Genomic DNA, 57,671 nt, shown 5'->3' on the forward strand with positions numbered 1-57,671 from the left:
GACACCAATTCTTTTATGTAAGATACGATTTCTTTTTCTTCGATCACGCTCATGCATATCTCTCCTTTCCTCTTTGTTCATTATATCTTTTCATGGCAACTTTTAACATATTAAAAGACCGCCAAAAGGCGGCCCTTTAATAGATTTAACTCATAAAAGCCATTACAGGCAAGATGGCCATAGCTAATGTTGCAATTCCATATAACGCTAAATTCTCCATATTCACTCTTCTTTTCCACTTATCGCGCCATACCTTGTATCTGTCCATATCTTCGTTTCTCATAAAAAAACCTCCTTCATGATGAAAGTTCAACTTACTTCAATTGTCTTTGTTTGTTGGACATTTCCTTCATATATTCCAAGAAGGCAATTCTCTTTTCTTCTGGATAGGCTACAATGTCTGCAATGATTTCCTCTTCGAGAGGTTTCAGTAAACGACCAACCGATTCAGTAAACAATATTTCTAACTCTCTCTTTGTTTCATTAGGATTTCTCACTTCCATCAATATCACCCTTCCAATTACTTACTATTATCTATATAACCTTTATCCACTCCATTGAAACGCAAAAAAAATCGACCGCCATAAAGGCAGCCGATAGTCTTCTTAAATTATTTCGTTACCCCGACATTATGCCATTGATATTGACGGCCTGCGAGATAATCGTAACCTGTAACGCGTTCATTCACTCCAGCCAATTGATAACGGAATAATGTCGGAATGACCGGAACCTCTTCATGAATCAATTCTTGCCACTCATTATACGTATCGATTCGATATTGATCATCGAAGGCTTCCTCTGAAATCCCTTTAGCAAGAAGCTCATCATTTTTTTCACTCACCCAGCGGGTATAGTTAAATTCTGCAGACCTGGACCAAATGCCTGATGGATCCGGATCGGAAGCGACACCCCATGCAGCTTGATAAATATCAACTTTATCATTATCCTTTTTCAGCAGGTCGTAGAAAGAATTGAACTCATGCAGCCTTCCATCCTGCAATTCGACGTCCAACCCTACTTGTTCCCATTGCTGGATATAATATCTTGCCAGTGGCTCAGAAACATCGGAACCGCTCATGGAAGCAAAGTTGATTTTGAACTCTTTTCCATCAGCATCCTCACGAATGCCATCGTTATTCGTATCTACAAATCCTGCTTCATCCAAAAGTTCCTTAGCTTTTTCAGGATTATATTCATATGCTTTTAAATCTTTATTGTTATATTTAAAGTTCGGGGTAATGACAGAGTTGGCAGGGAAGCGAAGGCCCTTGAACATCTTTTCGCCAACTTCTTCATTATTGATGGCATATGCCATCGCCTGACGAAGGCGTTTGTCACCGAATTTAGGATTTTCATCCATAACATTTTCTTCTTTTTCCTTATCATAATGACCGAAGTTGAAACCAATATAGGTATAAGCCAATTCAACTTTCCCCAATAATTCGACATTATCCAATTCCTTGGCTTGCTCATATTGCTCCGCCAGGACCTCCGCTACATCGAGGTCACCATTTTCAAGTGACTTGACGACAACAGACGGATTCACGACTTTTAATGTGACACTGTCCAATTTTGGTTCACCGCGGTAATAATCTTTATTCGCTTCGAATTCGACCGCTTCCCCTTGAACGATTTTCTTCACTTTGAATGGTCCAAAACCAATCGGATTTTTACGGATTTTATCAGAAGATTCCAAATCCGCAATCGGAACATCTTTTAAGTATTCTTTATGAAGCGGGTATGTCCATAATCCGGTCGTGACGGACGGGTTCGCTTTTTTGAAAGTGAAAGTGATTTTCTTGTCATCGACTTTAATGCCTGAAATCTTATCCGCTTTCCCTTCATGATACTCTTCCATACCCTCGATTAAAGCCATTTGCTCATCATAGCGGACACCTTTGTAATCTTTGCTTCCCATGACAAGATATGCATATTCCAAATCGGCGCCTGTCACAGGCTTTCCATCATGCCAATTTACATTATCCTTAATCGTCAGCGTGACCGTTTTATGATCGTCTGAAATCTCATAGGAAGCGGCACCTTCATTCGTATATACATAGTTTTCGTCTGTATCCAATAAATCTTCATCAAAGAATGTGATAACTTGGTTATCGGGTTCGCCTTGATAAAAAACTTTGTTTAATATCCCTTCAAACGGGGTATCTGATACCAAACCATATGTCAAATGGCCGCCTTCAATCGGCTCTCCTTGATTCGTCGTCTTTGTCGGGAATTTAGAGGTATCGACCTGTTCTACATCTTTCCCTTTTTTCTCTTTCGTTGACGATTTCTCCGTATCATTCGAACATGCAGCAAGCAGTAGAGACGAAATGGCCAATGCACTTAATACCTTACTGTAGCTTTTGATTTTCATATCATACACTCCCCTTTTTTTATCCTCTTCTTTGTCTTGCATCGGCTGCGCGTTTTAACGCTTGACCAACGAAATTTATACTCAGCATCAACACTAAAATCATGAGTGATGCGGGTACCCATATCCACCACTTGTTTTCCAGAACATCTGGATTTCGAGCATAACTGATGAGCGTCCCTAAACTCGGGGTGCTCTCCGGAAGGCCGAACCCTAAGAAAGTCAAACTGGATTCTAAGCCAATATTGCCAGCAAGGTTCAAAATGAAGTTAACGATGATCAATGAACTGACATTGGGCAGAAGCTGAAACAGGATGATTTTCCAATGTGGCGTCCCGAGAGTCTGTGAGGCATGAATATAATCCAGCTCTCGCTCAGACAAAGCCTTTGAACGAATCAGCCGTGCCTTTCCTGTCCATAAAAACATCGTCATGATTAAAATGAAAACATATACATTGAAGATCGGTACAATCGTGACCACAACGATGATGAACATCAATTGCGGCAGGGCAATCACGAAATCGATAACACGCATGATCACATTATCGGTTGCCCCGCCAAAGTAACCGGCAAGAAGTCCTAAAGATAAACCGATGATGGCCGTGAATAATGTAATGAATAAACTGATCGTGAATGAATTTCTGGTACCTATTATCAGTTGTCCGAATACATCCCGGCCGCCATAATCGGTTCCAAGCCAATAGTCTGAAGATGGTTCCATATAAATGGAGAGAAAATCGACTTTGGCTATTTCCTTGGCGTCCATGAAGAACGACGCACCGTAAACAAAAAGCAATATGGCTGCTAATATAATCAATGAGCCCATGGCAAGTTTATCTTTTTTGATTTCCTGCCAGATGATTTTCATTCCTGAAGGGCTCACATCGTTAACTTGTATGTTCTTTCCGGTTTCCACTTTCATTTCCATACGACTCACCCCGCTCCTATTCTATCCGTATACGCGGATCGACCGCACTAAGTATGATGTCCGAAAGAAGAGTGCCAAGCAGAGTGGCAAATCCCGTCATCATGACGATGGCCGTGACAACACTGAAATCCCGCAGACTTACTGAACTAAGGAAAAGCTGCCCCAGTCCCGGATAACTGAAAATGGTCTCGATTATGACCGCGCCGCCGATCAATCCAGTAATTTCATAACCTAAGAATGCTGCTATCGGTAAAAAGGAATTTCTCAGGATATGCCGTGAATACACTTTTGATTCAGGCACACCCTTCGAACGCGCTGTCCTTACAAAATCCTTGATTTTATTATCGATGATTTCATTTCGCAAATATTGGATCGTACTTGTTGTTGCAATTAAAGCTGTACTTAAAGCTGGTAAAATCAAATGATTGATCTTGCTTACAACATAGGCGAAAGTTCCTTCGTCCACCTTTGAATCGACACTGCCGCCAGACGGGAACCAATCCAGGGCAAATCCGAAAACGAATAACATGATTAAAGCAAAAATGAAAATCGGGGTGCCGAACCCTACATAGCTATAACCCGTAACGGTTTTATCCACCCAGGTATCGTTATACCTTCCGCTAAGTATGCCTAATGGTATCGCAAGCATATATGTAAAGATCAGCGTGACCAACGCCAGGAACACCGTGTTCCAAAGCCTGTCTTCGATTACATCCATAACGGGCGTCTTATGTGTATAGGAAACACCGAAATCACCCTGTACTGCATTGGATGCCCACCTTATATATTGTTGGTACCAAGGGTCATTCAAACCAAGTTCTTCCCTGATCCTATCAAGCTCTGCCGGATTGGCCCTAGGGTTTATTTCCTGGCCGGACAGGGCATCCCCTGGCATTGCCTTTGCCATCATGAAAACGATGATGCTCAATAAAAAGAGCTGCGGGATCATAACTAATAATCGTCTTAGGATAAATTTCCACATATTCCTTCCACCTCCTTATTGTAATGCGACTCTATGTGTCGATGAGATCGGCTTCAAATCGTAAGCACGTCCATTCTCATCGAAATATTTTGAGTAGGTAGACTCATATTCCGAGGTGAGTTTTTTTCTAAGCTGCACTTTATCTTCACGAACTTCCGGCTCTAAATCAGGAATGGCGGCAATCAGGCGCTTCGTGTATATATGTTGGGGATTTTCATAGATTTCCTCGCTTTTTCCTTCCTCTACCAATCTACCGCGATACATAACACCCATCCGGTCACACATATGCCGGATTACACCTAAATCATGCCCGACAAATAAATAAGTCAAATTGAACTCCTGTTGGAGATCCTGAAGAAAATTCAACACTTGTGCCTGAACGGAAACATCCAGTGCTGACACCGGTTCATCCGCAATGATCAGTTTAGGCTTCAATGTCAATGATCGGGCAATCCCGATTCGCTGGCGCTGCCCCCCAGAAAATTCATGAGGATACTTGTGGATCGATTCCGGACTCAGTCCGACTTTGTCCAAGAAGTCCTGTACGATTTTCTTTTCCTCTGAAGGGGATAACCGTTCAAAGTTCCTCAGCGGTTCGGCAATTATGTCAAGTACCCTCTTCTTGGGATTCAATGATGAATACGGGTCTTGGAAAATCATTTGGATATCTTTTCTGAACGGTTTAATTTCTCTTCTACTTAAAGATGCCAAATCCCTGCCTTCAAACAGGATTTGTCCGGATGTCACCTCATTCAGTTTGACCACTGCCTTGCCTGTCGTGGACTTGCCGCTTCCGGATTCTCCGACCAAACCATATGTTTCCCCTTGCTGCAACTCAAAGGAAACACCGTCCACGGCCTTTACGTGATCGACCACCCTTCGAAAAAAACCGCCCCTTATTGGAAAATGCACTTTTAAATTATCTAATTTTAGTAATGTCATGAGCCGATGCATCTCCTTCTACTTGAAAATAGAATGCTTTATAGCAGGTACAGCGGACAAAATGACCGTTGCCCACTTCGTGAAGCCGGGGTGTCTCTTCATGCGCATGTTTTGGTATCCAAGGAATCCTATCTTGGAAGCGGCATCCGATCCGATCCATTTTGGCTATCGATGGAACGATTCCCTCGATGACATGCAAACGGTTTTTCTCGTTTGCGGCCGAAGGAATCGAATTCAATAACGACCTTGTATATGGATGCAGCGGATTGTTGAATATCTCTTTAACACTTCCCGTTTCCACTACCTGACCTGCATACATGACAACGATCCTGTCAGCGACCTCTGCTACTACGCTCAGATCATGAGTAATTAATATGATCCCCATTTTTGTCCTGCTTTGGATATCCTTCAGCAGATCAAGTATTTGCGCTTGGATCGTAACATCCAATGCCGTCGTGGGTTCATCGGCGATGACCAGTGCAGGGTTGCAAGCAATGGCAATCGAGATCATTGCCCTTTGCCGCATTCCGCCCGAGAGCTCATGCGGATATTGCTTGTACGTCCGTTCAGGGTATGGAATTCCCACTTGTGTCAAAAGTTCGATCGTCCTGTTCTTTTTTTCAGCACTGGAGAGTTCAGTATGGTAATCAAGATTCTCCTCGATCTGTTTTCCAATGGTCATGAGCGGGTTCAAAGCTGTTAAAGGTTCCTGGAATATCATACCCAATTCCTTACCACGGACTTTATTCATTTGCACATCATTCAACTTTAGGAGATTTTGGCCTTTATAATTGATGTTTCCTTCGGATTTCGTTCTCTGCTTATTATGTAATTGCATGATGGATAAGGCCAATGCACTCTTTCCACATCCTGATTCTCCAACAACTGCTACAATTTCATTTTCATTCACTGTAAACGAAACATCATCAACCGCTGCATGATATTTGTTACCGATTCGAAATGAGGTAGTTAGGTTTTCTATTTGCAAAATAGCTTTCTTCATCCTTGCTCCCCCTAAACTATTTTATCGGGAAAATAATTAATCTTCTGATAATTATTTAAAATTTTAATCATTTTTTTACAATTATACAATAGTTTTTATAGAAAATAATCACATTTTTTTCATATTTTATAACTTTAGGAATAATTTTCTGCAACATAAAAACGTTTCCTTTATAACTGTTATACAGTAAAGTTTTGAAGTCCTATTAAATATATAGATTCAATAATTTCAAATTTATTATTTCGAGATAGCTTTTTTTGAAGTTTATGCCTATTTATTGAGCTTATCGTTTTACTTACCGCGGAATGGTTCCGTTTAAAGTATTTTAATATTTCAGAAAAATTAGTATATTTGTAAGAATATCATAGAAAAGGTAATTACTTCATATATATTTCAATACTTTTAAAAAAACACTAAATTTTCATTGTATGCAATGAAACCTTTTTAAAACAGATTCGTAGAAAACGGTAGAAAATAAATGATGGGGTGATTGAATGTATTCACAAACTGTACAAACATATATGCCGTCCGTCATGCGGACGTTCGCTTTATCTCTTGCCGTTTCCGTTTTAGGTATGGCTCTCGGCACTCTTGTTCCGCCATCCTTGTTTCTTCCCTTGGCGATACTTGAGATCTCCATGTTGATTGGAGCATTCATATTGCGAAGGAAAAAAGCCATCGGTTACACATTTTTGTATATTTTCACGTTGATTTCTGGAATTACGACCTATCCGATCATTGCCCACTACCTAGCCGCTGCAGGGGCAAATGTGGTGATCCTGGCAGGTGTTACGACAACAGTCGTATTTGGAGGACTGGCGGTTTATGCCACAACCACCAAAAGGGACCTTTCATTCTTGAGGGGAATGTTATTTGCGGCCTTGCTAGCTTTAGTCGTCATTAGCATTTTCAACATTTTCTTTCCATTAAGCTCTACAGCCATGCTGGTCTTTTCATTTATAGGGATTTTAGTTTTCAGCGGTTATATTTTATATGATTTCAATCGAATGAAGCATTACGGGGTAACAGCCGAAGAAGTACCGCTCATGGCTTTGAATCTATATCTTGATTTCATTAACCTATTCATTAACATCTTGCGCTTCTTTGGTATTTTAGCAAGCGATGACTAAAAGACCTAACAAGGTACCATAAAAAAGACGCTTGGATTTATCCAAGCGTCTTTTCACTTAATGTCTCGATCATCAATAAGAACGGCTGAAGGGATGCCTATCTTATTTATATAATCCTGGATTTGATTGATCGGTCCATGGCAGTTTCACACCGAAAGTACTTGCAATGAACTGTGTATCTTCCCTTCTTTTTTTCCTTATTTGGGCCCGTTGTTTTGCTGATTCATTTAAATTCATTTCCATCTCCGTTTCCGGAACCAAACGCGGAACAGGAATTGGTTTACCTTCTTCATTAATGGCAACAAATGTCAGGAAGGAAATGACGCATAAATTTCGGGCTCCTGTAACTAAATCCTCTGCAATCACCTTTACGATGATTTCCATTGATGTTCTGCCCGTATAAGTCACGAAGCTTTCAAGGCAAACTGCATTTCCTTCGTGAATAGGGTGCAGGAAATCTACGGAATCAGTTGATGCCGTAACGACGTTGCTTCGCGCATGACGCATGGCTGATATAGCCGCTACATCATCAATGTATGCCATTAATTTGCCTCCGAACATCGTACCAATATTATTTGTATCCGGCGGGAGGACAAGGCTTGTTTTTATGACCAAAGAGTCCCGGCAATTTTTTGTTTCTTCCATGGTGACTGCACTCCTTTATGTCTGATTTCTCACTAGTTCACTTTATCGAATTCTTACCTGTAAAGCAATTCACATGCTTATTTTCCTGCTATTAGTCAAAATTATGCGGCTTATAATGAAGCCAACCACTTTCACTGCCCTTTTGGCTGCTTGCCTTGCTGCAGCTCACGCAGACTTAAGCCAAATGTCATTTGTAAATGCGGATAATCCTTGAACCCTGCCCAATCCCCTCCCCAATCGAAACCTAACCCTTTAGCGATTGTAACGACTTCCATCCAATCCGACTTTCCATTACCGTTACCGTCATAACTCATATCCCAAATGGCCTCGCCTTGTTTGTTAAGGAGGGCAAAATCTATCGCCAAACCGAAATTATGCAGCGACTCGCCACCTCTTGCATTCGTTACGATGTTGCCCGGGTCTGATCGGCCCTTTTCATAGAGTTCATTTTGTTCGGCTAAAGACCGGAATCCGGCCGTAATGATTACCGGGATGCCTTTGTCCTTAGCCAGTTGAATGAGCTCGTCTTTTTTTTCGGCGACAATCGGATTCAGCTCGTCAGTCAGTTCGATTTCGTCTAGATCAGGCGGAAGCATATACTTGAACAAGAGCCACAGCAGCAATCCGAAAAAGCCCAATACCAAATATGTCCTTACCCAAGTGGCTTTCACTTAAAAAATCCTTCCCTTTACGAAAATATCTGTCTAAAATGAAAAACTCAACCAAAGACGGATGAGTTTTTCTTCTATTATAACTTTGCTTTTAATTCTTCAATTTGCAATAAATGCCGTTTTTCATGCAGTCCCACGAACGGAATCCATTGCTTCAGGCTTAAATCTTTGAACAAAGGATGCGGAAAAGACTTTTGTTCGAGATCAATTTCCTTTGCATGGTCAACGACATGTACAAAAGCTTTTCGGGATTCGGACAACTTCTCCTTAACTTCACTCAAAGTTTGGTATGATTCCGACGGAGTGACAAATGGCGGGGCCTCGACCTTCACTTCACGATTTAACGTAAGTTCTATCGGTTTATCCACTGCAGCAATGCTTTCATAGCTCTTCAATTTATCGGAAATGCTCTTTGTTATGGCGCTCTCCATTAAATATAAATGATCCAAAACCTGGATGATGCTTCATCTTCCTGTTTCAGGTTGGGCGTTCAGCTGTTCATCCGATAGTCCGTTGACCGCATTTAAAAGTTCTTCCCTGATTTTTTCATGTTCATTCATTTTAGCACTTCCTCTTATCAGCCTCGCTAATCTCCTTTAATTATTCCATGTCCTATAGGAAAGTGTAAAATAATAATACTTTTTGACAAAACGAACCGATTAAAAGTTGTCTATTTTTCCAAAAGCTCTATGATAGTCATAAAGGCAAAAATCATCTAGGACAGTAAAATAGGAGTGATCGTTATGAGTGGAGGACATATTCCATTCAGCCACAAAGGGCGCAGTGCAATACATGCATTACCCTCAAAAGGAAGCATATGGTTGATGCTTAAACAAATGTTCAATCGGGTCCCATCGAAATGGAAGTTTTGCTCTTTGGTTTTATGTATCATGCTTTTCATTTCATTGCTTGAGTTCTCCATCCCCCAATTGACACAGTTTACGATTGATAAAATCATTCCCGAAAAAAGATATGACTCGTTGATCTGGATTGGTGCAGGAATTCTTTGTGCTGCAATCTTATTGGCTATACTGAACTACTTTAACAGCTATATCGTTTCCAAGGTCGGTCAAAAGGCCATCATGGATATACGTAATAGCATGTATGAACATATTCAAACACTGGATATGAAATTCTTTGATAAAAACCGGACTGGTGACTTAATGTCGCGGTTGACCAATGATGTCAATTTACTGCAGCAGCTTATCTCTTCGAGCATGCTTCAAGTGTTGACTGACACGGTGACCTTCATTGCCGTAGCGTTATATATGCTTTTCATTAACTGGAAGCTTACCATTGTCCTTCTAATTACATTCCCTTTCATGTTCTATATCACAAGGGTATTCGGGAAACGCATCAGGATGTCATTTAGGTCTGTGCAAAGTTCCGCAGGAGATGTCAGCAAGGATTCGATTTCAGGAATGCGGCTCATTCAATCTTTTACAAATGAAGAATTCGAATCAAGACGGTTTGCGGAGCGTAATCAGGAAAATATGACTGCAAACCTTAAGTCCGTTCGGCTGCGTTCCATGTTCGGGCCGATTATTGATTTATTGAACAATATCGGTCTTGTAGCAGTCATTGTGTTCGGTGCTTGGCAAGTGATGGAAGGTGAATTCACAATAGGATTAATCGTGGCCTTTCTAGCATATTTGAGGTTGCTGCAGAGTCCCGTTCGCAATTTTAGCCGGGTAATCAGCATTGTCCAGCAATCAGCCGCCGCCTTTGAGCGGATAACTGAAATATTGGAAACCCAACCTGAAATAAGTGACAAGGGAAATGCCATTGAACTCCCTGCCATAAAAAAGAAAATTGAGTTTAAAAGTGTTGATTTTGCTTATGATGAGACTGTTCCTGTTCTCGGCAATCTAAACCTGACCATGAAAGCTGGTCAAGTAACCGCTTTGGTCGGCTCCTCCGGCGCAGGAAAATCGACCATCACGAGCCTACTGATCCGATTTTATGATCCGCAAAATGGAACGATTAAAATGGATGGACATAATATCAAAGATGTGTCACTGAAATCATTACGGGGACAAATGGGAATTGTTTCTCAGGATATCATTCTATTCAATGGTTCTATCCGTGATAACATCGTATATGGCAAACTTAATGCTACAGATGATGAAATCATCGAATCCGCCAAAGCTGCAAATGCGCATGACTTTATCAGTGCCTTTCCTGATGGTTATGATTCTCAGATCGGGGAGCGCGGAGTCAAGCTTTCAGGCGGACAAAAACAGCGCATTGCCATTGCCAGGGCACTTTTGAAAAATCCGCAAATCATCATTCTCGATGAAGCAACGGCGGCCTTGGATACAGAATCTGAACATTTGATACAGCAAGCCTTGTCACGTTTAATGAAAAAACGGACTTCAATAGTCATTGCACATCGTTTATCGACCATTCATGACGCCGATCAAATCATCGTTCTGGAAAAAGGGCAGGTTCTTGAAAAAGGAACACATGACCAGTTAATGCAAAACAACGGCCGATACAAGCAGCTCCATGACTTACAGTTCCCTCAACTAAGCGATATCAAATACCTAGCAACTTAGCAGGCAAACATGCACAGAAAGCCTTTCTGTGCATGTTTGGTTTCATTTGAAGTCATAACTTTCCAAAACCCGATTCGCAATGAGCTGATACCCTTTTTCATTCGGATGTAACTTATCACTGAAATACTTTGTTTTCTTTTCATCTTCAAAAAGATCATTTGTAGGAATGAATAACATCCGTTCACCTTTATCGGCTAATCCCTTTATTGACTCGTTATAATCGCGAATGTGCTTTTCAAGTTTTTGATTGTCTTTAATTGGGTTATATAGTCCTACTACCAGAATATCCGCTTTATCGTTTGCCTCTATCAGTGTTGATGTAATCTTTTTCAGATGGTTGATATATTCCCGTTTACCCTCATTGATTTTTCGGTCACTTATTTTCTCCAAGTTCCCGCCATTACTATTGATCAAGTCATTCGTTCCAATAAAAACAATGAAAGTATCGGCTTCATCAAGTTTCGTTTTAATGCGGTAATCATCTAGCTGTTTCATCACCCCATCCGTTTCCTGGCCTTTAATACCGTAATTCCAAAAACTCACTTTTTGCTCCGATTGCGGATTATTCAATTCATCCTCAAGGCCTTCTATATATCCTTCCCCGTTCTTATCCCCTTTTCCATAGGTTAATGAATCTCCAAAAGCCATGACCCTTTGCACATCTTCCGACTCCGAGGCCTGAAATTCATATGCAGCAAAACATATAACCAGTACGATAATCAATATACCTGTCAATTTTTTCATTTGGTTCTCCTCTTGTCTTTTTACTAGAAGTATTTAATCTTTTTCATACCCAAAAAATCTGCAGTACTAACATAAAAAAGAATTGTCAGATAAAGAATAAAGAGTGTATGATAATATAAAACTTTCAATGGAAACGGGATTACCCTTCATTCTGGAGATTGAATAAATGATAGTTAGGAGTTTAAATCATGAAAGAACACATAGAGTTTAGAGAGGCAGAACTATCTGATCTACCCAGAATTGTTGAAATATATAATTCGACAATTGCTTCAAGAATGGTCACGGCAGATACGGAACCTGTATCCGTCCAATCGAGGGTTAAATGGTTTGAGGAACATCATTCAGAAAGTAGACCGCTATATATCATTACTATAGAAGGGAAAACCGCTGGATGGATGAGCTTTCAATCCTTTTATGGCCGACCGGCATATAATTCCACTGCCGAAATCAGTATTTACATTGATGATTATTTCCGGGGAAAAGGAATTGGACAAATTTCGATTCGAAAGGCAATTGAATTGAGTCCAAAATTAGGTGTTAAGACTTTATTGGGTTTCATTTTTGCCCATAATACACCAAGCCTTAAGCTTTTTTCCAAATTCGGGTTTGAAGAATGGGCACATTTACCTCAAGTTGCCGAGATGGATGGCATTGAGCGGGATTTGATCATTCTAGGTAAACGTGTCGATATTTAATATATAATTCTTTAGAGCTATTGCCTTGAGCAGTAGCTTTTTCAGATTAATACAGGTCGAATTGCTAATTTAAAAATACCTATATGCTTCTTGAAGGGAAAAATATTCAGAATCTCTTTTACTTGCTAAGGCATTCAATAGCGTATCCAATTCTTGACTGGCTTGTACAGTCAGCAGATTTGTTAAGCCGTATATCGCTCCCAACTTTATCATTTCCTGTCTCTTCTCTTCTACTTTTTCTATAGTTACCTTACGGCAAGGCATCATAGTCACCTCCCATTTATTCAATATTTTTACACTTTCATCATAATGAAACCACTAGTTAAAATCAACTATTTTTCAGAAATTAAATGTGTTATTTTATAGGTAAAATGTGACAAAACACCTATTTTGTTATTTAATTATGTATAATTTGTGTCGTTTTCTAATAAACGCAAAAAAAGCATCCACTAGTGTAGACTGCGAATGCTTACATCATATCCCTTATCCAAAAATCCAAATATTGTATTCCGTTTACTATGTCATCCATTCAGAAGGTGACTCGTTATTAGGTCTATTTATAACAATCTTATATTCATCTTCAAGTACTTTTAATGGGGCATCATAAAGGTGCCTTTCATCAGAGGTTTTGTATACTCCATTGGCCAATAGCTCTTCAATGAGTTTTGCCTTCCTCTGTTCAATCCTCTTAAATAATTCTGCCATGTAAATGGCTCCTTTCCCAGTCGTCCTAGTGCCTGCTTCTAGTTAGCTAAACTTTATCAACTTGTTTGATTTCACCAAATTATATATACCTTTTCTAGTATGTCACTAAACGTTATTTCCCAAAAATAAAAGCCCCTTCTAATTTAAGAAGAGGCTGACAGTGTCCGTACGGCTCTTCTTATCTTCCAAGCATATGCTTGTTGGATTTAGCACAGTTCCCTAAACGGGTCCGCTGCCGAGGTTTCTTAGGGCCAAGTCCCTCCACCTCTCTGGATAAGAATTCGATATATAATGATGTAGAAATGATTCTATCCTAATAATCTTCAAAAGTCAATTACCTGGTTCTCCCTTTTTTCCTGGACATAAAGTGATACCTCTTTCAAATACGGGTTGCATTTTCTTGTCTTTCTGATATGATGTCAGTAATTACATACAATTCACACCACTAGGGGAGTCTTTTTTAAGACTGAGATGGAATTAGTTCCGGACCCTTTGAACCTGAACCGGCTCATACCGGCGGAGGGAAGTGGATGATATCGTCCATTTTACAGACTATATCCATCTACCCCGTTCCGTATTCAGGAACGGGGTTTTTTATTCAACAAAGGGAGCCATTCTATAGGAGGATGAACAATGGAGAATACAAAATTAGAAACATTCAGTGATAGACTGCACGCACGGGCAAAAGAGATTTGGAAAAGGAACCATTCACATCCCTTTGTCCAGGCAATTGGAAACGGTACACTTCCTGAAAAGAAATTTGCCTATTACCTGAAGCAGGACTATGTCTATCTCATGGATTATTCCAAGCTCTTTGCTTTAGGTGTCATCAAAGCCCATAACATCGAAACCATGGCAAAATTTGCGAGCATTTTAAATGAAACCCTTCAAGTGGAAATGGATATTCATCGGCATTATGCTTCCGAATTCGGGATCAGCTCCAAGGAATTGGAAAATACAGAACCTACTCCAACCACTCTAGCCTATACAGGTTACATGCTAAATGCAGCTCAGCATGGGACTTTGGCAGACTTGATCGCCTGTCTCCTGCCCTGCGCTTGGGATTATTATGAAATCGGTTTGCTATTAAAAGAACAAAATGGAGCAGCACTGGAAAACAATCGCTACGCAGATTGGATAAGGTCCTATTCATCTCCTGAATTCGGGGAAGCACACAAGTGGCTGATCACTTTGTTGGAAGAATTGACGGAAGGCATGCCTGAAAAGGAACTTCTTAGATTAGAAAAGCACTTTTTGGTTACTTCCCGATATGAATATTTATTCTGGGACATGGTTCAAAATGAGCAGGATTGGCCTCTGTAGGTGGTTGACATGAGGATGAATCCTATCAAGAAACTGACATTGACTGCCATGATCACGGCTTTAACGACGCTGACCAGTTCATTTATTTTCATCCCTGCAGGATTTGCAAAAATCTTTCCTATTCAACATCTGGCAAATGTCCTGACGGCGGTTCTATTGGGGCCTGCATATGCTGTGACACAAGCTTTTTTAGTTTCCATCATTAGAAACATGTCTGGTACCGGTTCAATTTTCGCCTTTCCCGGCAGCATGATTGGTGCACTTTTGGCCGCCATCCTTTATCGAAAAACACAAAGCTTAAAATTCGCCTGTTTAGGGGAAGTGATCGGGACCGGCATTCTCGGTTCCCTGGCCTGTTATCCGCTTGCAACCCTCCTATTGGGAGAAAAAGCTGCTCTTTTTGGTTTTTTACCGGCTTTTATGTTCAGTTCATTCGCAGGGGCGATTTTAGCTTTCATATTACTTAAAATACTGCTAAAAAATAATTATATGAAGGGGTTTTTTTATGAAAACAGCATTAACGATCGCAGGCTCTGATTCAGGGGGCGGTGCTGGAATACAAGCGGATTTAAAAACATTTTCTGCACATGGTGTATTTGGAATGTCTGCCATCACAGCCGTAACCGCCCAAAACACAATGGAAGTCCGTTCTGTACAGCCCATTGAAACAGCTATCATATCGGATCAAATTGCAGCTATCTTTGAAGATATTCCTGTCGATGCAGTAAAAATAGGCATGCTTGGATCAAAAGAAATCGTGGAAACGGTCGCTGCGTCCCTTAAAACCTTCATGCCTGCCATCGTTATCCTTGACCCTGTCATGGTTTCCAAAAGCGGCCACCATTTGCTCGACGAAAAGGCCGTCTCTGCCTTAAAAATGGAATTGCTTCCGCTTGCAACTCTTGTAACACCCAATGTACCAGAAGCGGAAGTACTTACTGGCTTCCCGATTCGGACGAAACAAGATTTCTACAGGGCATGCATTACGATACAAGAAATGGGTCCCAAAGCCGTTTTACTTAAAGGCGGCCATGCAGCAGGAAATCCAAATGATCTTTTTTATGATGGTACTGACTTCCACTGGATCAAGGGAGAGCGCATTCATACCAAAAACACTCATGGTACGGGCTGCACCCTATCATCCGCCATTACATCTAACCTGGCAAATGGACTGCCATTGCAAGTCTCGATCGAACAAGCCAAGACCTATATTTCCGAAGCGATACGCAATAGCTTTTCAATCGGTAAAGGTCATGGACCTGTCCATCATTTTCATTCATATTCAAAAAAAGAACGGAGTGACTTGTTATGAAGATTTCTTCAGCCGATTTATTTATGAAGGTAAGAGAAAGGAAACCACTCGTTCACCAAATCACCAACTTTGTTACGGTCAATGACTGTGCAAATGCCACCCTTGCCATCGGAGGTTCACCAGTAATGACATCGAGCCCAAGAGAAGTGGCGGATATGGTCAAATTAGCAAATGCATTGGTCCTGAATTTCGGTACGATCGATGATAAAGCCTTGGAAGCAATGGAGATTGCCGGTAAAACGGCAAATGCCCTGGACATCCCGGTGATTTTGGACCCGGTGGGAGTTGGTGCCACCTCCTATCGTACAGAGCAAGTCAAAGAGCTCCTAAGAAAGGTTACTTTCCAAATCATTCGCGGAAATGCGAGTGAAATCCTGTCAATGATGGGTGGGGATACCGTTACACGCGGGGTGGATTCGGGGGAACTTGCGATTAGCAATGCCGAGCTGGCTGCACAAGCGGCAAATGAATTGAATAGCATCATCGTGGTCAGCGGAGCTAAGGATGCGGTCAGCGATGGAAAACATACGTCCATCATCGATAACGGGAACCTCCTTTTAACTAATGTTACAGGTACCGGTTGCATGTCCACTGCTCTTATCGGAACTTTTTCCGGAGTCACCGATGATTTCTATTCTGCCGCAATTGCCGGTATATCAACAATGAGCATATCAGGGGAACTGGCAGCCTCAACCCTTCAAAAGGATGAAGGAACAGGTACTTTCCGTGTGCGATTAATCGATGCCATATCAAGAATGGATAAGGAAATCTGGATGCATGAGGTGAAACTAAGTGAAGAAGTCGCAATTTGATTTAAGCCTGTATTTAGTTACGGAAGAGTCCATAGCAATAGAAGAATTGACCAAAATCATTGCAGAATCGGTTTCAGGAGGAGTCTCGATCGTACAACTTAGAGAGAAAAACAATTCCTCCCTCTCCTTTTATAAAAAAGCATCTGCATTAAAACAGTTATTGAATGAGCTTTCCATTCCCCTTATCATCAATGACCGGGTGGATATAGCACTTGCGGTTGGAGCGCACGGAATTCATATTGGACAAGATGACCTTCCACTGCCTGTCGTCAAAAAAATGGTTCCTGAAGATATGATTGTCGGTGTATCTGTCTCCACTCTTGAAGAAGCTCTCGAAGCCGAACGAAATGGAGCCGATTATATCGGAGTAGGTTCCGTTTTCCCCACCAAGACCAAACAAGATGCAACTCTAATGGCACTTGAGGATCTGGGGGGAATTTGCCGCGGCGTATCCATTCCCGCAGTAGCCATCGGGGGTATCACTGCCGATAACATTTCCGCTCTTTCTGATAGCGGACTATCAGGTACCGCAGTCGTATCGGCCATCATGAATGCAAATAATCCGAAGACTGCATCCGAATCCCTTTTAAAAATAATAAAAGACTTTAAATAACAAAAGGATGGAGACTGCATGCAGTCCCCATCCTTTGTTTATGTCAAAACGGTATTCTTTGTTTCCTTCCCAAAAGCCACGGCAACTGCCCCCACTAAAATAGCAATTGTAAAAATGGTGAAAATCGATGAAATCGGGGTGTCTGCGGCAACTAGATACCCTACAAGCAAAGGTCCCAGAACACCGCCAATTCTCCCGATCCCTGCAGCTAACCCAGCCCCTGTACCGCGAACTGATGTTGGATACTGCTCAGGTGTATACGCATAAAGTGCACCCCATGCCCCTAGGTTGAAGAAAGAGAGGAACATTCCGGAAACTATCAGCAGTGCCAGCCCCTCTGCCGATCCAAAGAAAAAGGCACTGACGGCCGTTCCAATTAAGTATGTGATCAAAACGAATTTACGTCCCATCTTCTCTATCAGCCATGCAGCTGAAAAATAACCCGGAAGCTGTGCAAGCGTCATGATCAAAACATATTCAAAGCTTTGAATCATGCTGAAGCCTTTTAGGACCATCACGCTTGGCAGCCATAAAAACATCCCATAATAGGAAAAGACCACGCAAAACCATAGAATCCACAATACAAGGGTCTGACGGGAGTATTCCTTTTTCCAGACACTTTTCATATTGCTTAATACAGATGGTCTTTGCTTTTTTTCAAGTTCCGTATACTTTGGTGAATCCGGCAGTTTCAAGCGCAGATACAGCGCATATAAAGCTGGAACTGCACTCAATAATAATGCTACCCGCCAACCATAAGCCGGTATGATGAAATAGGATATGAGTGCTGCCAAAATCCAGCCAACCGCCCAAAAGCTTTCAAGAAGGACGACGACCCTTCCCCTTTTACTCGCTTCAACACTTTCAGAGACCAATGTCGAGGCAACCGGGAGTTCTCCCCCAAGTCCCATTCCAATCAAAAAACGCAATATCAAGAACAGGCTGAGTGTACTGACTGCTGCAGACAGGCCACTTGCGATCGAAAACAATAATAATGTAATGATAAAGACATTCTTTCGTCCGACCCTGTCGGCCATCGCACCAAAGAATACGGCGCCAACGGCCATTCCTATGGAGTTTATGCTCCCAATCCAGCCAACTTGCTCACTGGTTAAGTTCCAATCCTGCTTTAATGCAACAATGATGAAAGAAAGCATACCGACATCAAGTGCATCGAACATCCATCCAAGACCCGCAACACCAAGTAACTTACGCTGCGATATCATTTTCGCATTATTTCCCATATATTCCTCCTGAAGAACTTTAGACCTTCTTGTTATTTTATCCTTATTCATTTTAACTATTAACTTTCATTTTTGCTATAGTAATTACACATGTCATGACAAAAAAATACTACATTTTTATAATAGATGAAGAAATCTTGGATATTCTGTCGAATGTTATAGATTGAATATTCCCTTTTTTTCATTTATCATAAAAATTGGCAATCAAAGCGTTAACAATAAGTCATCATGTTTTGCCCAAGATAATCATTTTATTCAGGAGGGTAATTAATGACAAATCTAACGTTAGAAGTAAGTGGAAAGCTGCAAAAATTTTTAACAGGACCAAAAAAGCTCTATATTAATGGTCAGTTTGTAGAAAGTGCTTCAAAAAAAACCTTCTCCACTCCTAATCCTGCTACAGGACAAAAACTTGCCGATGTTTATGAAGCTGATAAAGAAGATATCGACTTAGCCGTCAAAGCTGCACGCAAAGCATTCGATGAAGGTCCTTGGTCAAGAATGAGCGCAGCTGCACGCAGTAGACTGATGTATAAACTAGCCGATTTAATGGAAGAAAATAAAACTGAACTTGCTCAATTGGAAACGTTGGATAATGGGAAACCAATCAGTGAAACTACCAATGCCGACATTCCTTTAGCAATAGAACATATGAGATACTTTGCTGGCTGGTCCACCAAGATTGTTGGACAGACCATCCCGGTAAGCGGAAATTACTTTAACTACACAAAACACGAGGCTGTTGGTGTTGTCGGCCAAATCATCCCATGGAACTTTCCGCTTCTTATGGCGATGTGGAAACTGGGAGCTGCACTTGCTACAGGTTGTACGGTCATATTAAAGCCCGCTGAGCAAACACCGCTTTCAGCACTTTACCTTGCTGAATTATTGGATGAAGCCGGTTTCCCTGATGGGGTCGTCAATATCGTTCCCGGTTTTGGTGAAACCGCTGGACAAGCGCTTGTCGACCATCCGCAAGTAAATAAAATTGCATTTACCGGTTCGACCGAAGTTGGAAAATTGATCATGCGTTCCGCTTCATATTCATTGAAACGGGTCACATTGGAACTTGGAGGGAAATCGCCAAACATCATCCTGCCTGATGCGGATTTCTCAAAAGCCATCCCTGGAGCTTTGAATGGGGTCATGTTTAACCAAGGCCAGGTATGCTGTGCCGGTTCAAGGGTTTATATCCAAAAGAAACATTATGATAATGTTGTTGCCGATATGGCCAGCCATGCAAAAAACATCAAACAAGGGATAGGCCTAGATCCAAGTACACAAATTGGACCGCTTGTTTCCGAGGAGCAGCAAAATCGGGTAATGGGCTATATTGAAAAAGGGAAAAACGAGGGTGCGGAAGTTCTTGTCGGCGGAAATAAACCGGGTGAGCAAGGCTACTTTGTTTCTCCTACTATATTCGCTGGTGTTGAAGAGGATATGACGATTGCTAAAGAAGAGATTTTCGGACCGGTCATAGCGGCAATGCCATTCGAGGATTTAGATGATGTCATTAACCGTGCAAATGCCAGTGAATATGGTTTGGCTGCCGGCTTATGGACAAGCGATATAGCCAATGCCCATTATGTTGCAGGAAAACTCCGTGCCGGTACCGTATGGGTGAACTGTTATAACGCGTTCGACGCAGCTTCTCCGTTCGGCGGCTACAAACAATCTGGAATCGGACGTGAAATGGGATCTTATGCACTGGACAACTATTCTGAAGTGAAAAGCGTCTGGATTAATTTGGGTAAATGATTTACTGACTATTAAGAAAGAGGGTCTCAAAGAGGCCCTCTTTCTTTCAGTCCATTGATTCACTGCACCAAATCATCAAATTATTCAACTATTCAAACCTTTTCAATAGTCTTTCCTTCTTTAGTTTTGGTAAAATGCAAGATAGACAAAATAGCTGCTGGAGCAGCTCCCTGCCGGTTATAATGAACTCCTTCGTATTCGAGTAGTTTTCACAAACGATGTAAAAAGTTTCTTTTTTATATGACAAAAAGTACAATTGAAAATGTAGAAAATGGAAAAGGAGTTTTAAATGATGAGTGATTTTCAAACGAATTTAGAAAAATATGCAGAACTTGCCGTAAAAGTCGGCGTAAACATCCAAAAAGATCAAACCTTGGTCGTAAACACAACATTAGAGGGTGCTGACCTTGTGCGTCTCATTGTAAAAAAGGCATATGAAAACGGTGCGCGCAATGTCATCGTTAATTGGAATGACGATATCGTTTCACGTACCAAATATGAATTGGCTCCGGATGAGGTGTTCCACGAATATCCAAAGTGGCGCGCAGAAGAAACGATTGAACTCGCAGAAAACGGAGCTGCTTATCTATCCGTCATCTCCTCCAGCCCTGACTTATTAAAAGGTGTAAAGCCTGAAAGGATTGCCAACTACCAAAAAGCATCCGGGACAGCACTGAAGAAGTGGCGTCAGTATATGCAATCCGATAAAGTGAGCTGGTCCATAGTTGCCGTCCCTTCAAAGGCTTGGGCTGATAAAGTATTCCCTGAAGAAGCAGAAGGAAAACGTGTTGATCTGCTATGGGAAGCCATTTTCAAAGCAGTTCGTGTTGATGTGAAAGATCCTGTGGAAGCCTGGAAAAAACACGATGATACCCTGCATGAAAAGGTTGATTATTTAAATGATAAGCATTACCAAAAATTGCATTATACGGCTCCCGGAACCAACCTGACAATCGAATTACCCGACAAACATCTTTGGGTAGGGGCAGGAAGCGTTAACGTACAGGGTCATGAATTCATGGCTAATATGCCAACCGAAGAAGTGTTTACAGTTCCATTGAAAACAGGCGTTAACGGTACGGTTTCCAGTACGAAACCACTTAGTTACGGCGGAAACATCATCAATAATTTTTCCGTGACGTTTAAGGAAGGACGGATCATTGAAGTAAAAGCAGAAGAAGGGGAAGAAATCCTAAAGCAATTGGTTGAAACGGATGAAGGTTCACACTACCTTGGTGAAGTCGCGCTTGTTCCATTCAACTCACCGATTTCCCAATCGAATGTTTTATTCTTCAACACATTATTTGATGAAAATGCATCAAACCATCTCGCTATCGGCAGCTCCTATGCTTTCTGTATTGAAGGCGGAAAAAACATGAGTCCAGAAGAACTTGCAGAAAATGGACTGAATGAAAGCCTTACACATGTCGATTTCATGATTGGATCGGAGAAAATGAACATCGACGGCATCAAACAGGACGGCACTTCGGAACCCGTGTTCCGTAATGGGGATTGGGCGTTTTAATTAACCGGCTTTAAGCCCGTCCATCACTTGAAAACCTTCAGCCACGTGATTTCTGCATTACTTGGGAACATGTGGCTGTTTTTTCATGCCCAAAAAAGGAGACAAGCCCGTAGTAATATCGACTCCTTGCTTTCGAGTAAGTTCATTCACTATAACTTGGCCTGCCCCCGCTTAATCCCATATTGTGACATCCACTCCTTGTTCATCCTAAAACATGACCCATTAACTTTCTCTATACAACATTCAATATAATTAGGCTCATTGCCATATGCTTAGTCTGTTTTTTATACGCAATATATCATTGGAATATGTTGAACACATCTTTCATTGCCAAATATGTTATACTATTAGTAAAGAGGGTGGCTAAATTGAAAAGCAATAAGTATAATACTGGTGAAACAGTAACCATTCAGGATACTAATGAATCAGTAACCATTAATAAATGGGCATATGTAAAAAACATGAAGAGATATTCTTATACTGTTAAAGAACATCCGACTACTTTTTTCTTTGAAGAAGAATTAAAAAAAGCTTAATGACAAGTCACTAAAAACCTACTCAGTCAGAGTGGGATTTTTTTTTGCTTTCATTTTATAGCACAATAAAAAACAGACTCCCATCGAGGAAGTCTGTTCATATAGGTTACGATTTAATTTTAAAATTAAGCTTTTTGAACGTTAGCAGCTTGAGCTCCACGTGCACCTTGCTCAACTTCGAAAGTTACTTTTTGACCTTCGTCTAAAGATTTGAAGCCTTCGCTTTGGATAGCTGAGAAATGTACGAATACATCGTCTCCGTTTTCGCGTTCGATAAATCCAAAACCTTTTTCTGCATTAAACCATTTAACTGTACCTTGTTCCATTGTTGTTGCCTCCTAGTGCATAACACACATTGTATTACTATTTTTAATCATTTGGAAAATAACGAGTATCCTCTTCCACAACCAAAAACAATTCTTTATTAGATTAACATGAATTGATGCAGATAGCAAATTTTCCAGTGATAATTTAAAGATGGTCCACATTCTTTTTGCCTTCTTATTTTCTTTATTTATCCAATTTAATGATTCAGATAGTAATTAATGGGTATATCAGAGTAATAAGAAACAGTACGATTTTCACTTAAAGAATTATCAACAAGGAGGTCACTCAATGAAATATTACAAAGTTTCTAATAGCGGTTTTGACAGTAAGGTTATTGTAGCCTATAGCGGGTATGAGGCACTCGGGTATTATTTAATGGAAATTGATGATCAACTTGGTTTTGTTGATGATATAGATGTAGAAGAAGTGGATGCTGATGAACGAGTCGAGATTTCCTATACCGGTTATCCCGTTTATAAGACACTTAAGGAGCTATATCAAGAGAAAGATTTTTGGCAAGTTCCTAATGTTGTCGTGGAAGTCGAATAATGAAAGCCCCCACCTTTTAGGAGAATTCGAAGTTACCTCCCAATCAACCCGGTCAAATAGTATTTGGTAATTGCCAGATATTCACGGGTATATGATTTCAACAGTGACACTTTTGGTGTCTTTGCCGGCAATCCCTTCATATCCAAGCCTTCTTTTTTTGCTATTTCGACTGCCCGGTAGATATGAAAGTCATTGCTAACGATTAACCCTGAAGTTGCTGTATCAGGAATGAGTTCTTTTGAGAAAACAATATTTTCGTGAGTTGTTGTAGATTTGTCTTCCATCATGATGCGTGCTTCTTCAATTCCTTGGGCGATTAGCCCCTGTTGCATTGCTTTTGCTTCCGATATATCTTCACCCGGTCCTTTGCCGCCAGATACAATGACCACTGTATGTTTATTCGCCGATAAATATTCTGCAGCTTTATCAATCCTGTATTGTAAGGATAATGATGGAACCGAACCTTTGACCCTTGCTCCAAGAATCATGAGGTAATCGGCATTCTCCGGAATTTGCTGGCGAATGCTTTCCTGAATTTTCATGTGCAAAATCCAAAATACCCCAGTACCGCAATGACACTTATTACACAAAAAAGTTTCATCGTCCTTTTCAAAATTTTTCGCCGCTTCATATTCTTATCATATATAACTTTCATTTCCACTAACTCCTATATAACTAAGATCGAAGAGCGGGAAATCATGAAAGACTTCCCGCTCTTTTCAATCGGACAGTTTATTCTGCGACCATATCATCATATATCAATTTCCCAATTTTACTGATTACTTGACGGCTTTCTTCCTCTGATTTCATATCTTCAGTAAGAACAGCAGCATAAACTGTTTGTGTTTCTGACCGAATGATTGCACAATCATGGGCAACTCCCCGAATTCCGCCCGTTTTGCTTGCGACCTTGACTCCTCTGCCCATCAGCGATGGAAGTTTATCCCTTAATTGTTGGTTGTCAAATACATGCAATATTTTTTCCCGGCTTTCTTTCGTTAAAAAGTTGCCTGTATGTATGGCTTTTAAGCAGGTAATCGTATCTTCTGCCGATATGGTATTGTCGCGCCCTTCTTTTAATGCCTTAAAATCCTGCATTTTTCGTTCAAGGACAGTATTTTTCAAACCAAGTTCCTTGATGCATTGATTGATTTCTTCAAAGCCCAAGAGGTTCATCATCATATTCGTGGATGTATTGTCGGAAACAGTTATCATCAATGTCAATAAATCCTCTACGGTCAAAAATACCTTATTCGATAAGACATGCAGGACCCCAGATCCCCCAGTCACTTCACTAGAAGGGATGGTCACTGGTTGGTTCAAATAGATTTTCTTTTGTTCACTTTGACGATAACCTTCGATGATCATTGGTATTTTGATCAAACTCGCTGATTGAAAGGATTCATTATCGTGATATCCAATCGTGTCCCCAAGACCATTTTCAATTTTATATGCGATTCTCCCATTAAATGTTTCAACTAATGCCAAGATATCATGTTCTATAGTTTGTAAGGTCATCTATTCCCTGTTCCTCCCTTAGATATCATTTAAACCCCTATAAAAAACTCCCTTATACCCTAACTTATACTACCATGTTAAAAGCAGTACAATCTTATTAGAAATTCCAAATTGAATAAATTTTTGTATGAAAAAAGAGCCTTCATATTTGAAGTCTACAGTTTTTTTGCTTGTACAAATTTGGACGTTGATTTCCACTTCAGGCACTCGCTTTCCGCGGGCGGTCCGGGAGCCTCCTCGGCGCACTTGCGCCTGTGGGGTCTCCCTTGGACTCGCTATTCCCGCAGGAGTCTCGCACACCCGCTCCAATCAACTATGTTAAAAATTCAGATAGAACAATTGATTACTTTAGATCAACTGGTGCCGGCGAACCATTTGGTTCGTAAAATGGAGGCTTCCATTGACTTCACTTTCATTTATGACTTGATGAAAGATATGTATTCAGAGGTAGGACGCCCAAGTATTGATCCAGTTATTTTAGTTAAATGATTCCGAACCCCTTTAGTCTACAAACTGGAGCCTTCATATTGAAGGCTCCCTTAATACCTGTCATTCATCTAGCTTTAACGGCACGGCCCTTCACTAATGGGAATCGTTTCTTCTCCGTGGTATCGACCTGTGTGATTTCACCATCATGTACGGTTATTAAAACCGATCCATATTGCAGATCTTCCAAGCTTGAAATGATATGCCTGATTTTCAATTCTTCTTTCTTTTCCATAATATCTCCCCTTCACTACTGGTAATAAAGCTTCGTTTCATGCCTAATGTTAAAAAGGTTCGCACGACAAGCACATGTGCGCTTCCCACTTTCAATGTTTTCTTGGGAACTTGGTTTACCTATCATATCCTCATCACTTAACTTTCCGTATAAGAATAACCAGTTAATAGGAACTCCATATTCCCTCCCTTCCCTATAAAAAATAAAAGGCACCCGCCATCTAACAGATTAGATGTAAGGGTGCCTTTAGTTGACTAATCGGCAATATTCGGGAATGGCAAATGTTATAGAAAAATACGATTTAATTTGTTAAACCGCATTATTCTTACCAACTAACTTGGTATTACTAATATAATCCAATTTTATCCTTTTGTCAATCCTGTGTTTAAATTTTCTGATTAGTCCGCCTTTTACATTTTACTTATTTACCACTTTACCAAACTAAACTATTTGAGATATACTATTTTAGTATAAGTTGTCGGTATTAACACACACTTTGTATTTAAGAAAGGTTCGATATAAATGGTAAATAAAAAATGGGGTTTATTGATTTTGACCACTTTCGTAATTGGAAATATGGTCGGCGGCGGAATTTTCATGCTCCCTGCTCAATTAGCACAGGTATCCAGTCCGTTAGGGTCCACATTGGCATGGATCGTTACTGGACTTGGAGTTTTTCTAATAGCTTTGGTGTTTGGTAACCTGGCAGTCCGGAAACCTGATTTGAAGGCTGGACCGCAAAGTTATGCTCAATCATTATTTAAATCTCCTGTTAAAGGAAGAGTTTCAGGGTATAGCATGGCTTGGGGGTATTGGGCTGCGAATTGGGCTGCGACAGCTTCTGTCATCATTTCATTTGCTGGTTATCTATCAACGTTTTTCCCTGTGATGCATAGTCCAAAAGTGATTTATACAGCGGGTTCGTTTCAACTTGAACTAGGTAAAGCATTAACGTTTGCGGTATGTTCCGCTGCCCTTTGGGGGATTCAGGCAATCTTGGTAAGAAGTTTTAACAGTGCTGGGAAAATGAATCTTTTTGCTACAGTTACCAAAGTGCTTGGATTCTTATTTTTCATCATTATCACGATATTCATCTTCGATACTTCCAATCTAGGCAACGGAGCTGAATTTTATGATAAGGCGGGAACTGCAATCTCTTTAGGTGATCAAGTGAACGCTGCTGCCATTTCAACATTATGGGCCTTCATCGGTATCGAAGCTGCCGTCATGCTTTCAAACCGTGCCAAGTCACAAAATGATGTAAAGAAAGCGACGATTCTTGGTTTACTTATCGCTGTTGCCATTTATATCGGCATTACTTTATTGACGATGGGTGCCATATCACAAGACGAGTTGAAAATATCACAAAAACCGCTTGTTGACGCACTACAAGCAGTAGTTGGTTCAAGCGGCACGTATATAATGGCTGCTCTTGCCGTCATTTCCTTATTGGGATCGACGATCGGATGGATTGTCGTTGCCTCGGAAGTTCCTTACCAGGCAGCGAAATCGGACTTGTTCCCGGCCTATTTTGCGAAAGCAAACAAAAATGGCACACCTGTCCGTTCTATGACTATAACAAATATCATGACACAGATATTCTTATTCTCCACTATTTCAGGTACGATTTTGGAGGCTTATAAATTTTCGATGATCGTCGCTACACTTGCTTACTTGATCCCGTACCTTGCATCCGTTCTGTATCAATTGAAACTGGTGATGACCGGGGAAACCTATGACATCATGAAAGGCTCAAGGATACGTGATGGCATTATTACAATCTTGGCGTTAATCTACTCGATCTGGGTCATCAAGACAGGTACAGCCGATATGAATACATTCATACTTGGCATTGCCTTATATGTATTCGGAATCATCCTATACCCACTCTGGATGAGAAAAAAAGCATAACCTTAAACGCCTAGGCATTTTTAAATGCCTAGGTGTTTTTTATATTTCTTTCACAATCAATCTGGTTTTCAGCTTTACCGTTTCCCCTGAGCATAACTCCCTCAATCCAGTCAATTTTGCAGGCAAATCCAAATTAGGAGCATTCGTTACCCAAGTATATGGTTCAGGACAAACGAACCCCTCCTGATTGAACAATACCCAAAACTTAAAATGTTGATCGCCTTGATAGATGACTTGTATGCCAGCCTCTTGATCAGTGAGAATGCACTCGTTTTCCGGATTTCTTTCCTTATCATAGCCAAATAAGTCATCAAATTGCCGGCCGTCCAAGCTAATACCGTTTTGGATTTCCAATGTATTGGCCGTTTCATGAATTACACCTGTGGGCAATGATCTTTCATTCAACTCCCAATGTTTATTGACGGGAAGGGATATTCTGCAATCCTCCCATTTACTCACTGCTCCAAATGGAAAATTGAATACAGTATGATAACCTGCTCCCCACGGAAAAGGTTCAATGCCCTTGTTGGCGATTTCCAATTGTATTTCCAATGTTTCAGCCCTTAAAGATAAAGACATATTCACAGTGATATCTTGTGGAAAGCTACCTCTTAGATCAAAATCACTGCTTGAGAATTCAGTATTAATCACGATTTCTTTCCCGTTTACTTCCTTTTTGCGGACTTGCCACGGCATGTCATGCAAAAAACCATGAATATGATTGTATTTTTCCATTTCATTGATTGGGAACTTATACGAAGTCCCCTTATATGTAAATTGACCATCTTCAATTCTATTAGGAGGAAACAGGATTGGCATTCCGTATAAAATGGAAGCTTTTTTATACTCCTCCACACTATCCGGAGTTCGCAGCAACTCAATATCCTTATGCTTGTATTTCAATGAAAGCAGATTGCTTCCTAAAGATGGCACAAGTATCGCTTCCACTTTTTCATTGCCGAACTTTATGGCCTTTTCATTTAAAAAAGTGATATCTTCTATATACCCTTTCACTTTTTATCCTCCTTTGACTTGAACATATATCCATCCTACTTCCACGGACCATTTTTTGCAACAAATGGAAAATATATTTCGTCCTTAATCTTTCTAAGTTTGAAATAGTATGTGTAATCGAGGATTTTGCTTAATTTGCTTTGCTATTTTTCTATTTTTCTTTTATCCTTTTCCTTCTCCCGGACGACTTGTAACTTTTTAAATAAAAAAAGAATGCCGTTACGGCATCCTTTTTTACTTATCTATTACTTTCACTTACCAAAGCCACTATACCTTCATCATCATCCAAAACAAGTTCAATACCTGAGTATGGATCTTTATTCATATATTCATCCAGCCATAAACGAAGCGCTTCTATCAAGTTGATGGTGATTAACACTTGTTTCCGGCCATCGACAAACGCTTCCGCCGAAAAGCCATAATCATCATCATACATTAACTCCACTTCCACCTCATTAGGTTGTACCTGCTTTTTACGGGCAATGTAAACACAAACCGCATTGATGATATCTTGTTCGGAAATCTTTAGCCTCTCCATGGGTTTGGATCTTCCTTCTTCTTCTTATCTTTGAAATATGTGAATATTTTACGGATTACAACGATTAATACTACAACCGCCATCACGTTGATTAATAGACCAAGTATAGAACCAAGCATTCCCATATTGGCAAATAGGCTACCAAAAAGTAAACCTGCCAATCCTCCTAGCATAAGTCCTTTCATTAAGCCGCCTTTGGCGAATGTGTTTCCACTCTTGGCTTTATTGGCAGTAGTGGCATCGGATTTCTTCGTTTCTTTATTTTGGAAATTCGAATTATTATTGTTGTTGCTATTAAAGCTTCTTTTTCCGGACTTGTAACCCCTTGCATCGACTGACTCCGTATGATCCTGGAATACATAAGTGCCGACTGGCGAGAATGCTAGTGTAATTGTAAGTAATGCAGCCATAAATTTTTTCATCATGTTTTTTTGCCTCCGTTTAATAGTATGGAATGTTGTTTCATTATATCTTTTCCCAGATTAACTGAAAGTCCACATCACCTATCCTTGTTTTATCTTATAGTATTTACGTTGAAATTCAAAATAAGTTTCATTTTTTTTTGATTTTTTTCAAAAAAATAAGCAGGGGCATTTTCTCCCCTGCTTATTATTGAACTATTAGTTTACACGAACGACACGGCCGTTGAACTTACTTGCCCAATATCCGCTATCCATATTGGCAATTGCAACACCTGTTGAACTTTGGGAACCGATAAATTTGCCGCCGCCGACATAAATACCGACATGACCATCAGTTTTATAGGTATTGAAGAACACTAAATCTCCAGGTTGTTTTTGACTGCTAGATACTTGACGTCCTGCACCTTTCAATGCATCCGTACTGGCTGGAAGGTTCACGCCAGCTTGTTTATAAGCCCATGCAACGAATCCTGAACAATCGAAAAGACCGTTAGCGATATCGGATGCCGTTCTTCCGCCACCAAATTTATACGTGGAGTTACCGATATATTTATAACCTGCTGTAATGGCAGAGCCTGTATTTGCACTGCTTGGATTACTTGATGTTTCGGTTTTACTTGCTGCAGGTTTAGCTGCAGAACTGTTTTTAGATGAATTTGAAGATGATTCAGCTTTAGACGAACTTTTTGCCGAAGCCTCTCCTTTAGACGAACTTGATGATTCTTCGCTAGAAGAACTTGATGATCCTTCACTGGAAGAACTTGATGATTCTTCACTGGAAGCATTTGAAGAATTCACTTCTTCAGCAGCACGGTCAAGATCTGCTTTTTCCGATGCTTTACGTTCTTCCTCTTTTTTGATATTTTCACGAATGGAAGCTATTTGCGCTTCTAGACCAGCATCTTTATTCTCTAAAGATTGTTTAAGCGCTTCTGTTTCCGATTCTTTCTTTTCGATCTTAGCCTTCATATTGACAGTTTCAGCTTTTTGATCTTCAATTTGCGATTGCATGCCTTTAAGCTCTACTTCCATATCCTTAAGGCTTTGCAATTTCTTCTCAACGGTCGCTTGTTTTTTCTCTAAGTCAGCTTTATCCGCTTCCTGCTCGCTAAGAATCTGTTGGTCAGCTTCCACGATAGTGGCTACCGCTCCAACACGATTAACGAATTCACCAAAGCTTTTAGAACCTAAAACAACTTCCAGGTACTCAACGTCCCCGCCGCTCTCTTGGAAAGAAAGTGCGCGCTCTTTCAATACTTCCTCGCGTTTTGCGATTCTTTCTTCCAACGCTTTAATTTCTTTCTTTAAAGATTCTATGTCTTTTTCGGTGTCTTTAATTTCTTGTTTAGTATCTTTGATTTTTTGGTCATTTTCTTTCATTGCCGATTCGATCTGGGCAATTTGGGCATTCATTTTCGATTGTTCTTTTTTCAATTGCTGAATAACTTGTTCTGCCTCTGAAATATCTGATTGTATTCCTGTACGTTGCGCTTGAATATCCGTGATAGATTCAGCTTTTACAGACGGTATGGCAAAAGCGCTTCCTAATCCAAGCATAATTGTCGTGTTCAATACGATAAGTTTTTTCTTCAAACTCATTTCCCCTGCTTTCCTCCCCTTGCATTTCCATCGACCCACTTCTTTTTCTCTATGAAAAATGATTAGTCAAAATAAATTGCTGGGAACTCTTCTCTATTTTTTTTACTCTTTATGTAATCTTCTAAGGTTGAGATAATATTAAATACATTTCTTAAACTCTACTATGTTTTCATCTAAGTCGTAGTATATCATCAGATTTTGTCAAATACGTAATAACAATATTACAATTATATTTCAATTTTAACATTAAACATAAAGATTCGACTTTTTCACGTGATAAAACATCCAATATCTTACATAATCACCTTCGCATTTTGATGCAAGACTTTCTATCTAGTGTTTAGCACCAAGGGACCATGGACTATTGGCAGGCAAAAACTCACCACCTGTGAATGCACGGTAGCCCTTTTGGTACAGATTTCAGCTCATTTACCAATCATAGAGGAAGGTTTACTGACAGCCTATTAAAAAAAACCGCTTTCAGCGGTTTTTTCGTCAAGATTCGACCCACTCTTAAATTCCAGCCATAAAGTCGACAAAAACTTTCAATTCTTTCGGTCGGACGAATACCCTTTCCCCTTTGCTTATTTCCAGATTCAAATATTGTTCCTTCGTCAGTTCGATTTCCAGCGGTTCGTTTGTATCCTGACGAATGACTTCTATCCGGACGATGGGGCCAATTGTATGGATGTGGTCAATTATGGATGCGATCGAATCCTTTTCCGCTGGTTCTCTTTCTATGATAAAGTTATGGGCCCTTACATAACCAGTGCCCGCTCCATCTTCACTGCCCGGGGCATTCATTTCTACATTGCCAGTAACCAATTTCCCTTTATGCACGTTGCCCTTGAATAGATTGACACTGCCTAGAAAATCATAAACAAAGGGATTTTCAGGGTGATCATATACTTCTTCCGGGGTTCCAATCTGTTCAATTTTCCCTTCATTCATGATTACGACCCGATCAGCAACATCCATCGCCTCTTCTTGATCATGAGTCACGAACACGCTCGTAACATTGAATTCATCATGAAGTCTTCTTAGCCAACGACGAAGTTCTTTGCGCACCTTGGCATCCAATGCCCCGAATGGTTCATCAAGCAAGAGGATATTCGGTTCAACGGCAAGTGCCCTTGCCAATGCGACACGCTGGCGCTGGCCGCCTGATAATTGCGATGGATAACGATCTTTATATCCTTCCAGCTTGACGAGCTGAAGCAATTCGGTAACCTTTTGTTCGATAACTTCTTTACTGGGCCTTGTTTTTCTTGGGCGAACCTTTAATCCATAGGCGATATTATCAAAAATGGTCATATTACGAAAAAGGGCATAATGCTGAAAGACGAAACCCACATTTCGATCTTTTACATGCTTATGCGTGTAATTCTCTTCATTAAAAAGGATTTTTCCGTTCTCAGCCTGTTCAAGGCCTGCGATGATACGCAGTAATGACGTTTTTCCCGATCCGGAAGGGCCAAGCAGGGCTACGAGTTCACCGCTCTTTATTTCCAGATCGATGTTCCGGAGTGCTTGATAGGACCCGTAATATTTTGTAACATTTTCAATGATGATACTCATTTCATTCCTCCTATCTCGCTTTGGTTGATTTAAAGTCCGTTTTCCACTCTATGAAGCTTTTAATGATCAACGTTATGATTGCAAAGATGGACATCAGGGATGCAACCGCAAAAGCGGCCGAAAATTGATATTCATTGTATAAGATTTCAATATGAAGCGGCATCGTATTGGTCATGCCCCGTATATGTCCAGATACGACCGATACAGCTCCAAACTCCCCAATTATTCTGGCATTGCAAAGGATGATTCCATATAGAAGTCCCCATTTTATATTGGGAAGCGTCACATACCAAAATGTCTTGAACCCTCCCGCACCCAGCGTGAGTGAGGCCTCTTCTTCAGAAGTCCCCTGACTTTGCATGAGCGGGATCAATTCGCGTGCAATGAATGGGAAGGTAATGAAAATGGAGGCGATGACAATCCCTGGTATTGAAAAGATCACTTTAATGTCAAGTGATTGCAGCAGTGGACCAAGTGTTCCATGTAAGCCGAACAGAAGGACAAAAATCAACCCGGCAATGACCGGTGATACGGAAAAAGGCAAATCTATCAATGTTATTAAGAAGTTTTTTCCCTTGAAATCATATTTTGTTATGGTCCACGCAGCAACCACTCCAAATATGGCATTGAGTGGCAAGGTGATGAGGACAACGATCAATGTTAACTTAATCGCAGCCACGGCATCAGGATGGGCGATGGCCGCAAAATAAGCTTCGGCACCTTTTTCAAAGGCTTTTACAAAGATTGCGATTAATGGGACTACTAAAAACAAAGTGAGAAATAGCAATACAATGGAAATGAGGATCCACTGTATGGATTTAGGCTCTTTAGTTGCGTTTCTCGTAATAATGACTGGGTGATTCGCTTTTGCAACCACTGAATTATCATGTTCCATCATATCCCCCCTACTTCCCTGAATATCTTTTGCCGGTCCACCATTGTAAGATATTGATGGTGAACAAAATTATAAATGTAATAATGAGCATGACGGCTGCAACAGCTGTTGCACCTTCATAATCATACTGTTCAAGCTTTGTCATGATGATCAGCGGGGAAATTTCCGTTTTAAATGGCATATTTCCGGCAATGAAGACAACGGATCCATACTCTCCAAGTGCCCTCGCAAAAGAAAGGGCAAAACCCGTTAATATCGCTGGGATCAATTCCGGGAAGATGATTTTAATGAATGTCTGCATTCGATTCGCCCCTAAAGAGGCAGATGCTTCTTCCATCCCTTTTTCGATATTTTCAAGCACCGGTTGAACCATCCGCACCACGAATGGCAGACCGATAAATATAAGGGCGATGATGATCCCTGCGGGAGTGAAAGCGACTTTAAAGCTGAAAAATTGCCCGATCCATCCGTTCGGTGAATACAAGGTGGTCAACGTAATCCCTGCAACGGCAGTCGGGAGGGCAAAAGGCAAATCAACCAGTCCATCGATGATCCTTTTGCCGGGAAACTCATAACGAGTAAGCACCCAGGCAATCAATACACCAAAAACTGCGTTAACAATGGCCGCAGTTAACGCTGTCAAGAAACTCAATTTATAAGAAGCGAGAACCCTCGGTTCAGTTATGGTCGCCCAAAAATCTTGGAACCCCATTGAAAATGTGTTTAGAAAAACCATCGATAACGGGATCAAAACGATGATGGTGAGATACAGCAGCGTAAAACCCATCGTCAATCCAAAACCGGGTATGGTCCTCTTTTTCGTCTGTTTACCTTCAGTCACTATATTCATCGCTTCGCCTCAACCCTTTTTCTGATTTATGAAGGAGAAGATGTTAAAGTCACACCTTCTCCTTCATGCTTATTGCTGTTGGTAAATCTCGTCAAATGTGCCACCATCATTAAAATGTGTTTCCTGGGCACTTTTCCAACCGCCAAATGTATCATCAACAGTCACCATATCGATATTGGCAAATTGGTCTCCATATTCAGCGAGAACCTTCTCATCCCTTGGACGATAGAAATTTTTCGCGGCAATTTCCTGACCGGCATCCGTATACAGATATTCCAGGTAGGCTTCGGCCACTTCCTTTGTTCCTTTTTTCTCGACCACTTCATCGATAACAGCTACCGGTGGCTCTGCTAATATACTGATTGAAGGGTTGACGATTTCATATTTGTCATCACCGAATTCTTCCAGTGTTAAATAGGCTTCATTCTCCCAAGCGATCAGTACGTCACCGATTCCCCTTTCCACAAAAGTGGTCGTTGCACCGCGGGCCCCTGAATCCAGGACTTCAACATTCTGATAAAGTTTTTTCATGAAATCCTTCACTTTTGTTTCGTCATTATCGAAATTTTTCTCCGCATAAGCCCAGGCAGCCAGGTAATTCCACCTTGCCCCTCCGCTTGTCTTTGGGTTTGGTGTAATGACGGATACATCCTTTTTAGTCAGATCATCCCAATCTCTAATGCCTTTAGGGTTATCTTTTTTCACCAAAAACACAATCGTTGATGTATATGGTGTCGAGTTCTCCGGTAAACGTTTTTGCCAATCCTTCGCTAATAGATTACTAGCTTCATAAATGGCATCAATATCATAAGCCAATGCCAATGTAACGACATCCGCCTCCAATCCGTCAATGACAGCCCTGCCCTGTTTACCAGATCCGCCATGTGATTGTTGAATCGTTACATCCTGACCTGATTCTTCTTTCCAGTGCTTCACGAACGCTTCATTGAATTCCTGGTACAATTCCCTTGTCGGATCATATGACACATTCAAAAGCTCTACTGACTCCGATGTTCCGTCCCCTTTCGTTTTTTCCGAGTTGCATCCAGCAAGTACACCGAAGGCTAAAATCAAACTTGTCAATAACATCAACTTTTTCATGAGCTTCCCCCTTTTTTTACAGCAAAAAAGGCATTCTATTTCCCTTCAATTATTTTTCGGGAGATAGTATGCCTTCAGTTCTCTGATCAGCAATTATTTTATTTTTTGTATATCCTTACCATAAAACAAAGTTCACCAAGTTGTCAACTAGGTATTACATGTCCCTTTAATTAAATTCATTCACGTTTTGCAGGTTGAAAAATCCCCTAAACGAGAAGGGCTCGATCCACCGGGGAGATCGAGCCCTTTTTAATACCTTGCCAACAATTATGAATTGGATGATTTTTGATAAAGCTTATTTTCCACGATATACTGATAACACTGATCAGGCAGTAAATATCTTGGTTCCCCGCCCATTGCGAATTCATCCCTTATATATGTAGAACTGATTTCCATGGAAAGGCCTTTATCAATAAGGTGAAATGTATTGCCATCATCATAATTCCTTAGCAATGGACTTTTGGATATGATTTTCAGCATATCGATACCATCCCGAGCCATGACGATGAATTTATGATTGGCAATCAATTTTTCCCTGAATTTCCATCGTAAGTGTACCGGCAACTCCTGATTATCAATATCTTCAAGTAAATCTGCACCCATTATGAAGTAAACTTCGTCTTTTGGAAATTGTGATTTAAAATATTCCATCGTATACCAAGTATATTGTTTACTCGTTCCGGCACGTTCATAAATTTCATAATCACTGACTTCGAATATCGGGTTACCCCCTATTGCCAGCTCGAGCATTTGCCAACGGTGTTCATTGCTTGTTTTCATCTGTTTATCGATACGGCCATTTGCGCAAGGTAAAAAAATCACCTTGTCCAGCTTAGCACGATGCGCAATGGTGGATGCTGTCCATAAATGCACATTCGTGACCGGATCAAAGGAAGATCCATAAATCCCAATTTTACCCATCCTATTTTCCCCCTCATCAGCCTTTCTTTTTCACCACGGCCCTGACCGGGCTCCCGTCCCCTGCTTCCAATGCCAGCGGCAATGCAGCCAAATCGTACAGCCCAGGCTCCAGTCCATCAAGGACCAGCCCTTCGAGGATATGAATTCCACAGCCTGACAGTTTATTGTGGGCAGGCAATTCTTTGCTGTCGAGACAGTCGACTGAAGGTAAATCAAGCCCAAGGATCCTAACCCCTTTATTTGCAAGGAAGGGAGCTAAATCTGGTTCAACCGGTGGAATCCATTCCGGAAAACGGCTAAGGTCCTTCCATTGACCTGTTGCCACCAACAACCGCCGGACCCCTGTCAATTCGATGCCTTCAAAAGCTTTAATGCCAATGCTTTCAGCTGCATCCACCTTTACTACGGTAGCAGTGCCAATATATAAATCAAGATCGAGTTCGATGATTTTTTTTCCATTCTCATCAAAATGATAGGGAGCATCAATATGAGTTCCTAAATGTGTACTCATCCGGATTTCCCCTACATTGACGGAAGACCCTTCAGCCATTGATGAATTCAGCCGATATGAATATTGCGTATCTCCTGGCCAATATGGCGTATTTTCATTCAGGCGCTGAGAAATATCTAACCATTGATTCATGTGTTCACCCCTCCTTACAGTTTGGTCCTTAATGTCCATAGCTCAGGAAAAAATGGCTGTTCGACCACTTTCTTCAGATAACTTACACCGGACGATCCGCCAGTTCCCTTTTTATTGCCGATGATACGTTCTACGGTGCTCATATGATTGAATCTCCAGAATTGTTGTTGACTTCCAATATCAACGAGTTTTTCGGCCAGCTCATACAAATCCCAGTAGTTATGCACATCACGGTAAACGGTCAGCCACGCACTTTCAACACTTGCATTTTCCTGATAAATGACAGACCAGTCCCTGTTCAATACCGATTGATCAATGGGAAGCCCCCTTGCAGCCAAAGCCCCTATAGCCGCATCATAAATACTAGGTTTATTCAAGGCTGCCATCATCGACTCATAAAGCTCGGGCTGATGACGGAAAACGGCCAATATTTGCGAATTCTTTTGACCCATCGCAAATTCTATCAACCTGTTCTGAAATGATTGAAACCCTGAAGAGTTTCCTAGTTTCTCCCGGAATTCCATATAATCGGATGGCGTCAAGGTCGAAAGCACATTCCAAGATTGAACTAGTTGCTGTTGGATCCTGGCCACTCTGGATAGCATCTTAAAGGACGGCTCCAAATGTCCTGCCACAATATGATCAGTTGCCGCAGTCAATTCATGGATGATCAATTTCATCCATAATTCACTTGTTTGATGAATGATGATGAACAGCATTTCATCGTGATGGCCGGAAAGTCGATGCTGACTTGATAAAATTTGATTTAAATGCAGATAGTCTCCATAGGACATATCTTTTTCAAAATCAGTTACCATACTTTCTTCCAAACGATGTTCATCTCTTGGACCCTTATCCATACCATCCCTCTTTCCCTTTACTTTCTTTTGAATTTCGACATCAATAAATAAACGATGCAAAGAAAGATCAGCCAAGGAACCCCGAACTGGAGCACGATTTTAAATGGGCCAGTGAACCAGGTGGATACCGTCAATGCAAACAAAAGAAATGCACCAAGAATCGTTAGATATGGAAATCCATACATTTTAACCGGTAATTTGCGGCCCCCTGATTTCTCCCACCTCTTCCTGAAATATAAATGGGAAATGAACACCATGAACCAGGTTAGAATGGCTCCGAACATCGATATCCCCATCATGAATGCATATGAAGTATCCGGAAGCAGAACTTTTACTCCTGCAGCAAGAAATATTCCTAAAGTGGATATGAGAAGGGCCCTTAGCGGGACACCTTTCCTGCTCACTTTTTGAAATAGGGCAGGAGCCTGATGTTGCTCGGATAATGAAAATATCATTCTGGTGGAGGCATATAATTGACTATTCATTGCAGATAAAGCAGCGGTTAAAATAATGAAATTCATTATCCCAGATGCCCCGGGAACATTCAGGATTTCCATTACCTTGACAAATGGGCTCTTATCAATACCGGCAGCTTGCCAGGGAACAATCATTAACATGATTCCGATAGTCAGTACATAAAAAGTGGCAAGCCTGAAGACAGTTGCCTTCAAAGCTTTAGGTACGGCTATATCCGGGTCCTTTGCTTCCCCCGCCGTCACCGCAATCAGCTCAGTTCCTAAAAAGCTGAAGAGCGAAATGAATATGGCGACCCAGAGCCCCCAAAATCCGAAAGGCATAAAACCTCCATCATTGGCATAGTTCTCTACACCGATCCCGCTTGAAGGTTCGGCGCCAATCACCACATAGGCCCCCAGTAGAATGAATATGACAATGGCGCTTATCTTGATCATTGAAAATACATACTCAAAATTGCCGAATGTATTGACACTCGTCGCATTTACATAGATTAGCAGTGCAGCAAAAAGAAAAATCCAAATGCTTCCAGGTATATCCGGAAACCAATATTTCATATAAACAGCGATGGCACTCACTTCGACACCAATGGCAAGAACATTCGCTATCCAATAGGAATACCTCACAACAAAACCCGCAAATGGACTTATATATTTTTCCGCAATGGTTCCAAAGGATCCCGATGTTGGATAGGCTACAGTCATTTCCGCCAAACATCCCATCAGCAGAAGGACAATGAATGCACCTATTGCATAGCTGATAAGTACACTTGGACCAGCCGTTGAAATCGCAAGGCCGCTGCCCAAAAATAACCCGGTTCCAATTGCACACCCCATGGCTATCATAGTGATTTGATTCGATGATAATTCACGTTGCAGCTTATTTTTCTCCATATGTTGCTCCCATTCTAGGCAATGATTCCCCTTTTATTTACATAGTTTTCATATAATCTGCCGTCCATGATCTTCTTAAGTACCTGTACAGTTTCATAGACTTCCTGAAAAGAGGTATAAAGAGCGACAGGTGCTAAACGAATCATATTCGGTTCACGATAATCGGGTATGATGGCCTCTTGTTTCAATGCTTTACATATTCTCGCAGCTTCTGGATGTTCAAGGATGATATGACCGCCCCTTTTTGATTCATGCCTTGGGCTCCCAATTTCAAATCCATATCCCGTTAATTCCGATTGTATTAAATCCATAAGATATTGAGTCAGCCTCAAGGATTTCTTCCGAACTTGTTCTATCCCCGCTTCCGCAAACATTTCAAGGGAGCCTAAAAGGGGAGCCATGCTTAATATATGGGGAGTTCCAATTTGAAAGGCACCTGCCGAATTGGCCTGGGTAAAGGTATGTTCCATAGCGAACTGCTTATCTTTCCGCGAGCCAAACCATCCAGCCAATCCAGGCTTCCTTGCGAAATGCTTCCGATTCACATATAACCCCGCTACACATCCTGGTCCGCCATTCAAATGCTTATAATTACACCAAAAAGCGAAATCCACTTCCCAATTGTCAAACAAATGCGGGATGGCACCCACAGAATGACAGGCATCGAATCCTATCATGATTCCACGCGCATGCGCTTCCTTCGTTAACCTTTCCATATCAAGGATCTGACCGCTTCGATATAAAACCGTCGGAAGTACAATCAACGCTATTTCCTCGTTCATCTCTGCAATGATGTCATCTTCTTCAAGGAATTTACCATCTTGGCTTTTCACCTGAACCAAGTGTGCCGAAGGGTCAAGCCCATGCAATCGTAGATGGCTTTGAAGTGCATAGATATCACTTGGGAAGGTTAGTTCATCCGCCAAAATCTTATTCCTGCCAGCTCTCGGTTCAAAAAAAGTGGCTGCAAGCTGATGCAGATTAGCCGTAGTCGACCCTCCCATTATCACTTCATCCTCTAAAGCTCCTACCAACGGGGCACTCAATTCACCCAATCTCTCAGAAAAGTAAAACCAGGGCTCTGCACCCTCCGTCCAGCCATCGATCCCATACTTTTTCCAATCTTCCAATGACTTCATTAAACTTTTCTCAGCCCGCTTCGATAAAAGTCCCAATGAGTTGCCATCCATATAAATCATCCCGGGGTTTAAATAGAACTCCTCTCTGTAAGAAACTAATGGATCTTCCTGATCCAACGTTTTCGCATACTCTTTCGTTGACATGAAATTATTGATATCCATGTTCTCCCCGCTTCCTTCCAATCCACTTTTTTTCACTTGTAAATCCCTACCCCTTCCCATGCCAACCTTATCATTCTGTCAGGATCTTTTTCAATATAATCCTTTTTATCAAAAATCATTGTGTAGTGGTTGGTTTCATCATATTTCGGCCAAATTTCACCTTCCGGGGGGTTGGGGTTTCCATATTTCGCAAAGTTGAGCCAATGGCCCTGCATTCTATGGGAAACCTTTAGGGCAGCTGACCTTGAACCATATGAAACAATCCGTTTCCCGAATGCCGAGTCGAAGGTCTGGAAAGCAAAAGGGATTTCCATACCATGTGTCGCCCCTAATTTACTTATGCGCATGGCCGCCGTTTTATAATCAAAACGATACATCCATGTTTTTTCAAAGCGGCTGTATGCCTCTGCATACCAAACCGAGGGAATATGGAATGTCGCATCACGGCCAATGCCTAGTACAGCTTCCTTTTCTGGGTAGTTTGTATAAGCATTCGTAATTCGCTCTTTCGCCTTCGGATCAGTATTTTCGAACATTTTATGAATCATCGCCGTATTAGTTGGGATTAGCGGGGGGTCCATCTGATCGAATAATGTCGCTTCGTCCCTATTTGTTCCTATAAGCAAGGGTATTCCCTCTGCTCTTCCGGATCGAATCGATTCTAGTGGATAATCGGGCAGGAAGTCACCATCTACGACTGGACCAAATGCTAGGGAGCCCGGCATTTCCTGTGAATTTTCCTGTAAGAGTTGGTGGGAGGCAGCGACAATCTCTTGAACCGGAAGTGTTTTTAACCGGTGGATTTCACCCTTTCCAATGCCCAATATCTCAAGGAACTTTTCACTGAATTGGCGCGCAAATCCTTTTCCGTAAACAGATGTCGGAGCAGGACTTTCTGCAATGGCCTGCTTAAAAAGACCCCTCGCTGAAGGTACAGTAAGTAAAGTCGTCACCGCATTACCACCAGCTGATTCACCAAATATCGTAACATTATCAGGGTCGCCGCCAAAAGCTTCTATATTTTCTTTAACCCATTTCAAAGACGCAACTTGATCACGTAAACCTAAATTGTTTTCAAATATTTCCCCTTCACCTGCCAACTCGGTAAAATCCAGATATCCCAGTGCCCCCAGCCTATAGTTGATGCTTACCACGACTACATCTCCATTTTTAGCCAGTAAGTGTCCATTGTACATATCAAGGGATCCAGCTCCCGTTATATATGCTCCCCCAGGAATCCACACCATGACCGGGCGTTTTTTATCATCAGCTCTAGGCGACCAAATATTCAGGAACAAGCAATCCTCATCCATTTTTTCATTTGTGCTCATTCCTGTTCTTACCGCACGATCCATCGGCTGCGGGGGAACGGGACCAAAATCCACTGCATCCATGACACCGCTCCAATTATCAACTGGCTCCGGAGAACGGAAACGCAGCCCATCAATCGGCGCTTTCGCATACCTGACTCCACGCCAAACGCATATATCGTTTTCCATAGTACCTTGAAGATGTCCTTTTACCGTCGTAACTATTGATCCAATCATTCCCACTCACCTCTTCATATAGTAGTAGATATGTAAGTTCTTCTTTTTCCATTCCCTTATATCCTTCATCTTTATCGAAAAAAGATCTATGGAGTCCGTTCATCCGAAATAAAGGAATGCCATTGTATATAAAGCTCCGGTTATCCTCAGGAGTTTGAATTGTTATTTTAAATAATGGTTTTCAAATGACCCGTTCAACAAAAAAAGACCCAATCAGGTCTTTTTTTGTTGAACTCGGCAAAAATCTTAGGCAAGCATGGCAAGGATACTCAATAAAGAGCTGCCCCGAACGGAAAGCTGCTGTGCAGCATATGTTAATTGCTGTTCATCGAGCTGTTCCAATAAAGGCTTTAATTCCAGCAATTCATTCTCCAGGCCTCTAAGGTCTGTAGATAGCTTGTCCACCATCAAGAGCACTTGCTCAGAATCAACAGTGGTTTCAGACAAGACTTGTAACCGTTCCTTGATTTCAGTCAAAGGCATATTCTGTTCTTTATACCGATTAATCATTTGAAGTCGATTTAAAGCATCTTCTGTGTAATACCGATATCTTGACCCAGTTTTTTCATAGTTCAGCATTCCTAATTGTGTGTAATAGTCAATGGTTCTTCTCGAAACATTCGCAAGTTCAGCAAGCTGGCCAATCCGATATACATTCACCCAGATAGTCACCTTCTTTAAAAAATCTACTGTTAACGATACTATAACACATCTATCCAAAAAGGTGACTTCAAGATGAAACTATTAGACTACTTTATCCGAATTGCCCTTCAGCTGGTTCTTAGCAAAATACAGGGCATCTTCCTTCGATTTAAAAAAGTGCTGTTTTTCTATTTTATGATACAACCCAGTGCTGAGTAACAATTCCTTTGGTTGTTGCTGAATTCCGGAAATGATCAATTTCCCCTTATATTTTCGAATGCGATTAACGATCGCCAATAGTGCTGCCTCTGCTGAAGTGTCCATATATGTTACCCGGCGCATGCTTAATACCAACACTTTCGTCTTATTATCCAAGTTAGCCAATATCGATGACTCCAGGACGTCTATCGAACCAAAGAAAAGAGGTCCTTCCAAGTTATACACATTGATCTTTGAATCCGAATTATCAATTGGAACAATCTCGGTAATCTCATGACTTCTTTCCCTAACCTTTAACGTGTGGCTCATTTTTGCAATGAAGGTGATGAATGCAATCAATAAGCCGATTCCCACTCCCATGATTAAATCAGTGAAGACAGTGATGAGGAAGGTGACTAGCAAAACCGCAGAATCCGCCGTCTTCGTTTTCAATACATGAGCGAATTCCTTTCTTTCACTCATATTCCAGGCAACAAACATCAATATGGGTGCCATGCTAGCCAACGGTATATGCGCTGCATATGGGGAAAGCACCAGCAAAACCAGTAAAACGACAATTCCGTGAATGACTCCGGACATCGGGGAGGCTGCCCCGCTTTTTATATTGGTAGCGGTCCTGGCGATTGCTCCTGTTGCAGGTATCCCGCCAAAGAATGGGGTCGCGATGTTCGCAATTCCTTGCCCAACCAACTCTTTGTTACTATCATGCTTGGTACCGCCCATGTTATCCGCCACGGTAGCGGATAACAATGACTCGACACCGCCTAACAAGGCAATTGTAAAAGCAACGGGAAGGAGTGTGATAATGACTTCCACTGAAAGCTCCGGTGCTTGGAATTCCGGAAAACCTCTCGGAATCGCTCCATACGTGGAACCAATCGTAGCCACCTTATCGGGAAATAAAAGGTAAGCTGCCATTGTTGATATTAGCAGACCCAGAAGCGGTCCTGGCACTCGTGGCACAAACCTAGGTGCCAGCAGTATGACGACAAAGCATATGATCGCAACTATCACACTGTATAGATTGATCGTGTCTGCTTTAATCACCAGCTCCTTCATGTTATCCATGAACGCTTCATGTTTTTCCACTTTCATACCAAAGAAATTGGCAATTTGCCCTGAAAAGATTATTATCGCAATTCCTGTTGTAAATCCAATGATGACGGGACGGGGAATGAACTTCATCAAATTGCCTAACTTAAGAAGACCCATCAGGACTAACATTATCCCCGCTAAAAACCCGGCAATAAGCAGGCTTTCATACCCATATTGCATAACGATTCCAAATAATAAAGGAACGAACGCCCCGGTCGGCCCTCCAATTTGATATTTGGAGCCACCCAAAATCGAAATGAGAATACCAGCGATGATGGTCGTATATAACCCATATATCGGTTCGACGCCTGAAGCAATTGCAAAAGCCAGCCCTAAAGGAATGGCTACAACCCCTACGACCAATCCTGCCGTCACGTCTTTTTGAAAACCCTTCATGTTATATCCTTGAAATCTAGAATCTTTTATCATCTTTTTCAAACTCACATCCTTAGTCGTTTTTTAAGATTGGAATCTAGCATCATCACGAAAATGACATTCTTTCATTTTAGAGGGAGTTACTTGTTCGAAATTAATCTAATAATTGTAGGATTTTTTCAACGGGACAAACCAAGCGGGGGACTTTTCAAAACTAAGAAATCATTGTCATATATAATCTCCTTTTGTAAGGTTATTTGACATGGTCTCGACCACGCTTCAACATTATACAGTAAAACGTAAAACTGTACATTGCTAGAAATGTTAACATTTGTTTACAACTTTTTTGCATATTTTTACATTAATATTACAATACAGGACCATTTTTCCAGTCTAGTTAATTTGAAGTCGGAGATTCAGACTACGAATCAGGAGGTTTGAACTTTGGACTAATTCCCCATACCGGAAACTTGATCAGTGAACAATGGAAAAAGCATGTTTTGAGAAAGATTGCTCAAAACATGCTCTGCCCTAATACACACTTTCAGTTTACAGCTCTTCTCCTCTCGTCTCGATAATATGCTTATACCAATGAAACGACAGCTTCTTTTTCCGTTTTAACTGATCATGATGATCCACGTAAATAAATCCGTACTGCTTCTTATACCCGTTTAACCAACTTAAAAGGTCAATGACAGACCATGCGTAATACCCTTTTAAATGGATGCCTTCTTTGATTGCACGTTTAATCACTTTTAAGTGTTCCTCAATATACTTAATGCGCGGAACATCTACTATTTCACCATCGATAATCGGATCCTCATCACCAAGTCCGTTTTCTGTAACATACATTTTAATATCACCGTAACGTTCTTTTAACATATGCAAGCCATCTAAAAACCCTTGAGGTGAGATTTCCCAGCCCCATTTTGTATAGATTTTATCTTCCATTTTCACAGTCCGATAAAAGCCATCAAAAGACGGGTTCCCTGGAGCCAGAGTAGATGTTTCTCTTGAATGCTCCAGGTTTGAAACGGCTTCCAGGTTTTTTTCCACCCGAATGGGCTGGTAATAATTGAGTCCAATAAAATCATTTTTCTCCGCATTCCTTTTTAACGTATCCAGTTCCTCTTCTGTCCAACTTGGTGTCCAGCCTCTCTCCTTCAATTGCTCAACCACATAAGCTGGATATTCACCTTTTAAAATTGGGTCATAATACCAAAAGGTTTCATATTCATTGGCATGCCGAGCAGCCAATACATTCTCATGTTTGTCATCAGTACTATAAGCTGGCAGGAAAACATGGGTAATCCCAATTTCACCGTAATAATTCAGTGCCTTGTATACCTCTACCGCTTTGGCATGTGCATAAAAAACATAATGTGTCGCTTGAAAGTATTTATTTTCATCGTTTTGGATTCCAGGAGGGTGCGCTCCTTTTAAATACCCTAAACCGCAAAACATAACCGTTTCATTAAACGTGATCCAATGTTTGACGCGGTCTCCGAATGCGCGAAAACAAATCTCCGCATACTTGACGAATGCTTCAGCTGTTCGCTTATTCGTCCATCCCCCATCTTGTTCAAGCGTCAAAGGCAAATCCCAATGATACAGCGTAACAAATGGGACAATCCCATATTTTAAGCATTCATTAATCACATTATTATAAAATTCCAAGCCTTTTTCATTGACTTCCCCATCACCTGTTGGCAAAATACGGGCCCATGAAATGGAGAAGCGATATGATTCAAGTCCCATCTCTGCCATTAATTTAATATCTTCTTTGTAACGATGATAATGGTCTATCGCTACATCCCCATTTGTACCTTCAAATGTTTTCCCCGGAATCTTTGAAAAAACATCCCAATTCGTTATGCCTTTACCATCTTCATCCCATGCTCCTTCTATTTGAAAAGAAGCAGAAGCTGCTCCGAATAAAAAATCATGTGGAAATTTCATTAAAAACCCTCCCTTTTCATACCTGCTTATTAAATTGATAATAATATATTTTATTCATTGGTACAAATATTATTTTTAGTTCACGCAAAACATAAGCCTTATAGATAGTATTTACTATCACGGAATGATTAAATCCAGAATTCCGCTGAATCAATTTCTCTTTTTCTAGCAAAAGATGATCGATACTTAGTAGCATATGAACATACAAAAACCCGTCCACCTTTTGGGGACGGGTTACACATATTAAAGATGTTAGCAATCATTCCACAACCGGGAGCCAGCCTTTTATCCCGATCAACTTTTCCCAAAGCGGATCTGGAATGACCAGTACATGCTGATCTTTTTTTGAGAGGGTAGTCCGTATTTCCGCTTCTTTTCCAGACCTGATTTTTTCAATCCAATGCGGTTCCATAAGAAGTTCACGGCCAAGGGCGATAAAAGGGACCCCCGTTTCCATGGCTTCTGCAACTTCATCGGGTGTATGCAGTGAACCTACACCGACCACCGGGATACGATTACCTACTTTATCGTAAATTTTAACGATGCGCGACTTTGTCCTATCACTCTCACGGAATGAGCCATTCCAGAAGTGACCTACCGATATATGTAGATAATCCAGGTTTTGATTCGCTAATCTATCAACGAATTGAATCGTATCATCTAAAGTGATTCCAGGATTGCTGCCTTCTTCAGGAGAAAGGCGGTAGCCAATTATAAACGGCTTTTCTGCATGCTCGGCAACCGTTCTCTCGACTTCATTCACAATGGTTAGCGGGAAAATCAATCGTTTTCCCAATGTTCCACCCCATTTATCTGTACGGCGGTTCGAGTGTGGCGAGAAGAATTGTTGAAGCAAGTAAGTATTGGCACCATGGATTTCCACACCATCGAAACCTGCTTCGATGGCCCTTCTTGTTGCTTCGCCAAATGCCTTAATAACGTCTTGTATTTCATCTTCATTCATTTCCCGCGGTACAGGTGCTTCCTTGCTGGAAGCAATCGCACTTGCAGAAACAGGTTGGTTATCAGGCAATAATTCCGGCGGGCTTTGACGGCCTCCATGATATATTTGCAGGATTGCTTTTGACCCATTGGACTGAATCGTTTCAGCTAGTTTTCTCAAGGATGGGATAAAGGAATCGTCATCTGCACCTAATTGGCCTGGGAATCCCTTGCCCCCAGCAGATACATAGGCACATGCCGTGACAACCGCACCCACACCAGCCGAGCGCTCAGCGTAATAGGCCAGTTCATCATCGGTTACAACACCTTGGTCATCCGAAGAATAAGTGGTCATAGGAGCCATCATGATACGGTTTTTCACTTCTACCCCTGATGGAAATATATATGGTTGAAAGATCTTTTCGTATTTTTGATTCATGCCAATCCTCCCCCTTTACTATTAGTGGTGATGATGTCCATGCGGTTCTTTAGAAGGATTCGTGATCTCAAAGCCTTCTTCAGGAACATAAAAATATTTAATCCAGACACCATCCAGAAATTCTTCACGTGAATCAAGCAAAATATCGATATCTTTATCTGTTTTGACGATTTCATCATATTCTGCCGGTGTATCAAGCTTCATGTCATAATGGGCATGATCGCCATGCATATGGGTGATATATACACGAATCATTTTCCCTTCGGCTTCTTCAGTGCTGAGCATTTTTTGTAAGACCTTTGCTGCATTGCGATTTATTTTGCACTTCATTTCCATTCCCCCAATAATAAAATTATCCCTGTACTAGTTCTACCCAATTAAGGGTTATCAGTAACATCCATTTTTCCCCTTCATGATTGGCCTTGTCCGAGGTCTGAAGGAAAGACGATGCCGATTTGCCTTCTTGCTTCATCCATGATTTCCATAGTCAACAGTGAATTCGAATATGTATTTATATCGGATTCCATTTTCCCCTGCTGTATCAAATCAACAAATTCCTTCGCTTCATAATACATGGTAGGCATATCCTGTTTAACGGAAATATTTTCAGTGGTTCCATCCCGATACTGAATATCCACCGCTTGCGGTCCTGAAATTTTCTGAATGATGATGCTTCCATGTTCACCTTGAATTTCCGATGGCAAATTGGACTCAGTAATTTTGGAAAACATGACGACTGCCTCCATTTCATCATAGGAAAGCAGAATCGTACCTTGCCCATCAACTCCTGATTCGAGCATCGTTCCTGATGCCTGCACCTTATTCGGTTTACCGAACAGTACAACAAGTGGATAGAGCACGTAAATGCCTAGATCCATTAAAGAGCCACTGGAGAATTCAGGATTGAATGCATTCAGCACAGTTCCTTGTTTATATGAATCATAGCGTGATGAGTATTGGCAAAAGCTTCCCGAGAAACGCCGTATCTTCCCGATTTTATCCAGATTGCCCTTTATACTTTCGAAATTCGGCATGATGGTCGATTTCATCGCTTCCATCAATAGCACATCATTTTGTTTTGCAGCCTCAATCATTTCCCTTACTTCAGCCGCATTCGAGGCCATTGGTTTTTCACATAATACATGTTTTTTATTTTGCAAAAATAACACGGCTTGCCTGCAATGATGAGAGTTAGGGCTTGCTATATACACAGCGTCGATTTCATCGCTGCTGGCCATTGCTTCTAAATTCGTAAAAGTCGTATGTACTTCGTATTTATTGGCAAATTCCTTCGCTTTCTCCTCTGTACGTGAATACACGGCGGTTAACGATAAACCCTCTACATGCTTTGCAGCCTCCAAAAATCGTTCCGTGATCCAATTTGTACCTATTACTCCTAATCTTATCAACATCCTATCCCCTTTCAAGCTAACTTTATCATGTCCTCAATATACAGACATTTCACTGAAAAACAAAGTATATTGAACACTCGCAATTGCTTAAATTGGATTTTTCAGGCAATATTCGTTTATAATTTTTCTATATTACAACTGCCATGATGTTTCTACATACTCCCAAAATGGGAAAGAAAACTTAAAAGGAGCGTGTGAAGTGTATGACAGAATTAATGAAAAACAAAGTTGCCATCATTACCGGTGGGGGATCAGGAATTGGCCGGGGTGCCGCACTGAAACTAGCTGAAAACGGCGCGAACATCATCTTTTTTGACCGTACAGTCGAAAATGCCGAAAAAGTGAAGGAAGAAGTGGAGAACCTTGGCCGAGAGGCTTTAATCATTAAAACGGATGTTTCCAAAGCTGAGCAAGTTGAACATGCCTACAAGACGGCCTATGAACATTTTGGGAAAATTGATTTTGTATTTGCAAACGCAGGCATCAACGGAGTGATTGCCCCTATAGAAGACATAAAGCCAGAAGATTGGGATCAGACACATACCATCAACCTCAAAGGCACCTTTCTCACCATCAAATACGCCATTCCCTACATGAAGGAAACAGGCGGCAGCATCGTGATCAACAGCTCCATCAATGGAAACCGATATTTCAAGAATTTTGGTTTTTCCGCTTATAGTTCATCCAAAGCTGGTCAAGTCGCTTTCGGAAAAATGGCTGCACTCGAATTGGCAAGATATAAAATCAGGGTAAATACCATTTGTCCCGGCTCCATCGATACGAACATTCACGATAACACATTCCCGGAAGATGAAAACTTAAAAAAAATCACGATTCCCATTGAATATCCCGAAGGCTCCCAGCCCCTGGCAAGGAAAGCGGGGACTGCCGAACAAGCTGGTGATCTCGTATTGTTCCTAGCATCAGACATGTCCTCCCATGTTACGGGCACGGAAGTTTATATCGATGGAGCGGAATCACTATTATGAATCAAAAAGGCAAAAAGCTGAAATCCACATCAGGATTTCAGCTTTTCTTTTTAAGCAACTCGCCTTAACCCGCGACGGGCAAGGAGTAAATAAGCGCACATGGCGATGACATGACAACTTACCATCACAAGTCCCATCGGCAAGGGCGACTCACCTGAACCTAACCCCACCAGGGGAGCCATTAGCGATCCTAATATGAAGGGAAGCAAGCCAATTAAAGCCGAAGCACTGCCTGCCGTTTTTTTCTGATTTTGCATCGCTAAAGAAAAACTCGTTGTACCGACAATACCGACGCTGGAGACGGAGAGGAATAAAGCGGCCAAGATTCCGGCCAAGCCCATTTCGAGAAGGACTGAGGCAAGAAGTAATATTCCCCCAAACAAAGCTAGGCATAACCCCATTTGAAGCAATCTTTCTTCTTTAACCTTGCCTGCCAGCTTCCCGGCAACTTGTGAAGCGATGATGATCCCAACCCCGTTTATTGCAAAAATCAGGCTGAAGGTCTGTGGGGAAACCCCATAAATGTTCTGGAGAACAAAAGGCGATCCGGAAATATAAGCGAACATTGCAGCACTTATGAATCCTTGTGCAAAAGCATAGCCCATAAACACACGATCCTTCAATAAGTTCCCAAAAGTCCTGATCGTATCATTTACCCCGCCAGCACTCCTGTGTTTGGACGATAAAGTTTCCTTTATCCCAAAAAATGCAGCCGCAACCATAATGATACTTAATACTGAAATGACAATGAAAACTCCCCGCCAAGAAGTGAACTGCAAAAGTTGACCGCCAAAAACCGGAGCCAATATCGGTGCCGCCCCATTCACCAGCATTAACATGGAGAAGAACTTGGTCAAATCCGTTCCTGAAAAAAGGTCACGAACTATGGCCCTTGAAATGACAATGCCTCCCGCTCCCGCAATACCTTGGATAAAACGTAATAATAAAAGCAATTCAATGGTTGGGGCAAAAGCGCATAACAGAGATGAAATGCAATAAATGGATAAAGATATGATTAACGGTGAACGCCTTCCTATTGCATCACTTAGAGGCCCTAAATAAATTTGGCCCAAAGCCAATCCTAACAAGCAGGCAGTCAAGCTTAGCTGCGCTAATGACGTACTGCTTTTCAGATCCTCTGCCAGTGTGGGGAGACCTGGTAAATACATATCAAGTGACAGTGGTCCAATCGCTGCAAAAGACCCTAGCATAAGAGCCATCAACAGCCTTTTGGATTTAGTCATTTCGTTGCCTGATGATATCGTTTCCTTCATTTCAATCATTATTAACCCTATCCCTTTCAACTAATTGTTCTTCCTAAATAAAACTCGACTTTCTTTATTTTACAAAAGATCGCAACAATTTACGATAAGTATGCTCCACTTGAATGGGATTCTTCCTTTCGGCACTCAGATAAGCACAGGTGCATCAAAACTCCGAAATCTTCTAAAAAGGACAAATCATATTTCAGGAAATATCATTTGAGAATACTGCGAACCAAAGAAAAACTATTAAAGGTCCAACATTCCCCATAAAAAATGACCCCATTTTTGGGGTCATTTCAGATTGTAGACAAACTTGAAGTGAAGAGAGCTTGCCTGCAGTTTTTTTATTTAAAAAAGGTTGCCGGTGATTTCAGAAATCCGCTCCCTTTCCGCCGACTGTCTGCCAAGCCTCCTTGACGCAAGCGTCTGTGGGGTCTCGGCAAGCCAGTTATTCGGCAGGAGTGTCGCAAATTTCTTCAATCCAATAAGGATTATAGTAAAAAAACATGAAGGATAATCTATTCTTGTTTTAAAATCTTTGTTCGGGATGAAACCATTCCGAATCCCATTTTAGCGTCATTTTGATTTATTCAACAATACTAAATTACGGGGAGTATCCCCAGATAATCCGTCCACCAAGTTTTGTACAGCAAGAGTTGCCATTTTCATTCTTGTGGCAATGCTAGCACTCCCGATATGCGGTAAAGTAACCACATTGGGCAATGTTAGCAGCGGGTGGTCCAGAGGGACGGGCTCTTCTTCGAATACATCCAATCCAGCCGCCCAAATTTCTCGATTTTCCAGCGCCTGGTACAACGCTTTTTCATCGATAATTCCGCCTCTTGCGGTATTAATGAGCACAGCCGTCCCTTTCATCAATTCCAGCTGCTCCTTGCCAATCATATAAGCCGTTTCCGCTGTGAGCGGCAGCATGACACAAACGAAATCTGAGATTTGGAGCAATTTTTCAAGGGGCTGATATTCGATTCCTAACTCTTTTTCCTGTTCATATTTACGGCTTCGATTAAAATAAACTAAGTTCATATCAAATCCCTTAGCTCTTTTTGCAAGGGCTTCCCCAATTCTGCCTAACCCGATGATACCCAGCGTTGCACCGTGTACATCTTGTCCTGTCAGCTGCATCGGCGACCATGTTTCCCACTTTCCACTCCTTAAATAATCTTCTGCCTCGATCATCCTCCTTGCCGTTGCAAGCAGTAAGCCGAAGGTTAAATCAGCTGTCGTTTCCGTTAAAACCCCCGGTGTGTTCGTTACCATGATGCCCCGTTTTGTTGCACTTTGAACGTCAATATTATTATGGCCCACTGCCATATTCGCGATGATTTTCAGATTGGGTGCCTGTTCAATCAGTGACTCATCGATTTGTTCCGTCAATAAGCAAAGCAGCCCCTCGACTTCTTTCATTTCTTCTACAAGGACTTCTCTAGGGACCGGTATATCCTCTTGATCCCACATCCTGACATCATAATTCCGACTAAGACCCTCGATGATTTGTTCTGGCAATTTCCTTGTAATATAAATTTTTGGCTTCAAACCATAACCTCCTATACCGTTTCTTTCCATTGAACACATTCAGTTTTCATTACACAATAATTGAATTTAAAGAATATTGGCTAAATGACTAGCTTGTTTATTCAATTTTAAAATAAACTAGATAAATAGACCATCCATTTCCAATCAATCTTACTATTAAATTTCTTGATTGCCTGGAAGCTTCCGCTTGACAGTTTCAGTTCATTTAACCAATCATAGAATAATAACCCTTTACATCTATTCGGTCATTAGTAATATCGCAATTTTCCAGATGAAGTTTATCTCGATTTAGGAGGATATGGGACGTTCATGAAAACGAATACAACATTTAAAATTTATCCAATTATAGCTCCAAGCGCTTTATCTTTAAAAAGTATAAACTTTTATTTAGTTAAACAGGATGAATCTTTAACATTAGTTGATGCAGGTATGAATGATGACGTTTGCTGGAATGCACTGCAGCAAACATTAAACGAAAATGGATTTACAGTTGGGGACATCACGGAAATTTTGTTAACCCATCACCATGGAGACCATGTTGGTTTGGTCAACCGGATTACCGAACTCCATCCGATTCCCGTTTATGCCCATTCTAAATCCATTCCCCGTTTAAAAAGGGACCCTGACTTCTTAAGTATGAGAATTGAATTTTATAAACAGCTATACCTTGAGATGGGCTGTGGTGAACTTGGAGATAAACAAGTTGCTTACCTATTCAACGCGGTCGATAATAATAAAGATCAAAAACTGAATGGTGACATCATCGCAATCACGGAAAAACACTGGCTGAATTTTGAGGTGATCGAATTTCCCGGGCATGCCCCGGATCAAATTGCTTTCCTTGACCGAGAAGGGAAACGGCTTCTTGCCGGTGATTTATTGATTGAACATATCTCAAGCAATGCCTTGATCGAACCTGATGAAAACGGTAATAGAATGCTGACTCTTGTAGATCATATCGACTCATTAAAACGATGTTCAGCATTACAGGTGAATCTCCTCTTTCCTGGTCATGGTAACGTGATTGAACAACCCGGTCATCTGATTGAAAAAAGACTCAACAGCATAGAGAGGAAATCACAAAAGATCCTGGCCTTGATAGAATCCGGAATTTCTACAGGCAATGAACTGGCAAAGGAGTTTTACAAACAAAAGTATATAGCAGAATTCCCGCTCGTCATGTCAGAAATCATCGGCCATTTGGATTATTTGGAATATCAGGGGAAGGTCACGAAACAACTCGTTGAAAATGTAGTTCATTATCAAGCTAAATGACATCAAAAAAGGCTGAATTGAAATCGTCCCACTTAGCAGGGACTTTTTTATGGAAAAATGTACAAAATAATTGAATCTGAAATACATAGGCCTTTTTGGGTGTTTTAATGAATCTAACAGGAAATCGCTTAGAAAGTGAAGAATTTATTATCTGAATATTAAATATTTTCAGAATAGGGGATTTGATGTGAAAAGAAAATTTTTAAAGGTTTTAAGTTCAACAGTAGTAGCCGCAACATTACTTGGCCCAAATGTCAGCTTAGCTGAAAGAGGACCAAATCCGACAGGCGGAACGAATCTTTCTACCGAAGCATTCCTAAATTATGACGAACTTGTAAAAGAATTAAATCAACTTGAGCAAGCGAGTGCAGGGATAGTCAATGTAGAAGTGGCCGGAAAAACGAATCAGGGTCGTTCCATTCAAAAAGTGACTGTCGGTCATGGTGACAAAGTCGTTCTTATTCAAAGTGAAATTCATGGAAATGAAAAAACAGGAACTGTCGCGTTATTGAACATTCTTAAAAACCTTGGTCAAAGTAACTCGCCTGAGGTAAAGAAAGTTCTTGATGAACTAACAATTGTTGCCATTCCAATGATGAACGTAGACGGCTCAGAGCTTGATCGTCGTGGAAATGAGATGAAATGGTCTGAAGTTGTAGGTAAATTCCCCCAACTTTCTAATGCAAAACCTACTTGGAACTATTACACTACTCCCAGATCAGGAGACGACTATGCTAGCAAACCGGGATTTGATGTTAATCGTGACTTCAATCCAGACCTAAATTATGTACCAAAACCTCAAGACTTCCCGGGGGCATCTGAAAAGCCAGGCTGGTTTATTACCCCCGAAGCGCAAACGCTACGTGACACATATAAAGGGTTAAAATCTAAATTCGGGAAAGTGGATGTTTTTATCGATCTTCATCATCAGGGATTCCCATATATCGAAGGAACTGATGAGCGTGCAACTATGTCAATATCAGGAAAATTCGTTCCTAACCCAAGCACTCCAGAAGGTGCTAAATATGCAGAGTATGCAGATAATTTCAAATATGATTTCTCTCGTCAGTTAACACTTACTGCGTATAATGCACTGCAAGCAAAAGGGAATTCAGTTTTTACAAATATTTCATTATATGATCAATCTATTGACCTGCCAGGGACTGCTTTAGGGACGTTTGCTTTAAACGGAAGTGGGACGGTTCTATTTGAAGTTAGTGGTCAAACACAAAACTTTGGGCAAAAAAAGAATGGCCAGCTCGTAAAAACGGTTGAAACGGGGCTAATGGGTATTATCAATGGTGTAACAGATGGATCGGTTCATAATCTTAATCCATCAGACTATGAAAAAATCCCTGAAAGTTCATCTACACCCGGAATCTAGTCAATTTTGAAACTTAATTGTAAAGGGGACTTGTCCGCCATCTGGCATCGGTTGAATATCGAAGCCAGATGGCAGCAAAGCCCTTTTTATTTGTCTAATTGACACTAAAATTCCAGCCTTTTCTTGCTGAAGATACTTACACGCACACGACAATCTCTCTGGAAAAAATGCCTTTCCTGGCAACACAGCGATCAGCAATCTCAAATCCAGCTTCTTCAATCATATGATCCATCGTATCGATCGTTACGACGACGACCTTATCAGCAAAGCCCCTTGCTTGTTTAAGGATTGATAGCTGATCCTCCGGCGTCGCATGTGTATATAGATTATAAGGCATATCGATAATCGCTACATCATATTTACTGGTGACCTCCGAAATCGGACCTGTAGTTACATCACCTTCGAGTCCGAAATAGGCAATGTTCTCCCTTGAACCGTCGGTAACAAGCGGGTTGATATCCCGGCCATCAATATTGATCCCCATCGAAAGGGCTTCCACCAATACCGTTCCAATTCCGCAGCATGGATCAATTGCCTTCACCCCATCCGGATGTGGAACGGCAATGTTGGCAATGGCCCTCGCCACTCTCGTGCTAAGCGCAGTTGAATATTCACGGGGCTTCTTCATATGTTTTAACCAAACCGCTTCAGGTTTGGCATACTTCCCAAAATACCAACGACCGCCAAGCGTGACGATTCCAAAGACCTGATCTGGATTACGTACATCGGCATTTCCCTGAATGTGCCAGCCAATCTCCCGTTCAATTTCACGCTGTCCATCATAATCTATTTTTTCTTCTTTATTCAAATCATTAATTTTCACGAATAATACTTTGAACGTCGAATCTGGCAAATGAATATCCTTAACTTGCTCAACGATTTCGGATATGCTTTCCCCTTCAAACATGATATCGACCCGCCCTTTTATAAAAGGACTCCTGCTCGGTTCAATGGCTACGTCACTTTTCAAAATATTTCCGGAAGTCTCAAAGCCAAAGAACGAGCGCATCTCCATTTTAGATAATGAGCGTTCGTCAGGGCTGCATGTAAATGTATATATATATGCCGGTTTGCGGCTATGATTAGTCAATCCATTCCCATCCTTCATTACATTAGATTATACCTTTCTATCAAACATAGCTGTAATAGTATAGAAAAGCAAATGGAATCGTGCAGAAAAAAGCAGGAATGCTTTTTATTCAGCATTCCTGCCACTATATTTTTCATTGTTCCATCTCTAAACAAAAGGAATTATTAATCCAATTTATACAGGTGGCTATTTATATACTTCGCACGGGCCTCAATGAATTTCAGGATGAATTCGGGCTCATCATCAAATTTCTCAATATTCCCCTTGATATATGGATCTTTTGATACATAAGGTCTTAATTGATCATGCATTTCCTGAATGATAGGTTTCATATAGGCCACGGTATAATGATTGATCAAAATCTCCTTAAGAAGTTCTTGGTACCTGACACGAAATCCACTTACATCAAGGATTCTAGCAGTCAATGTATTGAACCCCCCGATTCCCACATAATCCTCTTCCATCACTTTCCCGTTAACATCCCTGCCCCATGTCGCATCATAATCCCATGGAATCATTTCAAATAGACCGGTATCTCCATTTCGATACAAAGCATAGTTATGAACGAACCCATCATAGTTTTGCGTGAATATGACACCGGCCAGCCAGCGCAGGTACTTTTCCACATCGACATATTTTACGATTTCCTTTTCAAAATCCACTCTTGAAATTGTATTGATTTGGAGGATCAGCTCTTGTAAATATAATTCCTCCTTTTCTGTCCCGCATTTTTTTTGATAGCCCATCTCCAATGATTTTTTGATCCCTTTATCCAAATCGCTCATCAATGAGAAATTGGCATCACCATCCACTGCATAGAAAATGGACCCCTTGGGGAGCCCCCTTTTCTTCAAATAATATTCATCCACCGA

Annotated in this window: 58 protein-coding genes, 2 pseudogenes and 2 riboswitches (2 of these 62 cut by a window edge); of the genes and pseudogenes, 17 read left to right on the forward strand and 43 right to left on the reverse strand. The window is 41.1% G+C overall.

What is annotated here, in order from left to right; all coding sequences use genetic code 11:
• From ACZ9AO_RS19050 to ACZ9AO_RS19085, 8 genes are all read right to left on the reverse strand, one after another.
• A protein-coding gene (locus ACZ9AO_RS19050) for a M42 family metallopeptidase (RefSeq protein WP_318292378.1) crosses the window boundary here: on the reverse strand, positions 1–53 show its beginning. Its footprint begins 994 nt before the window's first position; the window shows 53 of its 1,047 coding nt (coding positions 1–53); its start codon is at positions 51–53; the stop codon falls past the left edge of the window.
• 92 nt (positions 54–145) lie between these two features.
• Entirely contained in the window at positions 146–283 is a 138-nt protein-coding gene (locus tag ACZ9AO_RS19055) for a hypothetical protein (protein ID WP_156319562.1), read from the reverse strand.
• Between the two features lie 31 nt (positions 284–314).
• Positions 315–503: a hypothetical protein gene (locus tag ACZ9AO_RS19060; protein ID WP_054397060.1), complete on the reverse strand. Its 189-nt coding sequence runs from the start codon at positions 501–503 to the stop codon at positions 315–317.
• 107 nt (positions 504–610) lie between these two features.
• Positions 611–2,374 (reverse strand): oligopeptide ABC transporter substrate-binding protein, encoded by a 1,764-nt coding sequence (gene opp4A, locus ACZ9AO_RS19065; RefSeq protein WP_161922725.1) that lies wholly within the window; start codon positions 2,372–2,374, stop codon positions 611–613.
• A gap of 19 nt (positions 2,375–2,393) precedes the next feature.
• Positions 2,394–3,293 carry an ABC transporter permease gene (locus ACZ9AO_RS19070; protein WP_034315454.1) on the reverse strand — a complete coding sequence of 300 codons (900 nt, stop codon included), beginning with the start codon at positions 3,291–3,293 and terminating at the stop codon, positions 2,394–2,396.
• 22 nt (positions 3,294–3,315) lie between these two features.
• Positions 3,316–4,281 carry an oligopeptide ABC transporter permease gene (gene opp4B / locus ACZ9AO_RS19075; RefSeq protein WP_034314271.1) on the reverse strand — a complete coding sequence of 322 codons (966 nt, stop codon included), beginning with the start codon at positions 4,279–4,281 and terminating at the stop codon, positions 3,316–3,318.
• Positions 4,282–4,296: 15 nt separating this feature from the next.
• Entirely contained in the window at positions 4,297–5,223 is a 927-nt protein-coding gene (locus ACZ9AO_RS19080) for an ABC transporter ATP-binding protein (protein ID WP_053534228.1), read from the reverse strand.
• A complete protein-coding gene (locus ACZ9AO_RS19085) occupies positions 5,201–6,226 on the reverse strand; it encodes an ABC transporter ATP-binding protein (RefSeq protein WP_251538781.1) in 1,026 nt (341 codons plus the stop codon). The genes ACZ9AO_RS19080 and ACZ9AO_RS19085 overlap by 23 nt, the downstream gene beginning before the upstream one ends.
• 494 nt (positions 6,227–6,720) lie before the next feature.
• Between ACZ9AO_RS19085 and ACZ9AO_RS19090 the strand changes: the two genes are divergently transcribed.
• On the forward strand, positions 6,721–7,356 hold the full coding sequence (locus ACZ9AO_RS19090) for a Bax inhibitor-1/YccA family protein (RefSeq protein ID WP_476109869.1): 636 nt from the start codon (positions 6,721–6,723) through the stop codon (positions 7,354–7,356).
• 102 nt (positions 7,357–7,458) lie between these two features.
• On the opposite strand, the gene ACZ9AO_RS19095 is transcribed toward ACZ9AO_RS19090, so the two are convergent.
• From ACZ9AO_RS19095 to ACZ9AO_RS19105, 3 genes are all read right to left on the reverse strand, one after another.
• Positions 7,459–8,001, reverse strand: coding sequence for an acyl-CoA thioesterase (locus tag ACZ9AO_RS19095; protein WP_034314279.1), 543 nt, complete (start codon positions 7,999–8,001; stop codon positions 7,459–7,461).
• Between the two features lie 131 nt (positions 8,002–8,132).
• Positions 8,133–8,672: a M15 family metallopeptidase gene (locus tag ACZ9AO_RS19100; RefSeq protein ID WP_476109871.1), complete on the reverse strand. Its 540-nt coding sequence runs from the start codon at positions 8,670–8,672 to the stop codon at positions 8,133–8,135.
• Positions 8,673–8,749: 77 nt separating this feature from the next.
• The gene (locus ACZ9AO_RS19105) at positions 8,750–9,133 is read right to left on the reverse strand and encodes a DinB family protein (RefSeq protein WP_476109974.1); all 384 of its coding nucleotides are present in this window, start codon (positions 9,131–9,133) and stop codon (positions 8,750–8,752) included.
• A 282-nt stretch (positions 9,134–9,415) separates the two neighbouring features.
• Between ACZ9AO_RS19105 and ACZ9AO_RS19110 the strand changes: the two genes are divergently transcribed.
• Entirely contained in the window at positions 9,416–11,230 is a 1,815-nt protein-coding gene (locus ACZ9AO_RS19110; protein ID WP_476109873.1) for an ABC transporter ATP-binding protein, read from the forward strand.
• 42 nt (positions 11,231–11,272) lie between these two features.
• Here ACZ9AO_RS19110 and ACZ9AO_RS19115 read toward each other — a convergent pair whose 3' ends face one another.
• A complete protein-coding gene (locus ACZ9AO_RS19115) occupies positions 11,273–11,974 on the reverse strand; it encodes a DUF459 domain-containing protein (RefSeq protein WP_476109875.1) in 702 nt (233 codons plus the stop codon).
• A 188-nt stretch (positions 11,975–12,162) separates the two neighbouring features.
• On the opposite strand from ACZ9AO_RS19115, the gene ACZ9AO_RS19120 reads away from it, so the two are divergent.
• Complete coding sequence (locus tag ACZ9AO_RS19120; RefSeq protein WP_476109876.1) at positions 12,163–12,669, forward strand: N-acetyltransferase family protein; 507 nt, start codon at positions 12,163–12,165, stop codon at positions 12,667–12,669.
• 69 nt (positions 12,670–12,738) lie between these two features.
• Here the strand turns inward: ACZ9AO_RS19120 and ACZ9AO_RS19125 are convergent, their stop codons facing one another.
• Positions 12,739–12,933, reverse strand: coding sequence for an aspartyl-phosphate phosphatase Spo0E family protein (locus ACZ9AO_RS19125; protein WP_318292373.1), 195 nt, complete (start codon positions 12,931–12,933; stop codon positions 12,739–12,741).
• Positions 12,934–13,185: 252 nt separating this feature from the next.
• Entirely contained in the window at positions 13,186–13,374 is a 189-nt protein-coding gene (locus ACZ9AO_RS19130) for a Fur-regulated basic protein FbpA (protein WP_034314291.1), read from the reverse strand.
• Positions 13,375–13,549: 175 nt separating this feature from the next.
• A riboswitch (SAM riboswitch) is annotated at positions 13,550–13,654 on the reverse strand.
• A gap of 157 nt (positions 13,655–13,811) precedes the next feature.
• A riboswitch (TPP riboswitch) is annotated at positions 13,812–13,916 on the forward strand.
• Positions 13,917–14,007: 91 nt separating this feature from the next.
• On the opposite strand from ACZ9AO_RS19130, the gene tenA reads away from it, so the two are divergent.
• From tenA to thiE, 5 genes are read left to right on the forward strand one after another with little or no spacing between them, the layout of a single operon-like run.
• Positions 14,008–14,697 (forward strand): thiaminase II, encoded by a 690-nt coding sequence (gene tenA / locus ACZ9AO_RS19135; RefSeq protein ID WP_053534217.1) that lies wholly within the window; start codon positions 14,008–14,010, stop codon positions 14,695–14,697.
• Positions 14,698–14,712: 15 nt separating this feature from the next.
• Positions 14,713–15,234, forward strand: a complete 522-nt coding sequence (gene thiW, locus ACZ9AO_RS19140; protein ID WP_095390092.1) for an energy coupling factor transporter S component ThiW — start codon at positions 14,713–14,715, stop codon at positions 15,232–15,234.
• Positions 15,203–16,009, forward strand: coding sequence for a bifunctional hydroxymethylpyrimidine kinase/phosphomethylpyrimidine kinase (thiD, locus tag ACZ9AO_RS19145; protein ID WP_476109878.1), 807 nt, complete (start codon positions 15,203–15,205; stop codon positions 16,007–16,009). The genes thiW and thiD overlap by 32 nt, the downstream gene beginning before the upstream one ends.
• Positions 16,006–16,821, forward strand: a complete 816-nt coding sequence (gene thiM / locus ACZ9AO_RS19150; protein WP_476109880.1) for a hydroxyethylthiazole kinase — start codon at positions 16,006–16,008, stop codon at positions 16,819–16,821. The genes thiD and thiM overlap by 4 nt, the downstream gene beginning before the upstream one ends.
• The gene (thiE, locus tag ACZ9AO_RS19155) at positions 16,802–17,434 is read left to right on the forward strand and encodes a thiamine phosphate synthase (RefSeq protein ID WP_476109882.1); all 633 of its coding nucleotides are present in this window, start codon (positions 16,802–16,804) and stop codon (positions 17,432–17,434) included. Before thiM ends, thiE begins: the two co-directional genes overlap by 20 nt.
• A 38-nt stretch (positions 17,435–17,472) precedes the next feature.
• On the opposite strand, the gene ACZ9AO_RS19160 is transcribed toward thiE, so the two are convergent.
• Positions 17,473–18,678 carry an MFS transporter gene (locus tag ACZ9AO_RS19160; protein ID WP_053534213.1) on the reverse strand — a complete coding sequence of 402 codons (1,206 nt, stop codon included), beginning with the start codon at positions 18,676–18,678 and terminating at the stop codon, positions 17,473–17,475.
• A 270-nt stretch (positions 18,679–18,948) separates the two neighbouring features.
• On the opposite strand from ACZ9AO_RS19160, the gene ACZ9AO_RS19165 reads away from it, so the two are divergent.
• The 3 genes from ACZ9AO_RS19165 (at position 18,949) to ACZ9AO_RS19175 (ending at position 22,497) form a co-directional block, all read left to right on the forward strand.
• Positions 18,949–20,436: an aldehyde dehydrogenase family protein gene (locus ACZ9AO_RS19165; RefSeq protein ID WP_458342477.1), complete on the forward strand. Its 1,488-nt coding sequence runs from the start codon at positions 18,949–18,951 to the stop codon at positions 20,434–20,436.
• A 292-nt stretch (positions 20,437–20,728) separates the two neighbouring features.
• Positions 20,729–21,961 carry an aminopeptidase gene (locus tag ACZ9AO_RS19170; RefSeq protein ID WP_476109885.1) on the forward strand — a complete coding sequence of 411 codons (1,233 nt, stop codon included), beginning with the start codon at positions 20,729–20,731 and terminating at the stop codon, positions 21,959–21,961.
• A 368-nt stretch (positions 21,962–22,329) separates the two neighbouring features.
• Complete coding sequence (locus ACZ9AO_RS19175) at positions 22,330–22,497, forward strand: hypothetical protein (RefSeq protein WP_164855016.1); 168 nt, start codon at positions 22,330–22,332, stop codon at positions 22,495–22,497.
• Between the two features lie 125 nt (positions 22,498–22,622).
• Here the strand turns inward: ACZ9AO_RS19175 and cspC are convergent, their stop codons facing one another.
• Positions 22,623–22,823 carry a cold shock protein CspC gene (cspC, locus tag ACZ9AO_RS19180; RefSeq protein ID WP_034314312.1) on the reverse strand — a complete coding sequence of 67 codons (201 nt, stop codon included), beginning with the start codon at positions 22,821–22,823 and terminating at the stop codon, positions 22,623–22,625.
• A 289-nt stretch (positions 22,824–23,112) separates the two neighbouring features.
• On the opposite strand from cspC, the gene ACZ9AO_RS19185 reads away from it, so the two are divergent.
• Positions 23,113–23,373: a hypothetical protein gene (locus tag ACZ9AO_RS19185; RefSeq protein ID WP_318292370.1), complete on the forward strand. Its 261-nt coding sequence runs from the start codon at positions 23,113–23,115 to the stop codon at positions 23,371–23,373.
• A gap of 32 nt (positions 23,374–23,405) precedes the next feature.
• On the opposite strand, the pseudogene ACZ9AO_RS19190 reads toward ACZ9AO_RS19185, so the two are convergent.
• Both ACZ9AO_RS19190 and ACZ9AO_RS19195 read right to left on the reverse strand, forming a co-directional pair.
• Positions 23,406–24,004: pseudogene (locus ACZ9AO_RS19190) on the reverse strand (YdcF family protein).
• A gap of 101 nt (positions 24,005–24,105) precedes the next feature.
• The gene (locus ACZ9AO_RS19195; RefSeq protein ID WP_476109888.1) at positions 24,106–24,891 is read right to left on the reverse strand and encodes a serine hydrolase; all 786 of its coding nucleotides are present in this window, start codon (positions 24,889–24,891) and stop codon (positions 24,106–24,108) included.
• Positions 24,892–25,206: 315 nt separating this feature from the next.
• On the opposite strand from ACZ9AO_RS19195, the pseudogene ACZ9AO_RS19200 reads away from it, so the two are divergent.
• Positions 25,207–25,377 (forward strand): annotated as a pseudogene (locus ACZ9AO_RS19200) (transposase); the annotation flags it as partial.
• Between the two features lie 67 nt (positions 25,378–25,444).
• Here the strand turns inward: ACZ9AO_RS19200 and ACZ9AO_RS19205 are convergent.
• On the reverse strand, positions 25,445–25,612 hold the full coding sequence (locus ACZ9AO_RS19205; RefSeq protein ID WP_065311211.1) for a YezD family protein: 168 nt from the start codon (positions 25,610–25,612) through the stop codon (positions 25,445–25,447).
• A gap of 522 nt (positions 25,613–26,134) precedes the next feature.
• On the opposite strand from ACZ9AO_RS19205, the gene ACZ9AO_RS19210 reads away from it, so the two are divergent.
• Complete coding sequence (locus tag ACZ9AO_RS19210; RefSeq protein ID WP_063596411.1) at positions 26,135–27,523, forward strand: amino acid permease; 1,389 nt, start codon at positions 26,135–26,137, stop codon at positions 27,521–27,523.
• A 39-nt stretch (positions 27,524–27,562) separates the two neighbouring features.
• Here ACZ9AO_RS19210 and ACZ9AO_RS19215 read toward each other — a convergent pair whose 3' ends face one another.
• The 20 genes from ACZ9AO_RS19215 to ACZ9AO_RS19310 all read right to left on the reverse strand — a co-directional run bounded on the left by ACZ9AO_RS19215 (position 27,563) and on the right by ACZ9AO_RS19310 (position 49,239).
• Positions 27,563–28,537, reverse strand: coding sequence for an aldose 1-epimerase (locus ACZ9AO_RS19215; RefSeq protein ID WP_476109889.1), 975 nt, complete (start codon positions 28,535–28,537; stop codon positions 27,563–27,565).
• A gap of 238 nt (positions 28,538–28,775) precedes the next feature.
• Positions 28,776–29,075: a YxcD family protein gene (locus ACZ9AO_RS19220; RefSeq protein ID WP_034314323.1), complete on the reverse strand. Its 300-nt coding sequence runs from the start codon at positions 29,073–29,075 to the stop codon at positions 28,776–28,778.
• Positions 29,063–29,497, reverse strand: a complete 435-nt coding sequence (locus ACZ9AO_RS19225; RefSeq protein WP_048683039.1) for a hypothetical protein — start codon at positions 29,495–29,497, stop codon at positions 29,063–29,065. The genes ACZ9AO_RS19220 and ACZ9AO_RS19225 overlap by 13 nt, the downstream gene beginning before the upstream one ends.
• 198 nt (positions 29,498–29,695) lie before the next feature.
• The gene (locus ACZ9AO_RS19230) at positions 29,696–31,096 is read right to left on the reverse strand and encodes a C40 family peptidase (protein WP_476109890.1); all 1,401 of its coding nucleotides are present in this window, start codon (positions 31,094–31,096) and stop codon (positions 29,696–29,698) included.
• Between the two features lie 513 nt (positions 31,097–31,609).
• A complete protein-coding gene (locus ACZ9AO_RS19235) occupies positions 31,610–32,674 on the reverse strand; it encodes a sulfate/molybdate ABC transporter ATP-binding protein (protein WP_406593376.1) in 1,065 nt (354 codons plus the stop codon).
• Positions 32,675–32,684: 10 nt separating this feature from the next.
• A complete protein-coding gene (cysW, locus tag ACZ9AO_RS19240; RefSeq protein WP_098184765.1) occupies positions 32,685–33,569 on the reverse strand; it encodes a sulfate ABC transporter permease subunit CysW in 885 nt (294 codons plus the stop codon).
• A gap of 10 nt (positions 33,570–33,579) precedes the next feature.
• Positions 33,580–34,419 (reverse strand): sulfate ABC transporter permease subunit CysT, encoded by an 840-nt coding sequence (gene cysT / locus ACZ9AO_RS19245; protein WP_214769014.1) that lies wholly within the window; start codon positions 34,417–34,419, stop codon positions 33,580–33,582.
• 69 nt (positions 34,420–34,488) lie between these two features.
• Positions 34,489–35,520, reverse strand: coding sequence for a sulfate ABC transporter substrate-binding protein (locus ACZ9AO_RS19250; protein WP_289349350.1), 1,032 nt, complete (start codon positions 35,518–35,520; stop codon positions 34,489–34,491).
• Positions 35,521–35,787: 267 nt separating this feature from the next.
• A complete protein-coding gene (nadD, locus tag ACZ9AO_RS19255; protein WP_406593373.1) occupies positions 35,788–36,441 on the reverse strand; it encodes a nicotinate (nicotinamide) nucleotide adenylyltransferase in 654 nt (217 codons plus the stop codon).
• 16 nt (positions 36,442–36,457) lie between these two features.
• Positions 36,458–37,084 carry an arylformamidase gene (gene kynB / locus ACZ9AO_RS19260; RefSeq protein WP_476109893.1) on the reverse strand — a complete coding sequence of 209 codons (627 nt, stop codon included), beginning with the start codon at positions 37,082–37,084 and terminating at the stop codon, positions 36,458–36,460.
• Positions 37,085–37,098: 14 nt separating this feature from the next.
• Complete coding sequence (kynA, locus tag ACZ9AO_RS19265) at positions 37,099–37,944, reverse strand: tryptophan 2,3-dioxygenase (protein WP_318292362.1); 846 nt, start codon at positions 37,942–37,944, stop codon at positions 37,099–37,101.
• A 17-nt stretch (positions 37,945–37,961) separates the two neighbouring features.
• On the reverse strand, positions 37,962–39,311 hold the full coding sequence (locus tag ACZ9AO_RS19270; RefSeq protein WP_063596418.1) for an amino acid permease: 1,350 nt from the start codon (positions 39,309–39,311) through the stop codon (positions 37,962–37,964).
• Positions 39,312–39,325: 14 nt separating this feature from the next.
• Positions 39,326–40,612, reverse strand: coding sequence for a kynureninase (gene kynU, locus ACZ9AO_RS19275; RefSeq protein ID WP_476109976.1), 1,287 nt, complete (start codon positions 40,610–40,612; stop codon positions 39,326–39,328).
• Between the two features lie 32 nt (positions 40,613–40,644).
• Positions 40,645–42,159: a carboxylesterase/lipase family protein gene (locus ACZ9AO_RS19280; RefSeq protein ID WP_476109896.1), complete on the reverse strand. Its 1,515-nt coding sequence runs from the start codon at positions 42,157–42,159 to the stop codon at positions 40,645–40,647.
• A gap of 246 nt (positions 42,160–42,405) precedes the next feature.
• The gene (locus tag ACZ9AO_RS19285; protein ID WP_052137486.1) at positions 42,406–42,819 is read right to left on the reverse strand and encodes a MerR family transcriptional regulator; all 414 of its coding nucleotides are present in this window, start codon (positions 42,817–42,819) and stop codon (positions 42,406–42,408) included.
• Positions 42,820–42,903: 84 nt separating this feature from the next.
• Positions 42,904–44,544 carry a SulP family inorganic anion transporter gene (locus ACZ9AO_RS19290; RefSeq protein WP_260088914.1) on the reverse strand — a complete coding sequence of 547 codons (1,641 nt, stop codon included), beginning with the start codon at positions 44,542–44,544 and terminating at the stop codon, positions 42,904–42,906.
• A gap of 495 nt (positions 44,545–45,039) precedes the next feature.
• Positions 45,040–46,449 carry a GH1 family beta-glucosidase gene (locus ACZ9AO_RS19295; RefSeq protein WP_476109898.1) on the reverse strand — a complete coding sequence of 470 codons (1,410 nt, stop codon included), beginning with the start codon at positions 46,447–46,449 and terminating at the stop codon, positions 45,040–45,042.
• Positions 46,450–46,708: 259 nt separating this feature from the next.
• Positions 46,709–47,830 (reverse strand): NADH-dependent flavin oxidoreductase, encoded by a 1,122-nt coding sequence (locus ACZ9AO_RS19300; protein ID WP_476109900.1) that lies wholly within the window; start codon positions 47,828–47,830, stop codon positions 46,709–46,711.
• Between the two features lie 21 nt (positions 47,831–47,851).
• A complete protein-coding gene (locus ACZ9AO_RS19305; protein ID WP_063591787.1) occupies positions 47,852–48,160 on the reverse strand; it encodes an iron-sulfur cluster assembly accessory protein in 309 nt (102 codons plus the stop codon).
• Between the two features lie 80 nt (positions 48,161–48,240).
• Complete coding sequence (locus ACZ9AO_RS19310; protein WP_476109903.1) at positions 48,241–49,239, reverse strand: Gfo/Idh/MocA family protein; 999 nt, start codon at positions 49,237–49,239, stop codon at positions 48,241–48,243.
• 206 nt (positions 49,240–49,445) lie between these two features.
• Here ACZ9AO_RS19310 and ACZ9AO_RS19315 point away from each other — a divergent pair, with 206 nt between their 5' ends.
• Positions 49,446–50,231, forward strand: coding sequence for an SDR family oxidoreductase (locus tag ACZ9AO_RS19315; RefSeq protein ID WP_251538743.1), 786 nt, complete (start codon positions 49,446–49,448; stop codon positions 50,229–50,231).
• Positions 50,232–50,281: 50 nt separating this feature from the next.
• Here ACZ9AO_RS19315 and ACZ9AO_RS19320 read toward each other — a convergent pair whose 3' ends face one another.
• Together ACZ9AO_RS19320 and ACZ9AO_RS19325 are read right to left on the reverse strand one after the other, a co-directional pair.
• Positions 50,282–51,514 (reverse strand): multidrug effflux MFS transporter, encoded by a 1,233-nt coding sequence (locus ACZ9AO_RS19320; protein ID WP_476109979.1) that lies wholly within the window; start codon positions 51,512–51,514, stop codon positions 50,282–50,284.
• A gap of 558 nt (positions 51,515–52,072) precedes the next feature.
• Positions 52,073–53,050, reverse strand: coding sequence for a 2-hydroxyacid dehydrogenase (locus tag ACZ9AO_RS19325; protein ID WP_251538741.1), 978 nt, complete (start codon positions 53,048–53,050; stop codon positions 52,073–52,075).
• 309 nt (positions 53,051–53,359) lie between these two features.
• Between ACZ9AO_RS19325 and ACZ9AO_RS19330 the strand changes: the two genes are divergently transcribed.
• A complete protein-coding gene (locus tag ACZ9AO_RS19330; RefSeq protein ID WP_251538739.1) occupies positions 53,360–54,325 on the forward strand; it encodes an MBL fold metallo-hydrolase in 966 nt (321 codons plus the stop codon).
• A gap of 187 nt (positions 54,326–54,512) precedes the next feature.
• Positions 54,513–55,709 carry a M14 family zinc carboxypeptidase gene (locus tag ACZ9AO_RS19335; RefSeq protein ID WP_214805698.1) on the forward strand — a complete coding sequence of 399 codons (1,197 nt, stop codon included), beginning with the start codon at positions 54,513–54,515 and terminating at the stop codon, positions 55,707–55,709.
• A 136-nt stretch (positions 55,710–55,845) separates the two neighbouring features.
• Here the strand turns inward: ACZ9AO_RS19335 and ACZ9AO_RS19340 are convergent, their stop codons facing one another.
• Both ACZ9AO_RS19340 and ACZ9AO_RS19345 read right to left on the reverse strand, forming a co-directional pair.
• Positions 55,846–56,817, reverse strand: coding sequence for a TRM11 family SAM-dependent methyltransferase (locus ACZ9AO_RS19340; protein WP_476109905.1), 972 nt, complete (start codon positions 56,815–56,817; stop codon positions 55,846–55,848).
• Positions 56,818–56,963: 146 nt separating this feature from the next.
• On the reverse strand, positions 56,964–57,671 hold the 3' portion of the coding sequence (locus tag ACZ9AO_RS19345) for a CotH kinase family protein (protein WP_476109906.1). The gene runs 384 nt beyond the window's last position; only the last 708 of its 1,092 coding nucleotides appear in the window; its start codon lies beyond the right edge, outside the window; its stop codon occupies positions 56,964–56,966.

It is taken from the genome of Peribacillus sp. TE19612 (genome assembly GCF_056279465.1).

What these genes read in the sequence shown, in the direction of transcription:
- ACZ9AO_RS19055 (WP_156319562.1), bottom strand. Translation starts at nt 283, where the DNA reads ATGAGAAACGAAGATATGGACAGATACAAGGTATGGCGCGATAAGTGG.
- ACZ9AO_RS19060 (WP_054397060.1), bottom strand. Translation starts at nt 503, where the DNA reads ATGGAAGTGAGAAATCCTAATGAAACAAAGAGAGAGTTAGAAATATTG.
- opp4A (WP_161922725.1), bottom strand. Translation starts at nt 2,374, where the DNA reads ATGAAAATCAAAAGCTACAGTAAGGTATTAAGTGCATTGGCCATTTCG.
- ACZ9AO_RS19070 (WP_034315454.1), bottom strand. Translation starts at nt 3,293, where the DNA reads ATGAAAGTGGAAACCGGAAAGAACATACAAGTTAACGATGTGAGCCCT.
- opp4B (WP_034314271.1), bottom strand. Translation starts at nt 4,281, where the DNA reads ATGTGGAAATTTATCCTAAGACGATTATTAGTTATGATCCCGCAGCTC.
- ACZ9AO_RS19080 (WP_053534228.1), bottom strand. Translation starts at nt 5,223, where the DNA reads ATGACATTACTAAAATTAGATAATTTAAAAGTGCATTTTCCAATAAGG.
- ACZ9AO_RS19085 (WP_251538781.1), bottom strand. Translation starts at nt 6,226, where the DNA reads ATGAAGAAAGCTATTTTGCAAATAGAAAACCTAACTACCTCATTTCGA.
- ACZ9AO_RS19090 (WP_476109869.1), top strand. Translation starts at nt 6,721, where the DNA reads ATGTATTCACAAACTGTACAAACATATATGCCGTCCGTCATGCGGACG.
- ACZ9AO_RS19095 (WP_034314279.1), bottom strand. Translation starts at nt 8,001, where the DNA reads ATGGAAGAAACAAAAAATTGCCGGGACTCTTTGGTCATAAAAACAAGC.
- ACZ9AO_RS19110 (WP_476109873.1), top strand. Translation starts at nt 9,416, where the DNA reads ATGAGTGGAGGACATATTCCATTCAGCCACAAAGGGCGCAGTGCAATA.
- ACZ9AO_RS19115 (WP_476109875.1), bottom strand. Translation starts at nt 11,974, where the DNA reads ATGAAAAAATTGACAGGTATATTGATTATCGTACTGGTTATATGTTTT.
- ACZ9AO_RS19120 (WP_476109876.1), top strand. Translation starts at nt 12,163, where the DNA reads ATGAAAGAACACATAGAGTTTAGAGAGGCAGAACTATCTGATCTACCC.
- ACZ9AO_RS19125 (WP_318292373.1), bottom strand. Translation starts at nt 12,933, where the DNA reads ATGCCTTGCCGTAAGGTAACTATAGAAAAAGTAGAAGAGAAGAGACAG.
- ACZ9AO_RS19130 (WP_034314291.1), bottom strand. Translation starts at nt 13,374, where the DNA reads ATGGCAGAATTATTTAAGAGGATTGAACAGAGGAAGGCAAAACTCATT.
- tenA (WP_053534217.1), top strand. Translation starts at nt 14,008, where the DNA reads ATGGAGAATACAAAATTAGAAACATTCAGTGATAGACTGCACGCACGG.
- thiW (WP_095390092.1), top strand. Translation starts at nt 14,713, where the DNA reads ATGAATCCTATCAAGAAACTGACATTGACTGCCATGATCACGGCTTTA.
- thiD (WP_476109878.1), top strand. Translation starts at nt 15,203, where the DNA reads ATGAAAACAGCATTAACGATCGCAGGCTCTGATTCAGGGGGCGGTGCT.
- thiM (WP_476109880.1), top strand. Translation starts at nt 16,006, where the DNA reads ATGAAGATTTCTTCAGCCGATTTATTTATGAAGGTAAGAGAAAGGAAA.
- ACZ9AO_RS19160 (WP_053534213.1), bottom strand. Translation starts at nt 18,678, where the DNA reads ATGGGAAATAATGCGAAAATGATATCGCAGCGTAAGTTACTTGGTGTT.
- ACZ9AO_RS19165 (WP_458342477.1), top strand. Translation starts at nt 18,949, where the DNA reads ATGACAAATCTAACGTTAGAAGTAAGTGGAAAGCTGCAAAAATTTTTA.
- ACZ9AO_RS19170 (WP_476109885.1), top strand. Translation starts at nt 20,729, where the DNA reads ATGAGTGATTTTCAAACGAATTTAGAAAAATATGCAGAACTTGCCGTA.
- cspC (WP_034314312.1), bottom strand. Translation starts at nt 22,823, where the DNA reads ATGGAACAAGGTACAGTTAAATGGTTTAATGCAGAAAAAGGTTTTGGA.
- ACZ9AO_RS19185 (WP_318292370.1), top strand. Translation starts at nt 23,113, where the DNA reads ATGAAATATTACAAAGTTTCTAATAGCGGTTTTGACAGTAAGGTTATT.
- ACZ9AO_RS19195 (WP_476109888.1), bottom strand. Translation starts at nt 24,891, where the DNA reads ATGACCTTACAAACTATAGAACATGATATCTTGGCATTAGTTGAAACA.
- ACZ9AO_RS19205 (WP_065311211.1), bottom strand. Translation starts at nt 25,612, where the DNA reads ATGGAAAAGAAAGAAGAATTGAAAATCAGGCATATCATTTCAAGCTTG.
- ACZ9AO_RS19210 (WP_063596411.1), top strand. Translation starts at nt 26,135, where the DNA reads ATGGTAAATAAAAAATGGGGTTTATTGATTTTGACCACTTTCGTAATT.
- ACZ9AO_RS19220 (WP_034314323.1), bottom strand. Translation starts at nt 29,075, where the DNA reads ATGGAGAGGCTAAAGATTTCCGAACAAGATATCATCAATGCGGTTTGT.
- ACZ9AO_RS19225 (WP_048683039.1), bottom strand. Translation starts at nt 29,497, where the DNA reads ATGAAAAAATTTATGGCTGCATTACTTACAATTACACTAGCATTCTCG.
- ACZ9AO_RS19230 (WP_476109890.1), bottom strand. Translation starts at nt 31,096, where the DNA reads ATGAGTTTGAAGAAAAAACTTATCGTATTGAACACGACAATTATGCTT.
- ACZ9AO_RS19235 (WP_406593376.1), bottom strand. Translation starts at nt 32,674, where the DNA reads ATGAGTATCATCATTGAAAATGTTACAAAATATTACGGGTCCTATCAA.
- cysW (WP_098184765.1), bottom strand. Translation starts at nt 33,569, where the DNA reads ATGGAACATGATAATTCAGTGGTTGCAAAAGCGAATCACCCAGTCATT.
- cysT (WP_214769014.1), bottom strand. Translation starts at nt 34,419, where the DNA reads ATGAATATAGTGACTGAAGGTAAACAGACGAAAAAGAGGACCATACCC.
- ACZ9AO_RS19250 (WP_289349350.1), bottom strand. Translation starts at nt 35,520, where the DNA reads ATGAAAAAGTTGATGTTATTGACAAGTTTGATTTTAGCCTTCGGTGTA.
- nadD (WP_406593373.1), bottom strand. Translation starts at nt 36,441, where the DNA reads ATGGGTAAAATTGGGATTTATGGATCTTCCTTTGATCCGGTCACGAAT.
- kynB (WP_476109893.1), bottom strand. Translation starts at nt 37,084, where the DNA reads ATGAATCAATGGTTAGATATTTCTCAGCGCCTGAATGAAAATACGCCA.
- kynA (WP_318292362.1), bottom strand. Translation starts at nt 37,944, where the DNA reads ATGGATAAGGGTCCAAGAGATGAACATCGTTTGGAAGAAAGTATGGTA.
- ACZ9AO_RS19270 (WP_063596418.1), bottom strand. Translation starts at nt 39,311, where the DNA reads ATGGAGAAAAATAAGCTGCAACGTGAATTATCATCGAATCAAATCACT.
- kynU (WP_476109976.1), bottom strand. Translation starts at nt 40,612, where the DNA reads ATGGATATCAATAATTTCATGTCAACGAAAGAGTATGCGAAAACGTTG.
- ACZ9AO_RS19280 (WP_476109896.1), bottom strand. Translation starts at nt 42,159, where the DNA reads ATGATTGGATCAATAGTTACGACGGTAAAAGGACATCTTCAAGGTACT.
- ACZ9AO_RS19290 (WP_260088914.1), bottom strand. Translation starts at nt 44,544, where the DNA reads ATGATAAAAGATTCTAGATTTCAAGGATATAACATGAAGGGTTTTCAA.
- ACZ9AO_RS19295 (WP_476109898.1), bottom strand. Translation starts at nt 46,449, where the DNA reads ATGAAATTTCCACATGATTTTTTATTCGGAGCAGCTTCTGCTTCTTTT.
- ACZ9AO_RS19300 (WP_476109900.1), bottom strand. Translation starts at nt 47,830, where the DNA reads ATGAATCAAAAATACGAAAAGATCTTTCAACCATATATATTTCCATCA.
- ACZ9AO_RS19305 (WP_063591787.1), bottom strand. Translation starts at nt 48,160, where the DNA reads ATGAAGTGCAAAATAAATCGCAATGCAGCAAAGGTCTTACAAAAAATG.
- ACZ9AO_RS19315 (WP_251538743.1), top strand. Translation starts at nt 49,446, where the DNA reads ATGACAGAATTAATGAAAAACAAAGTTGCCATCATTACCGGTGGGGGA.
- ACZ9AO_RS19320 (WP_476109979.1), bottom strand. Translation starts at nt 51,514, where the DNA reads ATGATTGAAATGAAGGAAACGATATCATCAGGCAACGAAATGACTAAA.
- ACZ9AO_RS19330 (WP_251538739.1), top strand. Translation starts at nt 53,360, where the DNA reads ATGAAAACGAATACAACATTTAAAATTTATCCAATTATAGCTCCAAGC.
- ACZ9AO_RS19340 (WP_476109905.1), bottom strand. Translation starts at nt 56,817, where the DNA reads ATGAAGGATGGGAATGGATTGACTAATCATAGCCGCAAACCGGCATAT.